Annotated in this window: 51 protein-coding genes and 3 pseudogenes (2 of these 54 running past the window's edge); 16 read left to right on the forward strand and 38 right to left on the reverse strand. The window is 52.6% G+C overall.

All coding sequences use genetic code 11. From position 1 onward, the window contains the following. The 5 genes from ilvD to ACTQ52_RS00850 all read right to left on the reverse strand — a co-directional run. Positions 1-559, reverse strand: partial view of a dihydroxy-acid dehydratase gene (gene ilvD, locus ACTQ52_RS00830; RefSeq protein WP_410043092.1) — the 5' end (the start) only. The gene continues 1,229 nt to the left of window position 1, outside the view; 559 of the gene's 1,788 nt are visible here — the first part of the coding sequence; its start codon is at positions 557-559; its stop codon lies beyond the left edge, outside the window. A 146-nt stretch (positions 560-705) separates the two neighbouring features. After that, positions 706-2,889, reverse strand: a complete 2,184-nt coding sequence (locus ACTQ52_RS00835) for an alpha-galactosidase (RefSeq protein ID WP_441981501.1) — start codon at positions 2,887-2,889, stop codon at positions 706-708. 88 nt (positions 2,890-2,977) lie between these two features. Next, the gene (locus ACTQ52_RS00840; RefSeq protein WP_410043094.1) at positions 2,978-3,793 is read right to left on the reverse strand and encodes a carbohydrate ABC transporter permease; all 816 of its coding nucleotides are present in this window, start codon (positions 3,791-3,793) and stop codon (positions 2,978-2,980) included. After that, a complete protein-coding gene (locus ACTQ52_RS00845; protein WP_441981502.1) occupies positions 3,793-4,665 on the reverse strand; it encodes a carbohydrate ABC transporter permease in 873 nt (290 codons plus the stop codon). The genes ACTQ52_RS00840 and ACTQ52_RS00845 overlap by 1 nt, the downstream gene beginning before the upstream one ends. Before the next feature lie 4 nt (positions 4,666-4,669). Then, positions 4,670-6,007, reverse strand: a complete 1,338-nt coding sequence (locus ACTQ52_RS00850) for an ABC transporter substrate-binding protein (RefSeq protein WP_441226564.1) — start codon at positions 6,005-6,007, stop codon at positions 4,670-4,672. Between the two features lie 295 nt (positions 6,008-6,302). Here ACTQ52_RS00850 and ACTQ52_RS00855 point away from each other — a divergent pair, with 295 nt between their 5' ends. Both ACTQ52_RS00855 and ACTQ52_RS00860 read left to right on the forward strand, forming a co-directional pair. After that, positions 6,303-8,066, forward strand: a complete 1,764-nt coding sequence (locus ACTQ52_RS00855; protein WP_441226565.1) for a sensor histidine kinase — start codon at positions 6,303-6,305, stop codon at positions 8,064-8,066. Positions 8,067-8,167: 101 nt separating this feature from the next. After that, positions 8,168-9,571, forward strand: coding sequence for a response regulator transcription factor (locus ACTQ52_RS00860; RefSeq protein WP_441226566.1), 1,404 nt, complete (start codon positions 8,168-8,170; stop codon positions 9,569-9,571). Positions 9,572-9,683: 112 nt separating this feature from the next. Here ACTQ52_RS00860 and ACTQ52_RS00865 read toward each other — a convergent pair whose 3' ends face one another. From ACTQ52_RS00865 to ACTQ52_RS00890, 6 genes are all read right to left on the reverse strand, one after another. Then, the gene (locus ACTQ52_RS00865) at positions 9,684-12,098 is read right to left on the reverse strand and encodes a DUF6449 domain-containing protein (protein WP_441981503.1); all 2,415 of its coding nucleotides are present in this window, start codon (positions 12,096-12,098) and stop codon (positions 9,684-9,686) included. Continuing rightward, on the reverse strand, positions 12,073-12,972 hold the full coding sequence (locus tag ACTQ52_RS00870) for an ABC transporter ATP-binding protein (RefSeq protein ID WP_441981504.1): 900 nt from the start codon (positions 12,970-12,972) through the stop codon (positions 12,073-12,075). The genes ACTQ52_RS00865 and ACTQ52_RS00870 overlap by 26 nt, the downstream gene beginning before the upstream one ends. Next, positions 12,969-13,457, reverse strand: coding sequence for a GntR family transcriptional regulator (locus ACTQ52_RS00875; RefSeq protein WP_441981505.1), 489 nt, complete (start codon positions 13,455-13,457; stop codon positions 12,969-12,971). The genes ACTQ52_RS00870 and ACTQ52_RS00875 overlap by 4 nt, the downstream gene beginning before the upstream one ends. 249 nt (positions 13,458-13,706) lie before the next feature. Then, positions 13,707-14,804 (reverse strand): GGDEF domain-containing protein, encoded by a 1,098-nt coding sequence (locus ACTQ52_RS00880; protein WP_441981506.1) that lies wholly within the window; start codon positions 14,802-14,804, stop codon positions 13,707-13,709. Positions 14,805-15,199: 395 nt separating this feature from the next. Beyond that, positions 15,200-15,817 carry a type II secretion system protein gene (locus ACTQ52_RS00885; RefSeq protein ID WP_441981507.1) on the reverse strand — a complete coding sequence of 206 codons (618 nt, stop codon included), beginning with the start codon at positions 15,815-15,817 and terminating at the stop codon, positions 15,200-15,202. Positions 15,818-15,850: 33 nt separating this feature from the next. Continuing rightward, positions 15,851-16,513, reverse strand: coding sequence for a hypothetical protein (locus ACTQ52_RS00890; RefSeq protein WP_441981508.1), 663 nt, complete (start codon positions 16,511-16,513; stop codon positions 15,851-15,853). Positions 16,514-16,875: 362 nt separating this feature from the next. Here ACTQ52_RS00890 and ACTQ52_RS00895 point away from each other — a divergent pair, with 362 nt between their 5' ends. After that, positions 16,876-17,538, forward strand: coding sequence for a histidine phosphatase family protein (locus ACTQ52_RS00895; RefSeq protein ID WP_441981509.1), 663 nt, complete (start codon positions 16,876-16,878; stop codon positions 17,536-17,538). 246 nt (positions 17,539-17,784) lie between these two features. Here ACTQ52_RS00895 and ACTQ52_RS00900 read toward each other — a convergent pair whose 3' ends face one another. Continuing rightward, entirely contained in the window at positions 17,785-19,287 is a 1,503-nt protein-coding gene (locus ACTQ52_RS00900; RefSeq protein WP_441981510.1) for a 4Fe-4S dicluster domain-containing protein, read from the reverse strand. Between the two features lie 445 nt (positions 19,288-19,732). Between ACTQ52_RS00900 and ACTQ52_RS00905 the strand changes: the two genes are divergently transcribed. Further along, positions 19,733-20,314: a chromate transporter gene (locus ACTQ52_RS00905; RefSeq protein ID WP_441981568.1), complete on the forward strand. Its 582-nt coding sequence runs from the start codon at positions 19,733-19,735 to the stop codon at positions 20,312-20,314. Beyond that, positions 20,311-20,853 carry a chromate transporter gene (locus ACTQ52_RS00910; protein ID WP_441981511.1) on the forward strand — a complete coding sequence of 181 codons (543 nt, stop codon included), beginning with the start codon at positions 20,311-20,313 and terminating at the stop codon, positions 20,851-20,853. Before ACTQ52_RS00905 ends, ACTQ52_RS00910 begins: the two co-directional genes overlap by 4 nt. A gap of 116 nt (positions 20,854-20,969) precedes the next feature. Here the strand turns inward: ACTQ52_RS00910 and ACTQ52_RS00915 are convergent, their stop codons facing one another. Continuing rightward, the gene (locus ACTQ52_RS00915) at positions 20,970-21,299 is read right to left on the reverse strand and encodes a branched-chain amino acid transporter permease (RefSeq protein WP_441981512.1); all 330 of its coding nucleotides are present in this window, start codon (positions 21,297-21,299) and stop codon (positions 20,970-20,972) included. A 522-nt stretch (positions 21,300-21,821) separates the two neighbouring features. On the opposite strand from ACTQ52_RS00915, the gene ACTQ52_RS00920 reads away from it, so the two are divergent. Together ACTQ52_RS00920 and ACTQ52_RS00925 are read left to right on the forward strand one after the other, a co-directional pair. Then, a complete protein-coding gene (locus ACTQ52_RS00920; RefSeq protein ID WP_441981513.1) occupies positions 21,822-23,117 on the forward strand; it encodes an ATP-binding protein in 1,296 nt (431 codons plus the stop codon). A 72-nt stretch (positions 23,118-23,189) separates the two neighbouring features. Continuing rightward, positions 23,190-23,474 (forward strand): DUF1653 domain-containing protein, encoded by a 285-nt coding sequence (locus ACTQ52_RS00925; protein ID WP_441981514.1) that lies wholly within the window; start codon positions 23,190-23,192, stop codon positions 23,472-23,474. Positions 23,475-23,563: 89 nt separating this feature from the next. Here ACTQ52_RS00925 and ACTQ52_RS00930 read toward each other — a convergent pair whose 3' ends face one another. The 25 genes and pseudogenes from ACTQ52_RS00930 to ACTQ52_RS01050 form a co-directional block, all read right to left on the reverse strand. Continuing rightward, positions 23,564-24,439 carry a ComEC/Rec2 family competence protein gene (locus ACTQ52_RS00930; RefSeq protein WP_441981515.1) on the reverse strand — a complete coding sequence of 292 codons (876 nt, stop codon included), beginning with the start codon at positions 24,437-24,439 and terminating at the stop codon, positions 23,564-23,566. Beyond that, positions 24,436-26,484, reverse strand: coding sequence for a hypothetical protein (locus tag ACTQ52_RS00935; protein WP_441981516.1), 2,049 nt, complete (start codon positions 26,482-26,484; stop codon positions 24,436-24,438). Before ACTQ52_RS00935 ends, ACTQ52_RS00930 begins: the two co-directional genes overlap by 4 nt. 28 nt (positions 26,485-26,512) lie before the next feature. After that, positions 26,513-26,752: a hypothetical protein gene (locus ACTQ52_RS00940; RefSeq protein WP_441226715.1), complete on the reverse strand. Its 240-nt coding sequence runs from the start codon at positions 26,750-26,752 to the stop codon at positions 26,513-26,515. A gap of 305 nt (positions 26,753-27,057) precedes the next feature. Further along, positions 27,058-27,354 carry a hypothetical protein gene (locus ACTQ52_RS00945; RefSeq protein WP_441981573.1) on the reverse strand — a complete coding sequence of 99 codons (297 nt, stop codon included), beginning with the start codon at positions 27,352-27,354 and terminating at the stop codon, positions 27,058-27,060. A gap of 78 nt (positions 27,355-27,432) precedes the next feature. After that, a pseudogene (locus ACTQ52_RS00950) lies at positions 27,433-27,501 on the reverse strand (zinc-ribbon domain-containing protein); the annotation flags it as partial. A gap of 145 nt (positions 27,502-27,646) precedes the next feature. Next, positions 27,647-28,105 (reverse strand): MerR family transcriptional regulator, encoded by a 459-nt coding sequence (locus tag ACTQ52_RS00955; protein WP_441981517.1) that lies wholly within the window; start codon positions 28,103-28,105, stop codon positions 27,647-27,649. Between the two features lie 153 nt (positions 28,106-28,258). Next, positions 28,259-29,287: a hypothetical protein gene (locus ACTQ52_RS00960; RefSeq protein ID WP_441981518.1), complete on the reverse strand. Its 1,029-nt coding sequence runs from the start codon at positions 29,285-29,287 to the stop codon at positions 28,259-28,261. Positions 29,288-29,523: 236 nt separating this feature from the next. After that, the gene (locus ACTQ52_RS00965; protein ID WP_441981519.1) at positions 29,524-31,554 is read right to left on the reverse strand and encodes a heavy metal translocating P-type ATPase; all 2,031 of its coding nucleotides are present in this window, start codon (positions 31,552-31,554) and stop codon (positions 29,524-29,526) included. A gap of 201 nt (positions 31,555-31,755) precedes the next feature. Next, positions 31,756-31,971, reverse strand: a complete 216-nt coding sequence (locus ACTQ52_RS00970) for a cation transporter (RefSeq protein WP_410043117.1) — start codon at positions 31,969-31,971, stop codon at positions 31,756-31,758. A 23-nt stretch (positions 31,972-31,994) separates the two neighbouring features. Further along, positions 31,995-32,324, reverse strand: a complete 330-nt coding sequence (locus ACTQ52_RS00975; RefSeq protein ID WP_410043181.1) for an ArsR/SmtB family transcription factor — start codon at positions 32,322-32,324, stop codon at positions 31,995-31,997. A 224-nt stretch (positions 32,325-32,548) separates the two neighbouring features. Next, positions 32,549-34,420: a hypothetical protein gene (locus ACTQ52_RS00980; RefSeq protein WP_441981520.1), complete on the reverse strand. Its 1,872-nt coding sequence runs from the start codon at positions 34,418-34,420 to the stop codon at positions 32,549-32,551. Between the two features lie 157 nt (positions 34,421-34,577). Then, positions 34,578-34,847: pseudogene (locus ACTQ52_RS00985) on the reverse strand (tRNA (cytidine(34)-2'-O)-methyltransferase); the annotation flags it as partial. A gap of 222 nt (positions 34,848-35,069) precedes the next feature. After that, a pseudogene (locus tag ACTQ52_RS00990) lies at positions 35,070-35,282 on the reverse strand (tRNA (cytidine(34)-2'-O)-methyltransferase); the annotation flags it as partial. A 166-nt stretch (positions 35,283-35,448) separates the two neighbouring features. After that, entirely contained in the window at positions 35,449-35,700 is a 252-nt protein-coding gene (locus ACTQ52_RS00995) for a DUF6472 family protein (protein ID WP_441226721.1), read from the reverse strand. A 10-nt stretch (positions 35,701-35,710) separates the two neighbouring features. Then, the gene (gene nth, locus ACTQ52_RS01000) at positions 35,711-36,427 is read right to left on the reverse strand and encodes an endonuclease III (protein WP_441226722.1); all 717 of its coding nucleotides are present in this window, start codon (positions 36,425-36,427) and stop codon (positions 35,711-35,713) included. A gap of 131 nt (positions 36,428-36,558) precedes the next feature. Beyond that, positions 36,559-37,059: a deoxycytidylate deaminase gene (locus ACTQ52_RS01005; RefSeq protein ID WP_441981521.1), complete on the reverse strand. Its 501-nt coding sequence runs from the start codon at positions 37,057-37,059 to the stop codon at positions 36,559-36,561. 115 nt (positions 37,060-37,174) lie between these two features. Then, complete coding sequence (locus tag ACTQ52_RS01010) at positions 37,175-38,350, reverse strand: L-threonylcarbamoyladenylate synthase (RefSeq protein ID WP_441981522.1); 1,176 nt, start codon at positions 38,348-38,350, stop codon at positions 37,175-37,177. Between the two features lie 119 nt (positions 38,351-38,469). Then, a complete protein-coding gene (locus ACTQ52_RS01015; protein WP_441981523.1) occupies positions 38,470-40,242 on the reverse strand; it encodes a glycosyl hydrolase family 18 protein in 1,773 nt (590 codons plus the stop codon). A gap of 150 nt (positions 40,243-40,392) precedes the next feature. Next, positions 40,393-41,472 (reverse strand): peptide chain release factor 1, encoded by a 1,080-nt coding sequence (gene prfA / locus ACTQ52_RS01020; RefSeq protein WP_410043182.1) that lies wholly within the window; start codon positions 41,470-41,472, stop codon positions 40,393-40,395. 125 nt (positions 41,473-41,597) lie between these two features. Then, complete coding sequence (locus ACTQ52_RS01025; RefSeq protein ID WP_441981524.1) at positions 41,598-42,770, reverse strand: N5-glutamine methyltransferase family protein; 1,173 nt, start codon at positions 42,768-42,770, stop codon at positions 41,598-41,600. Between the two features lie 140 nt (positions 42,771-42,910). Beyond that, the gene (locus ACTQ52_RS01030) at positions 42,911-43,894 is read right to left on the reverse strand and encodes a DUF1385 domain-containing protein (RefSeq protein WP_441981569.1); all 984 of its coding nucleotides are present in this window, start codon (positions 43,892-43,894) and stop codon (positions 42,911-42,913) included. A 467-nt stretch (positions 43,895-44,361) separates the two neighbouring features. Continuing rightward, positions 44,362-44,562 (reverse strand): 50S ribosomal protein L31, encoded by a 201-nt coding sequence (rpmE, locus tag ACTQ52_RS01035; RefSeq protein WP_410043125.1) that lies wholly within the window; start codon positions 44,560-44,562, stop codon positions 44,362-44,364. Between the two features lie 140 nt (positions 44,563-44,702). Continuing rightward, positions 44,703-46,097 (reverse strand): RNA-binding domain-containing protein, encoded by a 1,395-nt coding sequence (locus ACTQ52_RS01040; RefSeq protein ID WP_441226725.1) that lies wholly within the window; start codon positions 46,095-46,097, stop codon positions 44,703-44,705. Between the two features lie 683 nt (positions 46,098-46,780). Then, the gene (locus tag ACTQ52_RS01045) at positions 46,781-47,146 is read right to left on the reverse strand and encodes a DUF2726 domain-containing protein (RefSeq protein ID WP_441981525.1); all 366 of its coding nucleotides are present in this window, start codon (positions 47,144-47,146) and stop codon (positions 46,781-46,783) included. A gap of 180 nt (positions 47,147-47,326) precedes the next feature. Further along, entirely contained in the window at positions 47,327-48,994 is a 1,668-nt protein-coding gene (locus ACTQ52_RS01050; protein ID WP_441981570.1) for a DEAD/DEAH box helicase, read from the reverse strand. Positions 48,995-49,668: 674 nt separating this feature from the next. Here ACTQ52_RS01050 and tet(W) point away from each other — a divergent pair. The 9 genes from tet(W) to ACTQ52_RS01095 all read left to right on the forward strand — a co-directional run. After that, a complete protein-coding gene (tet(W), locus tag ACTQ52_RS01055) occupies positions 49,669-51,588 on the forward strand; it encodes a tetracycline resistance ribosomal protection protein Tet(W) (protein ID WP_441981526.1) in 1,920 nt (639 codons plus the stop codon). A gap of 50 nt (positions 51,589-51,638) precedes the next feature. After that, positions 51,639-52,406, forward strand: a complete 768-nt coding sequence (locus ACTQ52_RS01060; protein WP_002586626.1) for a class I SAM-dependent methyltransferase — start codon at positions 51,639-51,641, stop codon at positions 52,404-52,406. Between the two features lie 171 nt (positions 52,407-52,577). Further along, on the forward strand, positions 52,578-53,000 hold the full coding sequence (locus ACTQ52_RS01065; RefSeq protein ID WP_002586616.1) for a sigma-70 family RNA polymerase sigma factor: 423 nt from the start codon (positions 52,578-52,580) through the stop codon (positions 52,998-53,000). Next, the gene (locus ACTQ52_RS01070; RefSeq protein ID WP_002586615.1) at positions 52,993-53,205 is read left to right on the forward strand and encodes a helix-turn-helix domain-containing protein; all 213 of its coding nucleotides are present in this window, start codon (positions 52,993-52,995) and stop codon (positions 53,203-53,205) included. The genes ACTQ52_RS01065 and ACTQ52_RS01070 overlap by 8 nt, the downstream gene beginning before the upstream one ends. Positions 53,206-53,726: 521 nt before the next feature. Beyond that, positions 53,727-54,125, forward strand: a complete 399-nt coding sequence (locus ACTQ52_RS01075) for a plasmid mobilization protein (RefSeq protein WP_002584975.1) — start codon at positions 53,727-53,729, stop codon at positions 54,123-54,125. Continuing rightward, positions 54,097-55,722 carry a relaxase/mobilization nuclease domain-containing protein gene (locus ACTQ52_RS01080; RefSeq protein WP_002584974.1) on the forward strand — a complete coding sequence of 542 codons (1,626 nt, stop codon included), beginning with the start codon at positions 54,097-54,099 and terminating at the stop codon, positions 55,720-55,722. Before ACTQ52_RS01075 ends, ACTQ52_RS01080 begins: the two co-directional genes overlap by 29 nt. After that, complete coding sequence (locus ACTQ52_RS01085; RefSeq protein WP_004452819.1) at positions 55,712-56,098, forward strand: cysteine-rich VLP domain-containing protein; 387 nt, start codon at positions 55,712-55,714, stop codon at positions 56,096-56,098. The genes ACTQ52_RS01080 and ACTQ52_RS01085 overlap by 11 nt, the downstream gene beginning before the upstream one ends. A gap of 112 nt (positions 56,099-56,210) precedes the next feature. Continuing rightward, positions 56,211-56,963, forward strand: a complete 753-nt coding sequence (locus ACTQ52_RS01090) for a phage replisome organizer N-terminal domain-containing protein (RefSeq protein WP_074754406.1) — start codon at positions 56,211-56,213, stop codon at positions 56,961-56,963. After that, positions 56,960-57,671, forward strand: partial view of an ATP-binding protein gene (locus tag ACTQ52_RS01095; protein WP_074754404.1) — the 5' portion only. 131 nt of this gene lie beyond the right edge of the window; the window shows 712 of its 843 coding nt (coding positions 1-712); its start codon is at positions 56,960-56,962; the stop codon falls past the right edge of the window. Before ACTQ52_RS01090 ends, ACTQ52_RS01095 begins: the two co-directional genes overlap by 4 nt.

The following is a 57,671-nucleotide window of genomic DNA, read 5'->3' on the forward strand; positions in this document are numbered from 1 at the left end:
TCGGGATCACGCCGGTCTTCTCCCAGGCGTCGAACTTGCCGATCTGCTCGAGGGTCAGAAGCTCGTTGATCGCGCAGGCAGGATCGTTAACGACGTACTCCTTCGGAAGGGTATGCGCCTCCATAACACCACCGGTCACAACGATGGCACTCATGTCCTTGAGACGACCGATGCTCATCAGCATGGCCGGCATGGACTTATCACAGCTTGCGATGAAGACACCGCCGTCATATACGCTGGCGTTTGCCTGTGCCTCCACGAGGTTTGTGATCGCATCGCGGTGTGCGAGTGAGTAATTGATGCCGTCATGGCCCTGTGCGATGCCATCACACATATCGGTTGCGAAGTAACGGGCCGCCTTACCACCGTTTTCGTTGACAGCCTGCACCGCCTGCTTCACGAACTGATCGAGGTGCGCGCTGCCCGGATGGCTGTCGCCGAAGGTGCTCTCCACCATGATCTGCGGCTTACCGAGGTCCTCGACCTTCCAGCCCATACCCATCTTCAGCGGATCATTCTCCGGAGCCAGTGTACGTACTTCCTGTGAACGTAATTTCATTTTCTTATCCTCCTGATACTCTACCCATCTGACGTTTCCAATCCACGGCAGAGCTACGCCCGAAGAGCTCTCCGATGCGCAACTCATCTGCAGATACCCGTGGCGGGCTACGTCTTTCATTCTATGATACTTCTATTCACTTCTATTCACTTCTGAATCAGCGTAAAGGTCTTCGCTGTGTTGTCTGCCTTGATCACCGGCATCGGAAGTCCGGCATACATAAGGCTCGCACCACTTAACTCTAGGCCGAGCTCCGGGATCGTGTAAACCGCAGCTTCGTTGAGACCACGCAGCTTGATGTAAATGATGCCCTTGTTCGCGCTGGTACGTCGCTGTACGAAGCTGAAGACGGCGCTCTTCTGATCATCCGCCACCGACATGAAGGCGACGAATTCATGCCCCACGCCGGTCAGACGGTAGTACTTACCAAACGCGCTTGTCAGCGCATGCTCCTGATAGTACTGAATCTGGCGCTTCACAGCTTCCTTCTCTTCATCATTCAGCTCATTTGGATCGAGCTCATAGCCGAAGGTGCCGTAGTAGGCAAGCGCGGCTCTCGTATCGATCGATACGCTACGGCCGGTCTGCTGGTTCGGGCAGACAGAAACATGTGCCCCCATCACAGATGGTGGATAGAAGAAGGAGGTACCATGCTGGATACTGATCCGTTCGATGGCATCTGTATCATCGGAGCACCAGATCTGCGGTGCGTAGTACAGAACACCCATATCGAAACGTCCGCCGCCACCACAGCAGCCCTCGAAACGAATCTGCGGAAAGGTCGTGGTGAGCTTCTCCATCAGCTTATAGAAGCCGAGCACATAACGGTGACAGAGCTCACCCTGTCGTTCTGCCGGCAGTGCCTGTGAAAAACGATCGGTCATGCTGCGGTTCATATCCCACTTGATGTAGTCGATTTCCGCGTCCTTGAACTCATTATAAATCTGATCAAATATGTACTCGACGACTTCATCGCGACTGTAATCGAGAATCAGCTGATACCGCTGCCTGGTCGGCTTTCTGCCTGGGATAGCGATGCACCAGTCCGGATGCTCTTCATAAAGCCGGGAGTCTTCACTTATCATCTCCGGTTCGATCCAGATGCCGAACTTGAGTCCGAGACCATGAATCCGCTTCGAGAAGCCGGCGATGCCGCTCGGAAGCTTTTCCAGATTGCACTGCCAGTCACCGAGTCCACGGAACTCATTCGTTCTTCGCCCAAACCAGCCGTCGTCCATGACGAACATCTCGACGCCGAGCTCCTTACCTGCACTTGCGATCTGCATAAGCTGCTCTTCATCGAAGTCGATCATCGTCGCTTCCCAGTTGTTGAGGAGTACCGGACAGCGCTGATTCTCGAACTGTCCCGGAATCAGGAAGTGCCGTACGACATCATGATAATGATGGCTTAATCCGGTGAGACCTGCTGCGCTGAAAGACATCACTGCCTCCGGGGTCGCAAAGGTTTCACCCGGATTCAGCTTCCAGTAGAAGGTGTCCGGATGGATGCCGGCCACCACACGTGTCTGCTTGAAGTCATTGACCTCAACCGTAATCTGGAAGTTTCCACTGTAGACGAGGGCGACGCCATAGCAGTCACCAGCCGTCTCCGTCGTCTCGTGATCACATAACACGATGGTCGGATTATAGTAGTGACTCGAAATGCCACGGATACTGTCCACGACGGTCTTGCCATGACGGACCGGTGTTCGCTGTGCATTTCGCTCATGTCCCCAGCTGCCGTAAAAATCGATCTGGTCCATCTCATCGGTCGGGAAGCTGAGGCAGGTGGAGTGGGCTGCATGCAGTGTAATTTCGGTATCTTCGAGATTTCGAATCACCGCATGTCTCGTGATGACATCACAGCTCTCCAGTACACCGTAGAACAGGGTCACTTCTACCTTCGTTGCGACATCCTGCAGTACGACCTCGAGCGTCATCCAGTCATCCCCCTTGTTCCGAAGAGATGGCATGCCTTCGATCGTATACTTCCCGTTATAGATGCGATGCGAAACGTAACGAAAATCAATACAGTTGGATCCATCTGCGTGGATGATACTGCATGCAGATGTCTTGAAATCAGATACGCCGAAGCCAGGATACTCCTGCTCGAGTACGTCGAGACACAGTGTACGGTCCTGCTTCATCTCATACGGATTCGCCTCGAAACCATGGCGAAGGCGGACCGGGATGTAATCCACGGCCTCCTCCACTCTCCTTCCGTAATATAAATGCTCCAGAAATCCGAATTCCGCCACGCGGAACTGGTAGCTGGTGTTCTTTGTTTTTAACAGAAACACCTTTTTTTCTTCATTAAAAGTGATGCCCATAACGGCCTCCATCTATTTCTACAACGATAGCCAGGCCTCGACAATTACTTCTATTTCATTGCGTGATTGGCCTGGCCATAAACATATTTTATTTAATTGCGCTATCTACCATACCCTGGATGAAATACTTCTGCAGGAAGAGGAAGAGTACGATAACCGGCAGGATACCGATGAACGCGGCCGCAGCGGCACCGTTCATGTTCGCTGCATCGGCGGAGAAGAATCCGGCGATCGCCAGTGTAACGGTCTTCATCTTCGGTGACTGAAGAAGGTACAGTGCAAACTGATAGTTATTCCAGCAGTACACACCGGTGATGATGATAACCGATGCGGTCACCGGCTTTAACTGCGGAAGGATGATCTTAAAGAAGATCTGAATCGGTCCGCAGCCGTCGATGGCTGCTGCTTCTTCCAGCGCTACCGGAATCGACTGGATAAAGTTACTATACAGGAAGATACTGGTCGGTAACTGGAAGGTAACGAGGGCCACGATGATGCCCCAGTAGGTATTGATACCGCCGATGTTCGCCATGAAGGAGTAGAGCGGTACCAAGATGCTGAGTGGTGGAATCATCATGACACCCATGATGAAACCCTTTACGATGACATTCAGCTTACTCTTATTTCTCGAAATCGGGTAAGCGGCCATCGCACCGATGACGGTGATCAGGATGATCGATACACCGGTGATCAGGATGGTATTCTTCAGGGCCAGCATCATGCCGCTCTTTTCGAGCGCAGTATAGAGGTTCTTCGTATAGATGTAGCCCGGAAGTACCCATCTCGAGGAGTGGTCATACGGTGACTTGAATGCAAGACCGATCACCATGTAGATCGGGATGATGTGGACAAAAACGATAAAAATCGCCAGTAGATATTTCCACAGATTTGATTTCTTCTGCATTATACATCCACCTCCCGCTTGTCGAAGAATTTGATAACCACGTTACTGATGACCATGATCAGCAGGAAGGATACGATACCGATGGCGGATGCATAGCCTGCGGACTGGGCCGAGAAGTACTGGTTGGTTACGAGTGTTGACAGTGAGTGGGTAGAGAATCCAGGTCCACCACTGGTGAGCGCCATAACGAGATCGAAGAGCTTCAGTCCACCGATAAGGTTCAGGATGGTCGACGACGAAATGGCCGGCATCAGAAGCGGCAGAGAGATATTCTTGAAGATCTCAACAGCATTGGCACCGTCCAGCTTCGCAGCCTCATAGTACATGCTCGGCACGTTCTGTAAGCCGGCGAGGTAGATAACCATGGAGACACCCACGAACTGGATGGAGTTAACGATGACGATGATGGCGATGGCCGCGTTCGAGCTCGACAGAAGATCTACCGGCTCACGTCCGAGCCAGGTGAGGATGTCGTTCAGTGCACCACCATCATACTGGAATACGAAGTACATGATGTAACCCATGATGAGAGAGGCGATCATGACCGGCATGTAAATGACGGTTCGAACGATGGCACGTCCCCGGAACTTCGTATTCAGGAACAGGGCATACGCGAGTCCCAGGATATTCTGGATGATCGTACTCACGATACCATAAATCAGTGTATTGACCAGTGCGGTCTTTACGTTCGGATCCTTCAGGAGGCGAACGTAGTTATTCATTCCCACAAACTTCATGGTCTGCGAATATCCGTTCCAGTTGGTAAAGGATATTCTTATACCATGCAGGAACGGATAGATTACGAAAACCAGGAACAGTACAACAGCAGGAATGTAAAAAAGATTAATTACTCCCTTTTTTTGTACCTTCATTTCATTACTCCTGTGCCTTCTTCTCTTCGTAGCTGTTCTTCATCTGAGCGACAGCATCTTCTGTTGCGTTCTTCTGTCCGGAAAGAATGGTGCCACCAGTTACACAAAGGTCATTCCACATACCGCTTGGAAGGTACTTACGATCGAAGTAAGGAATGTTCAGGATCTCAGGGTTGTTTGCATACTTGCCGTAGAATGCCTCGAGACGGCCGGTATCACTCTCTACGTTATCAAGACCAGAAGGCATACCGCACTTGGTTGCAAGTCTTCCACAGATGTCCTCTCTCGCCATGAACTCCATGAACTGCTTTACTTCCTCTGGGTGCTCTGTCGTCTTCGACATACCGATTGCGAAATGCTCACCCGTCATAAGGGAGGTCTTTAAACCAGTCTCACGTGCAGGCAGTGGCATGAATCCGAGCTCGGTATCCGGATTCTGTACATACATCTCAGTAATGGCAGAAGCGGAATGGAACATAAATGCAGACTTCTCTGCTGCCATCGCCTTCACGCCGGTCATGAAGTCAGAAGTTACGGCATCCTTGTTGAAGTAACCAGCCTCATTCCAGCCGGCAACCTTATCAACGACTACGTTCCACTTCGACCAGTCGAAGGAACCGTCAAGCAGTGCCTGCTGATTTGCTTCATCCTCGTTGGAGATGAAGGTCGGAGCGATGAAATCCATCAGATTACCGACGGTATAGCTATCCTTACCACCGATCTGGATCGGAGTCTTGCCGATGGCTTTTACCTTCTCGCAGGCTGCATCGAAGTCATCCCATGTCTTAAGGTCGTCTACATTGACACCAGCCTCATTCAGTACGTTTACGTTGTATACAATACCGGTCAGATCCATGTCGATCGGAAGAGTATAGAGGTTACCCTCTGCATCGGTGATCTGCTCTGCGATGGAGGGTGAAATATGGTTTGCGAACTCGAAATCGTTCAGCGGTGCAAGGTACTCAGCGTAACGTGCGACTGCCCAGCCATGGGTCGTCCATACGTCCGGAAGCTGCTGAGAAGCCATTCTGGTCTTCATGATGTCAGAGAAGTTACTTCCTGGCATGATCGCCTCAACGCCGATACCGGTCTCTTCTGTGAACTGCTTGCAGACTGCCTGCACCTCATCACTGATAGCCTCACCATTCAGGTTGTATAAGAACTCGAGGGTAACGTCACTCTTCGGCGCATCCTTCTCTTCCTTGTCTGCCTGCTCTGCCTGCTCTGCCTTTGCGGTCGTCTCAGCGGCCTCGGTGGTCTTCGGCTCTTCCGGAGCCTTCGAACATGCTACAGATGTAACTGCCATCGCTGCGATCAGCATGGAGGTAGCGAATTTCTTCATAATCATTTCCTTCCTTTTCTTTCGTTTCTTCGTGTGGTAAGCGCGCTTTTTCATGTACATCCATAGTAACAGGACACAGATTCATCTTGAAGTGACTCAATTCTACACTTTGGTACCCTTTTCTGTTACTGTCCGCCGAGCCACGCCTTGACTTCACTCTGTCTGAACGGTTACCTCTTCTTGGATTCGGACCATGTCTACGCCCGGGAGACAGTTGACGCGGCGGATTGATTCAAATATTATAAATAGGAATTATAAGCACTCAAATTTTTGTGGATTTTGACAGAGGAGAAAGATGCGCCGATCACAGAGCTTTCAGAACAAACTCATCCTGCTTTTTCTTTTCAGTATCATCCTGCCGATTTCGATCCTCTCGTCCTGCCTCGCCTTTTACCTGCAAAACCGGATTCAGAAGGAAAACGAGACCTACTTCTCGACGACGCTGTACGAAATTTCCAGTAATATGAGCACCTACTTTTCCGATCTGCAGCATATGGCACTGACGCCGTATATTTATGATGACATCATTAATTTTTATACCGCTGTCGATAACGCGCAGTACACGGTGGAGGGGCCGGCAAACTATCGCATCGGGTCCTACCGGCAGAACTATATCTTCTGTATGCAGCGTCTGATGATCACTTCGCGCGATGATATCCTCTCGATTTCGTTCATGCCGAAAAATCCGAAGAACCAGATGATTCTGACGACGAGTCGGAATCGGGATCTGCTGGAGACGGCGGACTTTCGCTATAATGATCAGTACTGGTTTGCAGATGGATTTTTGCTCGATGAGCCGTTTCGCTACTCCATCACGGAACCACTGCCATTTATGAATACGCAGTCCGAGGTCATCGCAACGTTTCATACGGTGAAGAATATTAATACGAAGCGAAAGCTTGGTGTCCTGCGCATCGACTCGTCGCTCGCACCAATCCGGGGCATGTTTGACAGTGTCGAGCTGACCCCGCACTCCGGATTTATCATCGTAGATCAGAATGGAAAACCGATTTATCACGAAGGTTATCTGGATGACGAAGCGGTGCCTTATCTTCTGCGCGAAGACGCTAAGATCCGGACCTCCGGTGATACCTATCTCCGCTATCAGCGCAGCATCAAGGGGATGCCATGGACGCTTGTGTTTCTGTCCTCTTACCATGACAACATGAAGTCGATTCTCCTTATCTGGATTCTCGCGGCGATTCTCGGTGTACTGACCATCATCGCCGGCTGTCTCTTCTTCCGGAAGAACTCTCAGAAGACGACCATCGTGCTGAACTCAATTCTGAGCGCGATGGAATCTGCATCGAATGGAAATCTCGATATTCATATCCCGGAGGAACTCATGGCGCGAAACGATTTCTATGTCGCGGACGAGTTTACGATGATCGGAGAGCATCTGAATGAAATGATTCATCAGCTGGATCTCTATATTCAGCGTTCCTATAAAAACGAGATTCAGCGACAGGAAGCGGAATACCGGGCACTACAGAGTCAGATCAATCCGCACTTCCTCTATAACACGCTGAACTGCTTCGTCTCTCTGAATCGTCTCGGAATGAAAAAGGAGCTGGAGGCCGGCATTCTGCAGTTAACGCATATCTTCCGCTATACCTGTAGCAACTCAAAAACGACCACTGTCGCGCAGGAGCTTCAGTTCTGTACTCAGTACTGCGAGCTCATGAAGCTTCGTTTCGATGAGCGTATCACCTATGTCTGCGAATGTGCGGAGGCTACCCGCGAGATTGAGATTCCACGTCTGTTGATTCAGCCCTTCGTCGAAAATGCGATGAAGCACGGCATGGATCCGGATGGACGGTCGATCACCATCTGGACGGCTGCCTGCATTGACCATGGCACACTGGTGCTTTCGATAAAAAATAACGGTATTCCGATCGACCTCGATACGCTACGCTCTTCGAAGCATGTCGGCATCATGAATGTCGAAAATCGACTGAAGATTTTCGATCCGGACGCACGACTGGATATCACGCTCGAGGATGGTATTACGAGTTTTACGGTGTATATTCCGATGAAGGGCATCGGTACCCGGATATAAGCGCAGGGTAGTGACGCAGGACTTCCATTCTATGGCGAAGCGTAGACACCAGACGATCGGAAACTGCGGAATCATGTTCGCGGAAACAGAAAGGATAGACTATGAATATCATACTGGCAGATGACGAGCGTCTACCACGTTTGGGATTAAAAAGCATGATCGAGGAGCTGTATCCGGAACAGCACAGCTTCATCGAGGTTACGAACGGCGAAGAGCTGCTGCTCTATGTCGAAGACCATACACCGGATGTCATTTTCCTCGACATCCACATGCCGAAGCTGTCCGGACTCGACGCCTTCGCGCAGTTTCATACGAAGGATATTCCGGTCGTGATGCTGACCGGCTATGCAGAGTTCGCCTATGCACAGAAAGCCCTGACCTATGGTGCCATCGACTATATTCTAAAGCCGGCGGCGCTCGAAGATATACAGAAGGTCATGGAAAAAATCATGCAGCTCAAGCAAAAGGAGATTTCGGCGTACCAGAAGGATTACGAGCTTGAATGTAAAAAAATCCTCGATCTCTACTTCTCCATCCAGTTTATTCAGCAGCCGAAATATGTGCAGCCACCCTACACCGTCATGATCTTCTACTTCGATCATGATCCGAAGTCCTCGAAAAAGAATAATTTCGATCTGCTGTCCACCTCTCTTACTGCCCTGTCAGAGAAGTATTCCTTCCCGTGCGGCTGTGGTTTCCTGCCGAGTGGCGAGCTCATCTATATCACGACGGGCCAGCTGCCGCGCACACTCATCACCCACATCCCGGAGGACTTCCAGAAGCTCTCCTCCTGCCTCGCAACCGGATTCGTCTACTATGCAGATTCTATCGAGGACTTACTACGTCGCATCACCTATGTGCAGAAGCTCGAGAGCATTCACCTCTGCACATCCTTAGGAAAATGCATGTTCCTTGATGAGCTGAAGGAGCAGGAGACGTATCTCCCGCTTTCCACACTGCTGGATAAGGCGATTCTCGCTCTGCAGCTGCAGGACTCCGTGACTTTGCATAAGACGCTCTCGGAGATGCGAAATCTGGAAAACGGAGATGCACTGCTCGCACGCTGTGACGCATCCCTCGCTCGCGTCTTTGATCTGACCTTCCATCATCGCATCGAAACCAGCTCGATCGCACAGCTTACCGACAGTATCCAGCAGCTACATAACGCCGACAGTACCCCGGATACCATCGAAAAAATCAATCGGTACGTCGACGAAAACTATATGAATCAGATCGGCATCAACACGATTTCCGATCTCCTCGGCATCTCTCCGAATTATCTGAGTAAGACCTATAAGATGAAAACCGGCGAGAACTTCACGGACTATCTCACGAACGTGCGTATGCAGAAGGCCATCGAGATGGTCGCCGCCGGCAGGTGCCGGACTGTACGAGAACTCGCCGAAAGCGTCGGCTATTTCAGCACCCGTTACTTCACGAAGCTCTTTATGAAAACCACCGGCGTCACCCCATCAGAGTACCTGAAGCAGCACCTGCCACTATAATAAGGACGTTGGAACCATCACCATGCATTTCCAGTAAGCAGAATTTCTGTGAAACCAGACGCTACGGAAGTGAAAAGAAGGGAAGTCCCGCCGGGCTTCCCTTCTCTAACGTTTATACTTTATTCTTCTCCATGATGTCCGGTGTCAGCCCGAATTCGTCGATGACGAACTGCGGGATCTGTCCGTAGTAGAAGTTTCTTACGAAGGAGCCGCGGTCCTCTTCCTCGACTTCCTCATCCTCTTCCAGATCGTACGCGTCCTCGTCATCGAACGTATCCAGATCGCCATCGTCTGCAGTCTCGAACGCATCTGCATCCGTTCCCGTCGCCACATCACTGCTCCTCAGCTGACCCACGTTCACAGTAAACTTCGTATCCGACCGCTTCATATCCACGACGATTTCCATGCCGCAATCGGTTTCCGTGAGCGGATTCAGAGAAACGACCGAGTGTGAAGCGGAGGCCGCGAGGATTTCCCGAATCTGCTCCGGGTCCGTCACGGTCAGCATCGCACGGCTGTCGTCACTCAGGTACTTCCGCTGGCGCTGGCCGAGTTCTGTATCCGCCGGTGCCATCTCCTCTTCCGAAACTGCAACGCCCTGATACGAGAGCGTGATGCTCGCGGTCTTTTCCGGAGTCACCGTCCCGCCGACCTCGACACCGCACGCCCGGAGAAGCGCGATGGTCTTCGTAAAGGACGGGTAGATCGGGTAGTAGTAATAGTGGTTGAAAAGCGTGTAGTTGCCGCCTTCGTCGCGCAGCTTCTGGATGAGCGCCTGATTCTCGTTCGTTTTAAACTGGATCTCCGCGATCGGCATCTCCTGCGCTCTAGTCTCGCTCGTCAGCGCCTTCAGCTCCTCCTGGTACGCCGCGAGCAGCGCCGCCTTCACGTCGGCTCCGGCGAGCTTCACGTGGCTGCACTCGTCCTCTTCCTTATAGTTGATGCCCGCGACGTCGTCCGCGGACAGCGACAGTACCGGATACATCGCCGTCTTGTAGGCGTCGAGATCATAAACCGACTCGAGCGCTGCTCTCACGCCGGAGACATTGACCCGATAGCTGCGGTAGACGGTCCGCCCGTTCCGGAGGTGCCAAGCGATCGTGACGTTATGAAACGCCTCATCGCCCTCCTCGAGATCATAGGAGCGCCCGCCGCCCCGCAGGAAGCGGTCTCGGGCCTGTGCCGCATCGTGCACACCCTGCGCTGCGATCGTATGGAGGAGTTCGAGCCCCTGATCGTCCGAGATCTGCATCTCATCCGCCAGCGTCGAGGACGGCATCGCGTCAAACGTTACGCCATACCAGCCCTCGGTATATTCCACCGTCGAGTGGTACTGGCTCGTCGCATCTGGGTCGAGGAGGTCGCAGTAGATGCCGCCGGACGCAAGCTTCTCTGTCGCCGGCAGGTAGCGGTCGTAGCCGAAGAGGTCGAAGCGGAAGATCGCGAAGACGACGCCGACAAAGACTGCACTCACAAGGAGCTGTCGCTTATGCGCAAACAGACTCTTGAAATCGAAGTGATAGATGATTTCGATGATGCAGCTCACGAGAAGGAGTCCGCAGACGAGACCGAACACGGTCCAGCCATCCTCGCACATCATCGAGTGGAACATCGCGCCGAGCAGGAGTGACGACGGCACGGCGATCAGGAAGCGGATGATCGGCTCCGTAATCGGAAAAGCCATCGCGTGGCCGGCTGCCTCGGACGGACGTCGGCGATAGAGGAGCATACCGAGGAGGAACAGCACTGCCGCTGCCAGCATTGCCCACAGCGCCATACGTCCAGGCTGCGAAGACATGCAGGCCTTCACATACCAGGCGACCGGGGAGGTCCGCTCACTAAGCGCCAGCAGGAAGCTGTCGTCGCCGTAAAAGGTCGTGAAATACTCCGAAAAATACGCCGAGATCGTCATGCAGATCACCGGTCCCCAGCTGAAAAGCACGCCGGTCCCCAGCAGGCCCACCACCAGATTTCCGGTCAGCAGCATGCTGAGAATCGCGGTCATGTACACGAGGGCGAAGAAGCACAGGTGCTCGACGCTCGCGAGGTACAGGCTGCCCCAGTCGAACGGCACGCCCTTCACGCGGATCATAACGGCGGCGATCGTCAGGAAGCCGAGATAGGCGACGGCCATGTAGAGAAAGCCGTTCAGGCAGGTCACCGCGTACAGCATCTCCCGTCGGATCGGAAGGCTATGGTAGAAATCCGTTTTCTTTTTCGAGTGCAGGTACGCGAAGCCGGAGGCCGCCAGCACCACTGCGGCAATCGTCAGCATGAACGCGAGTGCGCCACCCTTCATGGAGTACATCCGCAGCATGTCGCGCGTGAAGTCCCTCTGCGCCTGTGCCAGTGCGAGGTCCGCCGGGAGACTGCTGTTCAGATTCTCCGGTCGGAAGGCCGTGCTGCTCCAGAGCGCCGTCGTCACCGGGAAGGCGAAAAAGCACAGGAGCAGGACGAGCGCCAGGTTCCAGATGCGCTGCTTCGTATTTTCCTTCATGTATTTAAAAAATAAGCTTCTTGATGTCATAACCGGCCACCTCCGTTTCGCTGATAAAGATTTCCTCCAGGGAGAGCGGGATCATCTCGAAAAAGACCGGATGATAGCTCTGCATCCGCGCCTGGATCTCCTCCTTCTGTCCCCGCACCGTGAGCGTCAGCAGGCTTCCACGCTGCTCCGTCGTCATGATGTCGAGATCCTGCAGGTTCGTGCGTTCGAGCCCGGCAGGCAGCACGCACTGAATCTTATGAATGTTCATCTTCATATCGTCCAGGTCCTTCGAAAGCAGCATGCCGCCCCGATGCAGGAGCCCCACGTGATCGCAGATATCCTCGAGCTCACGCAGGTTGTGCGAGGCGATCACCGGTGTCAGGTGCCGCTCCTCGATGTCGTTTGCGAAGAGGCTCTTCACGGTCTGCCGCATCACCGGATCGAGGCCGTCGAAGGTCTCATCACAGAAAAGATAATCCGTGCCGGCGCAGATGCCGAGCAGCACCGCAAGCTGCTTCTTCATGCCCTTCGAAAAGGTCTGGATCTTCCGGCGTCCGTCGAGCTCGAAGCTCTTCAGGAGCCTGTCGAAGCGGTCCGTATCGAAGTTCGGGTAGATACCCTGGTAAAATGTCTTCATATCATCCGCTGTACCGTTTCCGAGAAAATATGGCTCATCCGGGATATAGAAGCATCTCGCCTTCACCCGTATATTCTCGAAAACCGCCTCCCCATCGAGGGTGATCGTGCCTTCATCCGGCTTCAGGATCCCTGCCGCCATCCGGAGGAAGGTGCTCTTCCCGGCACCGTTTGTGCCGATCAGACCGAACACCGTGCCATCCTGAATCTCCGCATGGATATGATCCACTGCGGTCACGCCCTGAAAGCGCTTGGTCAGATTGTCCGCCTTTATCATCTTCTGCCTCCTGTTTCTGTTTCGTATTCCGAGCCTGCGCCAGATCCTGTTTCTGTGCCTGCGCCCTGGCCTACACCAGATCCTGTTTCTGTACCTGTGCCCTGGCCTGCCCCTGCGCCCGGATTCAGTTCGTAATTCTGCGCCACCTGCGCCTGAAATGCCTCCATCGTGATGCCGGCGTTCCGTGCATCCTCAACCAGCAGTGCGAGCTCCCGCCAGATTTCGACCTGCTTCTTCGCACGAATCTGGTGATTTTCCGCCACGAAGCTGCCGCGTCCCTTCACCGAGTAGATATAGCCCTGTCGCTCGAGCTCCGCATACGCCCGCTGGATCGTATTCGGATTGATCGACAGCTCCGTCGCGAGGCTTCGGACGGACGGCAGCTGGCTGTCCTGTGCGAGCACGCCCCGGACCATCAGATCCGACAGCTTTTCCACGATCTGCTCATAGAGAGGACGTCGATCCTTGTAATCGATGAGAATCATATCCGCTATCCCCTTTCCAGTACGTTTCCTGAATCTGTGAATCAAATGCATCAGATCCGGCAGGAGCGTAGCCAGGTGATTCATTTAATTCGTGTGATTTGAGTGAATTAAGTGTATTAATTGTATTAGTACAGTTAAAGTATAAAAAGAAAGCAGCCGATTGTCAATCAGCTGCTTTCTTACGATTTTATGAACATGTTCCGGCGCAGGTCGGAGATCGGGTTTTGCGGACGCCGGCGGCCTGCTGCTTTACGTGAAGTGTTTCTCTGCCTTATGTTCCTTCTTATTCTGGTACATCTTCTGGTCGGCGCGGGCCTTCGTATCGCGGATGCTCTCATACGCATCGAGGAGGGCACTTCCGTACGAAACATTCGGCAGAATCGAGGTCTTCACCCGCTGCTTCGTCAGGTTCCAGTAGAACTTCTCCCGGCAGAAGACCTCCTTCTCTGGATTCCAGAGCAGCACACAGAACTCATCACCACCGATACGGTAGCAGTTGCCATAACGGCTGTAGGCCTTCTTCAGACACTGCGCGATTTCACGGAGACAGCGGTCACCCGCGAGATGCCCGTAGGTATCATTGATATGCTTGAAATCGTCGAGGTCGAGTACGATCAGCATCCGGTCCTCTTCGTGCAGGTTCAGCGTCCGGTTCAGGTAGTTCTTCTGGCTGAGCAGTCCTGTCAGACCATCGAGCTGGTTCCACATCTCGTTGCAGTAGAGGTAGTACAGGATCGACAGCATGGTCACGCAGAGCCATGTCACGTGGATCCCCGGCAGCCGGATCTGCACGAGCGTTCCCAGCGCGAGAAACAGCGCCAGCGCATAGATGAGCTCCCGGCCGCGGTTCTGGAAAAAGCGCGCCATCTCGAGGAGATGGTACATCAGAAAGACGATGCCCGAATAGTACATCAGCATGTAGACCGGGAAGCCGCCCAGCCGCGAGTATTGGTTGGCCGCGTCCACCGTAAACACCAGTCCGCCCGTGAAGAGCGAGACGGTCATGATCAGAAAGTACACGATTTCCAGCGCGGTCGCCACCTTCAGGCTCTCACTGATCTGTCCGCTCTGATCGATCGTGTAGACCATGACGAGCGGCACCGCGGGTGTCAGGCTGAAGCCCAGGTAGTTTGAGATGATGTTGATGGGCCGCATCCAGCGTGGCCCTCCGTCCACCAGCACTGTGATCAGCTCCAGGATCGAGATCAATGCAATCAGCAGAAAGGTGTACAGAAAACCGCGAGTCTGCTTCGGATTTAAGGTATCATTCAGGCTCACCAGCACACACATAAATGCGAGCGCAAATAAATTGATCGCGGTAAGCACAAGAAAATACATGTCCGTCATCGCGATCCCCCTTTCATTTCTATAATGTCATTGATTCATTATATAGGAAGATCGGGGCGGGAAACAAGCCAGAAAAGGGCAAAAAACGGCGAAACGCAGGTGAAAGTCCGGCAAATCATGCGGTTCCAGATGAAAGCCCGGAGGGGCGACAACAGAAGCACAGTACTTCGAAGCCGGTAAAATCTAAGCCAGCGACCCTAAGCGGCACTAAGCCCTCTGCAATCACCGAGTTTTCTTTATGAAAACTCGGCGTTGCAGAGGGTGCTAAGGAAAAATTACTCTAAGTGCCGCTAAGGGAACCTGGCTTGATTTTACACGGCCTCTACGTATGGCTTCTGTTGTCGCCCCTCCGGGACTCTCCTCCGCTGAACGATCACGATGCATTCTGTTCAGAATCAGGCACCGATCAGTTTTCCGATGCAGTTCTTAGCTTGCTTATACTCGTGCGCGCCTGACTTTTCATTTGCAAAACCGCTGTAGATTTCTGTGAACAGAACAAATTTCTTTGCTGTATTATCGTATCGATATCCAGCTTCGATGACGATCCAGTCCCAGCCATCCGGTTTTCCACTATCCGATCGCCGGCTGTTAATTTTCAGATCATCCAGTCCGGCTGCTTTTACGATCTTTGGGAGTTCAGTATCGCTTGCATTCCATGCAGTTGTTTTGATCACTCCATTAATCACCGTATTCTTGCTGGCACCATAAAATACGTTTCCAGTTTGACTACCATAAGCGCTTGGCCATCCTTTGTCCTCACGCCTAATCGTCACCCAGATGCCGGATGTATCGCCTTTCACTCCAGCCGGGAGCTGCACGCTACCATCGTTGATGGCGTTGACGAGGACGGATTCTACGGCGCGGGCGTTATAGAGGTCAACGCTGCGGCGGGCCTTCTCGAGCTGCGTGGTGAAGATCGGGATTGAGATGGCCACCAGTACTCCGATGATGGCGACGACCACCAGGAGCTCCGCCAGGGTAAATCCGCGTTTTTCTTTTTCAGCTCGTTTCATATCCGCACAGCTTTCTTATCTTATGTCGATTGTTTACTTCAGAAGAGTTTCCTTATAATCCGAGTAGGACTCCTTTACCAGCTTTTCATATGCGCTATAAGCCTCTGCAAGTGTGTCATATTTCGCACCCGAAATATAGCCGCCGTCTTTAACAGACGATTGACTCAGATGGTCTGAAATCGTCACATACGTTTTACCTTTATTTGTTCTCGATGCCGTCGTTGATGTGTGAACATAATAACTACCATCTGCCCGGCTCACAATGATCGGTACCGTTTTACCTGCGCCGACCTTACTTGTATCTACCGATGTCCAGAACAGGTATCTGCTTGATTCTTTAGAAGGACTGCCGAAGTATCCATATGTGCCATAATGCAGTAGGCTGTTGTTGGTAATCATTGCCTTCACCACTGGTAACATCGTCGAATTCGGACAGGTCGAATCGATTTCAAACCACGTATTTCCACTCTTTTTAAGTTCACCTAATATTCCCGTACTGTTTAGTGCATCATGTGGACTTATTTTAAAATCCACGCGTGTTACTGTATCCGCTGCCGATCCACCCGACCATGTGAACACGATGCCTACCGTTCTTGGATTATAGCTGATCTCGCACTTTCCACCTGCGCCAGGGACACCGATCCAGTTCTCAGTATTGGGCTCGCTTTTATACGGGAAAACGGGCACTGGCGTCATCTTAAGAATTTCGTAAGGGGGTCTGACCCCATAAACTACGCTCGCGTGCCCTTGCTTTTCCAGCCATTAACAAGCCCTAATCGTATAAAAACGTCACGATGTCACTGCTGTCTTTAGCGTAATTTTCCATGTTATCTTTTCTAACTACTCTAATATTTATTTATACCATGTTTCCGTAAATGTTGTAAACGTTTAAAGATGCCAGTTTTTCAGTTTACATGCCATTGTACAGAAATAAATACAATTCATTCGCTTCAGCGATCTGATGACTACTTATTTCCGTCGAAATATGATATACTTCAGTCCATGCGAATCATGCACCAGAACATATAGACAGCGAGGAAACGATGATGGAAATATATATGATCAGACATGGGGAAACGATGTGGAATCAGCAGCATCGTCTGCAGGGACGGAAGGATATTCCGTTAAATGATGTGGGACTCGCCGGCGCGCGCATCGCGGCGGAGGCACTGAAGGATGTGCATTTCGATCGAGTATTCTCGAGTCCGCTCGTGCGTGCGAAGAAGACGGCCGAGATCATCCTGAAGAATCACCCTGATCTCAGCATTGAACCACTCGACGATCTCCAGGAGATCGCGTTCGGTACCGGAGAGGGCATCGAGATGCGCGATGATGTGCCGCACACCGAGGCAGAGAAGGAGATTCTCGATCATCTGAAGCGCTGGTTCGCGTACCCGGATACCGTGGCACCACTGCCGGGCGGCGAGTCAATCCGCGAGGTGAAGGACCGTATCGAGCATTTTTTCGATACGTATCTTTATCCAAATGAAGATAAATATGAGCGCGTGATGGTGACCTGCCACGGCGGTATCCTCCGCGGCGTCGAGAGCATCGTCCGGAATCTGAGCGACGCGGATTACTGGGACGGCGGCATCGTCCCGAACTGCGGTGCGATGGTCCTCGAGCTGAAGGACGGCAAACTCACGATTGAGAAGGTCGTCGACCTCATCAACCAGACGGAAACCGTCGTCGGCCTCGGCACACATCGTCCGCGGCACTAAGTTAAATTCTTAAATACTGCCGAAGGGCGACTGTCAGAAGCCATACGCAGAGGCCGTGAATAAATCAAAATTGGCCCCTTAGAACCAGTTGGAGTAATTTTCCTTAGCACCCTTCGCAACACTGAGTTTTCATAAAGAAAACTCAGTCGTTTGCGGAGGGCCTACTGGTTCTTAGGGGCCAATTTTTGATTTTTCCGACCTCGGAGTACTGCGCTTCTGACAGTCGCCCTTCGGTTTATTTAGAAATTATTTCGTCTCGCTGTGTGGCGGAGCCATATGTCCACGCATCATGGAGAACTTATCCATCGGATACTTCTCGAGGTTATCGAGGATCTTACGATCATCGGCCTGGTTCAGAAGATCCTGACGGGACTTCCGAAGCTCCATCTCCGTCTTGTGCTTACTTGGGCCACCGACGCAACCGCCCTCGCAGACCATACCCTCGATGAAATCCTCCGGGAGCTTGCCGAGCTTGAGAAGTGTCAGCGCAACGTTGCACTCCTTGCCACCGGCTGCTGCACGAAGCTTGATACCGGTCGTATCCTCGTTCCGCTCACGCATCACCTCCATAACCGCGTTTGCAACGCCGCCGGATGTTGCGAAGCTCTTGCCCCAGATGGACGACTCCTGATACGGATCAACCACCGGCTTCATCTCCACATTCTTCGAGGCCATCATCGTGGTCATCTCGCCAAATGTGAGAACGTAGTCTGCATTGCCCTCGATCCCCATCTCATGGGACTCGGACTTCTTCGCGATGCACGGTCCGATAAATACAGTCTTGCAGCCCGGGTGGGTCGCCTTCAGGTATCTGGAAATCGCGCACATCGGGGAAACGGTCTCCGACATGTTCTCCTTAAACTGCTCCGGGAAATGCATACGCAGCATGTTGATGAATGCCGGACAGCAGGAGGTCGTCATCTTCTTACCTTCCTTACGTGCCTCGGACCACTCCTCTGCCTCGTACGCTGCGGTCATATCGCCGCCGAGACCGACCTCGACCATGTCGGTGAAGCCGACTTCCTTCAGTGCCTCACGGATGGAGCCCATGGTGATGTCCTTACCGAACTGACCTTCGATCGCCGGTGCACACATCGCGAAGACTTCCTTGCCGGCCTTGATGTCACGGATGACATCGAGCACATCGATCTTCGATGCGATCGCGCCGAACGGACAGCTGTGGATACACTGACCACAGCGGATGCACTTCTTATCGTCGATCTTACAGATGCCGTTCTCGTCGTAGCTGATGGCATTGACCGGACACGGCTTACGGCACGGACGCTCCAGATGCGCGATGGCACCATATGGACACGCGTTCGCACACATACCACACTCCTTACACTTGTTCGGATCGATGTGCGCTCTCGACTCGGTCATGGTGATCGCACCGAAGCGGCAGCTGTTCTGGCACGCCTTACCGAGGCAAAGACGGCAGTTATCGGTTACAGAATAAGTGGATAGCGGACACTCCTCGCAGGCCGGATCGATGACCTGTACGACGTTCGGATTCTTCTCCGTCGTGTATGGATTTGCATCCATGTTCTCAGAAAGACGGATTCTCCATCTCAGAATCTCACGCTCCTTGTAGACACAGCAGCGCCATGTTGCGTGAGGTCCCGGTGAAATCGACATAATCAGCTGATTCTCTGCATCTGGTGTGATCTCATCATGCTCCCAGAGCTCGCGCGCGAGCCCCTCCATGACAGCATGCTTGATGGAAACCGCACCCCTATCATTTGTAACCATATATTTTCCTCCTGAAAAAAATATACATAAAATCGCCCAGTTATCAAAAGTATAACATGCGATGAAAAACTTGAACATTGTTAATTTGACACAGAATTAACAAGTCGTTTTACATTATATATAGAAGTTTCGAAAATGCTTGTTTTTTCAGAAGAACATGGGGTATTTCCAGGCGGCCAATGCTGACGTCGGGTGGCTTCCCGGATGGTTTTCTGCCGAAGCCTCTGTCGTTGCTGTTCACTCGTAAACAGTAACCTTCGCCTGTCGTCTGCCGATGAAAGCGGCTGGATATCCGGCGTAGAATGATATATTATGTGTTACAGCAAGCTCTGTCATCAGCCGAAGGGGCACATAGTGCTCCCTCGACGAATCATCATCTCAACTACAAACGAGGTAAACCCACGTGAACGAGTCAAATAACACATCCACGGATACATCTGAAGCGATTGCAGCTTCCCCATGCTCCGGCGCGCGTCTCCGGAAGCTCTTCTTCGAGACCCTGTATCTCAGCGCCTTCACCTTCGGGGGCGGCTATGTCATCGTGTCGCTGCTGAAAAAGAAGTTCGTCGACGACCTGCACTGGATCAGCGAGGACGAAATGCTGGATCTCGTCGCGATCGCACAGTCCGCACCGGGCCCGATCGCGGTCAATGGTGCGATCGTCGTGGGCTACAAGATCTGCGGCTTCCCCGGCATCCTGCTCTCGGTGCTCGGTGCCGTCATCCCACCCTTCCTGATGCTGAGCGTCATCTCCCTCTTCTACTCTGCCTTCCGCTCGAATTTCATGATCCACCACATGCTGTCCGGCATGCGCTGCGGCGTCAGCGCGGTCATCATGTCCGTCACCTGGGACATGGCGAGCGGCGTACTCGCCGATAAAAAGTGTTCGTCCCTCGTCATCATGCTCGCGGCCTTCGTCGCAAACTACATCCTCGGTATCTCCACGATCTGGATCATCCTCGCGGTCATCGCCCTCGGCGTCGCCGTAACACTCTGGCGAAATAAAGGTGAGGAGGAGCAGTCATGATCTATCTCCAGCTTTTCCTCGCCTTTCTCCGCATCGGTGCCTTCAGCTTCGGCGGTGGTTATGCCGCGATGCCACTGATCCAGGAGGAGGTCGTGAACCACTATCACTGGATCAGCATGGCGGACTTCACCGATCTCGTCACGATTTCCCAGATGACGCCCGGCCCGATCGCAATCAACGCCGCGACCTTCATCGGTCTCCAGATGGCGGGCCCGCTCGGTGCCGTCGCGGCGACCCTCGGGGATGTTCTACCGAGCTGCGTCGTCGTCACGATCATCGCCATCATCTACACAAAGTACCGGAAACTGAGCCTCCTGCAGGGCGTCCTGAAAACGCTCCGCCCGGCGGTCGTCGCCCTCATCTTCACGGCAGGACTCCTGATCCTCCTCCCGGCGCTCGGCCTCCCGAGCGCCCTCGAGCTCCGCATGTGCGCCTGGTTCCTGATCGCCCTCGTCATGCTCCGGAAGCTTCACTGGGACCCGATCCTCGTCATGGTTCTCACCGGCGTGATGGAGCTCATCGCACAGCTCCTGATGTAAGATCGGCCATGCTGGCACCCGATCCCGTAGCTGCTGTGTCTGCACAACCATGCGCCGGCAGCCGACAATCACCGCGGACAGCGATGAAGCGGCGACAGCGACATTGGCATCCGATATTAGATCAGGTGCACCAGCACCATATAGAACACGGTTCCCACGCTGATCGAGAGGACCGTGTTCTTTTTTATGAGGTGAAGGCCCGCGACCATCAGAACCGCAGCGATCAGCTCGAGGTTCTCCTTCAGACTGCCGGTCGGGATCGATTTCAAACAGTAGACGACCAGCACCGCCATGATGGCGAAGGGCAGGGTCGCGCCGAGTGTACGAATCGTCGGCGAAATCGCGCGGCGTCCGAACATCACAAACGGCAGTGCCCGGAGGAGCTGCGTGATGAGCCTCGGGATGAAAATCATAAGAAAAATCTGCGTCGTACTAAGCTGGATCATCGATGGCCTCCTTTGCTTTCTGGACGAGCGGCATCATGATGCGATGTCCTGTCCGCAGGTGCCGGAGGCACCTCTTACTAGACTATCATGGACGCAGGGCGGATTCTATTACGGAAAAGCTCTCACCTGCTATAGGCGCAGGTAATATCAGTGCAGCAAAAAAGCTTTGCTGCGGTCGATAGTTTTTACTTTTCAACCGAAAAAACTTTGCTGTGACCGATAGTTTTTACTCCACAGGCGGAAAAACTTTGCTGTGGCCGATAGTTTTTCATGATAATCAGCAAACACTACGTTATTACTATCATTTTTATTGGCTATAAGAAAGAATTTGTAAATCCAGCAGATTTTTTGCAACATTATATAAACCCTGGCTTAAAATACCAGCTATTTTACATTCATGTCGTTTTGTGTAATTATTCGCTGTTTTTTCGCGTAATTTTACACGAACTTTTTCAGCATTTTTACACTATTCAACGCAAACATCTGTTATACTGGATGTATCACTGTGAAGGAGGACCGATCATGTATAGAAAAATCTTTGACTTTCTAGAATCCTGGAAAGAAAGCAGCCATCGCAAACCTCTGATTTTACAGGGAGCGAGGCAGGTCGGAAAAACCTATTCTATTCTCGAGTTCGGACGTACGCATTATGAGAATGTGGCTTACTTTAACTTTGAGACGAACCCGAAGCTGAGTGAGACCTTCGATGAAGACATCAGCCCGAATTATCTGATTCCTATCCTCTCCCGCATCGCAGATCAGACCATCGTAAAGGAAAAAACGCTGATCGTATTTGATGAGGTGCATCTCTGCGAAAGAGCATTAACCTCTCTCAAGTATTTCTGCGAGAGCGCTCCGGATTATCACATCATCGTCGCCGGCAGTTTGCTCGGTGTCGCAGTGAACCGCTCGAAATTCTCTTTTCCTGTCGGAAAGGTCGATATGAAAACGCTCTATCCTATGGATATGGAAGAATTCATGCTGGCGCTCGGTGAAAAGGAACTGGTGGAGAGAATCCGGCAGAGCTTTCAGACCGATACCCCGCTGCCGTCTGCATTACACGAAGCAGCCATGCAGTTCTATCGTCAGTATCTGGTCGTCGGCGGCATGCCAGAGTGTGTGATGCAGTTCGTGAACACGAAAAATTATATTCTGGTCCGGCATACACAGAATACCATCCTTGCCAGCTATCTGAATGATATGAGCAAGTATAATACCCTGAATGAAATCAAAAAAACGAGGCTGGCCTACGACAATATCACGGTGCAGCTCTCAAAAACGAATACCCGCTTCCAGTATAAGCTGCTGAAGAAAGGCGCACGCGCTTCCGAATTTGAAAACGCGATCGAATGGCTCTGCCTGTCCGGCATCGTGTCGCAGGTCTACCGGGTGGAGCAGATCAAAAAGCCGCTTGACAACTACCGGGATATCGATGCATTCAAAATCTATGTATCTGATCTGGGACTTCTCTGCGCGAAAAAGGATGTCGCAGCCGATGATGTTCTCTATATGTCGAACGAAATCAACGACTTCAAGGGCGGTATGGCGGAAAACTATGTTCATGTTCAGCTTACCATCAACGGATACCGCAGCTACTACTGGACATCTGAGCGTGGAGCTGAAATCGATTTCGTGATACAGCGTGAAGGTCAGCTCATCCCGATCGAGGTCAAGTCTGCCGACAACACCAGAGCAAAAAGCCTGAAGATTTACATGGACAGCTACAAGCCCGCGTATGCCATCAAGCTTTCTGCGAAAAACTTCGGCATGGAGAATAATCTGAAGATCGTTCCGCTCTATGCCGCATTCTGTATCTGAGCGGCCCGGTTTGCTATCATACTATAAGCTATGCGGTAGCCGTATTTTTGACGAAGATGGAGAATAAGAACCATGGAGAATTTGAGAACGTTTCACGCCGGTGATCTCGTCCGGCACTTTAAACGAGAGACGCTCGACCTCACAAAACCGGAGAACAAAACCCGCTATCTGTATCGCATCATCGGCGTCGCCACGCACTCCGAAACCCGCGAAGCACTCATGATCTACCAGGCCCTCTATGACGACATGGGCCTCTTCGCCCGCCCGTATGACATGTTCATGGAAGAAGTCGATCACGCGAAGTACCCGGAGATCAAGCAGCACTACCGCTTCGAAAAAACCGAGGAGACTATTTAATCCTCCAGACGGATAAAACAGAGTCCAGTAAACTGCGAAATCTATCTGCTGAATTTTATCCTAGTGCTGCGTTTCAATCACATGTGATATTATTTACTTCCTGTAACAGAAACGGTCTTTCCATTCGATTTTACGATAATCGTTCCCTTCTGATCTGTGCGGTATACTTTTATCTTCGCCTGCTTCAGAAGATCTAATGTTTCTTTATCCGGATGTCCATACGTATTTCCAGTCCCCACCGAGATAATGGCATAATTCGGAGTAAATGTTCTAAGAAAATGATATAAAGAGCCCGTTCCATCATATGACTTTTTACTTCCAGATCCATGATGAGGCATTTTTAAAACATCCACCTTATAAGCCTTATCCTTTGAGTTGGAATATTTGTCTGAGATTCTCGTCTGCGCGTCATCTTCGATATCACCAGTAAATAAGAAACGCTTCTTTCCATACGTAATCATCAAAACCAGTGAATCATTAACATCCGTAGAGGCAACATCTACGACTTCGACCTTTGCACTACCTAACGGAAATGTGTCTCCAGTATGCGGAACCGTGATGGAAGTTCCATCAGCGGTTAAAGCACGCTCCAACGCTCTAAAACTCTCTTTATCATCGGAATCATAATCTGCATTAGCAATCGTCTTATCTATTTTTGATGCATAAGTCAGAGCCTTAGGCAAACCGCCAATATGATCTTCATGCATATGCGAAATAGCCAATATATTCAGATGTTGAATTTCTTTTTCCTCCAGCACACTGTATACCGTTTCACCAGCACCTTTCGATCCACCGTCTATCAGCATATATTGTCCGTCACACTCAACCAAAGCCGCATCCCCCTGCCCAACATCCATAAACTCGATGCTAAAGGTCGAGTTGTTCTTTGATCTGGAGCAAGCCGTCATGCAGAAGAGAACGAGTACTAAAAAGAGTGCGAGTACTGATAATATCCATTTTTTCATTCTGCTTTAAACTCCACTTTATCTCCATAAAAGTGTTCTTCAAAAGTTCCAACAGTAAACGCAAAATCCAGTTTCTTATCATATGCATCAGCATATATAATCTGTACTGTTATTTTTGAAGTAGGTGTCCAGTCATATTTCTTGAGCGTTTTGCTGGATACATAGGCTTTAAACGTATCTATTGTTTTTCCGCTACGATCTACTTTCGTTATTTTGCAATCCTCAAATGTCCTGGTTGCACCATGGTCACTTACAGTCACGGTTATCTTAGAATCTGCCGTCAGCAGATTGACTGGAATAATCATTCCATCCTTTGAAAAATCAATAGAATATGTACTTCCTCTTCTTGTAAATGAGTATGCATCGTTTATAGGCTTGGCTAAAAAAGTACCCTCCTCAGAAGTCTTTAAAATTGACTCGATATCTGCTTTCTCTGTTTCGGTGAGATTCATCTTATCTGCCAGCGCAAATAACAATTCGCAATTCACAACCAATGGCTCATAGAGTGACGGAAGTTCTGTTTTCCGAGCATGCTTCAGAGATTTATTATATTCTTTAGCGTGCTTCTTTTCGGCTTCATACTCTTTCTTTGCCTTCTTTTTCTCTACCTCCGTCATATATCGATAATCTGGTTCCACAGCAGCCTGTTCTCTAATATCATTCAAATATGTATCGTTTACTTCACGCTGTTCTTTTAATAGTACTGTAACGTTCTCTGACACAATTTTATATGTAGCTTCCAGATATTTTTTATTATTTGTCTTCGAATAAAGATCCAGGTATACCTGTGCCGCAAAATATCTTGGAGCCCAGTCTTCAGAACTTGTATTTGTGATAATCGCATCTGCAAAATCTGATATTACAGATACATACTGCTTACCGGAATAGCTTTTCTGTGCTGCTACAATTGCCTTAGGTAAAATCTGTAGATAATTAAAGTCCTGTCTGTAGATTCCGGTTGCTAATTTATTATATTCTTCTACACAATTCAGAACCTTATCATATTTAGCTGTTTCGAAATATGCATCTGCCAATTCAAGCCAATAATTCCCCAGCAGGTTATATTTAGATTCTTCCGCTTTTAACAGCTGGATTTTCTCTGAAGGGTTTTCAGTGGCACAGATTTCCGCAAACTTCTCGATGGATTTTTCGTTAAGGGTTTTAAGCCCATCGAGATGATACTCCTGAACCATGTCAACCATATAGTCAAAAGCACGATCTCGATTTTTCATAACTGTAGCTTTTTCTTCATCATCCAGTTCCCATCCACTCATGATAAAATCCATATCTGCGCTTTCACCGGCTTTTTTATAATTGTTATACGAATCCATCGCTGTAAACGCTACAGTTAAGGCCAGCTTTCTCCAGTCCATCGCGTTTGAAACAGACAAAATTGCAAGCGGATTAGGAACTGCATTTCTGATTGCAGTAGCTTTCTGCTGATTATAAATAAACTGAAGCCGATCTCGTTTTGTTGAAATCTCGAGATATGACTTGATAATATCTCTTAAATTTCTCAAGTGCTCTTGCGTTATTTCATCGATTGCGCCTGGATTTGTGTCGTTTAACAGCGATGTATATATATCTTCCAGCGCGATTCGATTATCTTTAGAAGTTCGAATCTCTTCTGCCGTAATTGCCAGATAATACATCATTGAAAAAGAGTTACGCTGTTCTGCAAGGCGTTTCTCTTCCTCTGCTTTTTTTCGAGCCTCTTCCTCTGCTCTTTTCCTTTCTTCTTCAGCTTTTCTACGTGCTTTCTCTTCTGCCTCTTTCCTTTCTTCCTCTGCCTGCGCTAGAGCTTCCGCATCTTCAGTAGTTTCCTCCGTCTTCGTAGTTTCACCAGTATCAACGAAACTCATTACTTCAGGCATTTTTGCTATAGAGCTCGTCTCTATTTCGTTTTCACCAGTTATGCTTTCAATTTGAGTACTCTCAAGAGATGACGCTGCAGGTGTAATACTATTTTCAGAATTGCTTCCACATCCCGTCAATGAACATGCCAAAAGCAATGCCAGTGCTCTAGCCCATCGTTTCTTTTTCATAACAAATTCTCCCTTTTAACTTATCATCTCAGCCTGCGATCGCCATGAAAATCGAAAACAGTCCGACGACCAGGATGATCGGCAGGAAAACCACTGCAAGTCCGCATACACTCACTGCCAGGATGCCGACGATCAGCCATCCGAGGATCCCCCAGACCCATCCGATCACCTTGCCGACGACGCGGAACGTAAACAGCGTGAGCTTAAACATAAGAACCATCAACATAATAACAACGATCATACTGAAAATGCCGAATGCACCAAACATCTCTATTCCTCCATCTTGTGCTGATATTCATCATTGCATGTCATATTCATTTTAACTCTGAAACAGAAGAAAAAAAGGGAAAAAAACTACCATTACAAAAAGCGGAGCAGTATCTTGCTACTACTCCGCCTGAAAGGAGGTTGGGCGAAACTTTTCGTCGTCTCGCCACAACTGATATGGTAAAAGAATCCATGCCTCCGGCTCTATATACCAGAGCTTTTAAAAAGGCAGGTTTCTGTATACCTGAATACAGTTTGTATAAGATTCAGTAGTCTGTATAAGCGGCCATCCGGTCCGCTTTTGATTCACTGAAGAATACTGAAAATGCCATTTACGGCGGTTCCCACCAGGGCTACAACCAGGCAGAGATAGAGCGTAATGATGATGCCGATAATCAGGGCAATCAGGGATACGATGAAGCCTGCAGTTCGGATTCCCTCGGTGTTTCCTTCCTTCTTCGCATTTCCGGCCAGCACCAGTCCCACGATGCCCAGAACGACGGAAATAAGGCAGGTATAACCGAAGAACCATAAGACGATGCCGATGATGCCGCACACCAGGCTGCCGATGGCGAGCCCATGCCCTGCATCGGCTGATTTCATTTTTACCTCTGGCTGCTGCCGGCATTCGGATACGGTCGGCGGTGTGGTATTAACCTCCACACTACTTTCAACTGCTGCGCCACATTTCGGGCAGAATTTCACTCCATTTTCAAGTTCACTTCCACACTGTTTACAAAAAGCCATCATGATCCCCCTTCTTTGCTGTTCTTACGTTTCCTGCATTGCCCGCAGGAACATTCAATAAAATACGCTTGTGGATATTCACTGATTTCTCTGTAAGTATCCGGCTTTACTATGACACCGTTCCCCACGGAACAGTCAAGGACATACGTCATGATGAAGTTGCACGTTTTTCTGCTTCAATCAGCTTTGTCAGATTGACGATTTCCTGTTCCACACCATCCCGCTCTTTTTGAAGACGCGTCATCGCCGCCTGTAGAATACTTAGTCGATGTACATTTTGATCATCGAGAAGTTCTCTGATTTCCGAAATGCGGAGCCCGGCTTCTCGATACTGCAAAATGCATCGAAGTCGTGCGATTTTCTCGCTGTCATACAGCTTCGCCTGCTGCGAGGAAACTCTTTCGGCCGGCTTCAGCAGTCCGATCTGATCATAATAGAAAAGCGTTTTTCTGGTAATGCCCATCTGCTCACAGACTTCGCCGACCGTATACAGCTTTTCTTCTTTCCTGTACGTTTCTTCCCTGTTTTCCATTCTGTTCCCCTCCTGTACATAGAGTACCCCGGGGAACACTTCATTTATATGCCCAAGTTTTTTCCAAAAATCCATGCGATAAATAAGGGTCGCATGGAGCTGGCAAAAGGGCAGGCAATAAACAAGCGCAGAGAATTACGCACTTCGCGAAAATACAGAAAAGTCCCGGAACCGGCTCGTAGAGCCAGTCCCAGGACTTTTTTGACACTTCTACTGTCAAAGGCAGGATCATGATTTTTTATTTTTCTCTTCTTCGATTTCCTTCCGCCGCTCGTCGATGGCATGTGCGAAATCCACGTGATCTACTTTGCGCACGCCATGTCGATAGTCTTCTTCGGTCTCATAGATCTGGTCGATGCCGATCGGGTTTATGTATCCGCACTGTGTGCACGTCCATTCCGGCAGATGATCGTCGAAGCCTTCCTGTTCATTCAGATGTGCTCTGCACTGGTCGCAGTACCACTCGATGCCGGGGAACTGCTTATCGAGATCATCGCCCGTATAAAAGGAGTGGTAATTCTCCGGATAAAATAAATAATTCAGCTTATCCTCGATATCTTCTGTGGCTCCCTGCTGCCGATAAATGGCGATGAACGAGCTGTCATACATTCTTAATATCCGTCCTGTTTCATTCCGCAGAAGCCCTCCGGTCAGAAGCCACAGGTAGGCATTGCGAAGCCCTTCATAGGACTCCAGATTCATCTGATACGCCGCATTATAGAGGATGCTGTCAAACACTTCATCGTCAAACGGGAATGGTTCTGTTTTTCGATGATAGTCATCGAGGCTTTTCCGATAATGGATGAGCTCATAGAGATGCTCGAGAAGAAACTGATACAGCTCCTCCAGCTGATCATCCGTCAGGCGCTGAAAGAGCTCGTCCACATGATCCTTCAGACGCGGCGTCAGCTCCATATCGACGATAAACTGTTCCACGACATGCTTCTGGATCAGCTCCGCTGTTTTCCGCTCCTTCTCCTTATTTCCCGCAGCGGTTCCGGTCAGCCTGCCCAGAATCTGCGAGACCCGTTTACTCTCTCCGGAATACAGTCTTCCCTTATAGCGCACCGCATGGATCTTATACTCCAGATCCTTATACTCGGCAGGCACCTTCGTATTTCCATCCGATTCATCCACCGCGATGACCAGATCTGGAAACCATGTATCGAGAAGATCCATCTGCTTCGGAATCTTTTCCCCTATGAGCGTATAGTAGATGTTGGCAATGCTGCCAAACCTCAGCTCTTCATTTTCCATAACAAATCTCCCCTTTCCGCACTTCGGGTTATCTATTCTATTTTACGAGAGTTTAAAGCCTGAATCCAGTCCGTTTAACCACATATCGCTATATCGCTTTCTTTCGCAATCCTCACTCTCTTCTGTAAACTGCATTGTCGTTCCGCCAGGCAGGTGGTTTTTAACTGGTATAAAAAACAGCCGGAGCACACCGCCATGTGTCTCCAGCTGTTTTTGCATATCCTATTCAGTTTTTCTCAGATCGTCCGCTTGATGGTGAGCAGTCGCATCGAGTTCAGGATGCAGAGGACGGCGACGCCGACGTCTCCGAAGACGGCGATCCACATGTTCGTGAGGCCGAAGGCGGTCAGGATGAGGATGAGGATCTTCACGAGGAGGGCGAAGACGATGTTCTGGGTGGAGATGGCGACGGTGCGGCGGGCGATGCGGATGACGATCGGGATGCGCGTGAGGTCGTCGTCCATGATGACGACATCTGCGGCTTCGATCGCGGCGTCGGAGCCCATCGAGCCCATCGCGATGCCGACGTCCGCGCGGGCCAGCACCGGCGCGTCGTTGATGCCGTCACCGATGAAGGCGAGTTCTGCCCTGTCCTGCTGCCGTCCGTGCCGGTCGAGCTCCGTGAGCAGCGCTTCGACCTTTTCGACCTTCTCCTGCGGGAGCAGCTCGGTATAGACGCAGTCGAGTCCGAGTTCCTGTCCGACCGCCTCACCGACCGCCTTTCGATCACCGGTGAGCATCACGACGCTCTGCACGCCCTCGCGCTTCATCTCCGCGATGGCGTCCTTCGCCTCCGGCTTCAGCTGATCCCGGATCAGGATCGCGCCGAGGTAGCGGATGCTTCCCTTCTCTTTTCCAGTGCCAATGCTTCCGCCGTCTGCACCGTCACTTCCCGTGAGGTTCCCGCCTACGGCAGCCGCAGCGCTGGTATCTGCCGACCGGCGTTCTTCTTCCACGGCCACATACGATACCGTCGCGGCGGCGTTCGTCGCTTCCGTGAAGTCGATGTCGTAGGCCTGCATGAGCTTCGCGTTGCCGACGAAGATGCGGCGACCCGGGAGGGTCGCGATGAGACCCTGGCCAGAGACATTGACCGTGTCCGTAACGAGGGCAGTGTTGATTTCCGCGCCCGGCACCTCCGCCGCGTACGCGTCGCGGATCGACTTCGCGATCGGGTGGGTGCTCATGCCCTCGGCGAGGGCGGCCATGCGGAGAAGCTCGGCCTTTTCGACGCCAGGAGCCGGCAGGACCTCGGACACCTGGAAGTTGCCTTCGGTCAGGGTACCGGTCTTATCCGACACGACGGTATGGAGGTGCGAGAGCAGCTCGAGGTAGTTCGAGCCCTTCACGAGCACGCCGTTCGAGCTGGCCGCGCCGATGCCGCCGAAGAAGGCGAGCGGAACGGAGATCACGAGGGCGCACGGGCAGGACACGACGAGGAAGGTACATGCACGGTAGATCCAGATCGCCGGATCGCGGGTGAGGATCGACGGGATGATCGCGAGGGCGATCGCGGAGTACACGACGATCGGGGTGTAGACGCGGGCGAAGCGGGTGATGAAATTCTCGGTCTTCGACTTCTTCTCGGAAGCGTTCTCGACGAGCTCGAGGATCTTCGAGACTGTGGAATCCTCGAAGGCCTTGGTCGCCCGGACGCGGAGGAGTCCCTCACCGTTGATGCAGCCGGAGATGACCGCCTCGCCCGGGTGAACGCTTCGCGGAACGGACTCGCCGGTGAGCGCTGCGGTGTTCACCATGGACTCACCGCTCAGGACCTCGGCGTCGACCGGGATCTTCTCGCCCGGCTTGATCACGAGGATGTCGCCGATCTCGACGTCGTCAGGATCCACCGTCTCGATGGACCCGTCCGCGCGCTCAACATTGGCCTCCTCCGGAACGATGTCCATGAGACTCGCGATGTTCTTGCGGGACTTTCCGAGGGCGTACTTCTGGAACCACTCACCGACGAGGTAGAAGGCCATGACGGCGACGGCCTCAGAATTCTCACCGGTCGCGAAGGCACCGATCGTCGCCACGAACATGAGGAGCGACTCGTCCATCGGCTGGCGGTTCCGGATGCCGAGGAGCGCCTTGCGAACCACGTCATAGCCGCACAGGAGGTACGGAATCAGGTACGCGAACAGGCTCGGGAGGCGGTGCGCGAAGATCAGCGGGCAGAGGCCCGTCTTATCCACCACCATCATGGCGAAGAAAATCGCGAGGGCGGTGAGAATTTTCTGCAGTTCCTTCTTTAATTTCGGTTCCATAACTCTCCTCTTTTCTGTCAGTTTCATGTCTCCGTGCTGTACATCAGCTTCGGTTCCGGCTGTTTGTGGCAGTTTTCATGCACCGTGGCCCGGTTTATCTCGAAAAATGTCCGAAAAAACCACGTCCACCGGCGCAACTGCACCGTATGGGCGTGGGAAATATGCATGCCCATACAGGCGGGCGCAGTCGAGACGCGCGAATTACAGCTCAACGGCGAAATCCGGCTCGATTTTCTTTCCGACCTCGATCGCCTGCTGGAGGATCGCGTCGAACTGCTCGTCGGCGGCCTCGAGCGTAAACTTCTGAAGCATGAAGTTTACCTTCGCATCCTGCACGCCATCGAGCTTCTTGATGGCATCCTCTACCTTCGCTGCACAGTTTGCACAATCGATCTCACACTTGAATTTCTTCTTCATAATGGTCCTTTCTTCGTCGGTTTTTACTCCTCGATATGCTCCTTACCCATCGCGATGATCGTCTTCACATGCTCGTCAGCCAGACGGTAGTACACCGCCTTTCCATCCCGGCGGGAGGTGATGAGCTTGCTCACCTTCAGAATCTTCAGCTGATGTGAAACCGCGGACTGGTTCATCTCGAGGTCATCACAGATCTCTGTGACGTTCTTCTCACCCTGGAAGAGATCAAACAGGATCTTGATCCGGGTGGAATCCCCGAAAATCTTGAAAAGCTCTGCCAGATCGCTGAGCTCATCCTCGGAAACATTCTGAATGAGATGAGATATTTTCTTTGTGTCGTATGCGTTCGGCATGGCTTCCTCCGTTTCGTTCATAGCGATTTGATATCAGACAGATGGATTCTGGATGCGGACACAGTATCGGCGCTCCCTCGAGCGTGCCTTCAATGTGTTCAGCGACGATCGTCACGCCGCATCAAATGAATTATCGTTCATATGAATATGTTATCATATGTTGTGCGGATGTCAATATATTTCTATAAAAATTCAGCGAGAGGATTCTTCGTCCCCTCGCTGAATCAAAATGCATATTCCTGATAGCTGTCGTCCGCCGTGTTGTAGCGGAGTGTCCCGTACGCGCAGCTTTCGTTCAGACTGCCGTCGTCTCCTTTCGTGTAGTGAACACTGGAGAAACCGATGCGGTTCGCGCCCGGGTTCGAGAGGCGGTAGCCATCCTCACGGAAGAGCTCCGTCGCGCCACTGTCATCGAAGCGGTAGATGAGGCTGGTGCTGTCGGTCTGACGGGTGGCGCTGAGTCCACCTTGATTCGCGCCGGCGTCCGCCGCATAGGCTGCTGCGCTGTGGGTGCCGGAAAACAGTGATGTCCCGGCACTCGTGTTCACCGCATCCGTGTCCTCATCTTCCCAGTAGACCGTCGCTGCAAGCTGGAGTCCCACATCCGTCTCGAGCTTCAGAAGCTTCGCGCCGGTCACCACCGGGGCACGCATGCTGTCGAAGGTATAAACCTGCTCGCCATTCGCAAACCACCAGCTGAGTGTATAGTCCGTACCGCTGCTGAAGCGCATCGCATCGCCGTCCTCGCTTCCGTCCGGTGCCGCATAGATCGCGCTCCAGTCGCTCGCAGCCGTCTCCTTCGGCGGAGTGCAGTGCAGGCTGAGGGCGACGAGGTCGCGCACGCCGTCCCCATCGAAATCTGCATAGAGGTAGTCGGCAATGCTGTCGTCCGTCACGTCGTGGATCTGCGCCAGCAGCTGCTTCGCCGTACAGTTACGTGGCTTCGGCGGCTCCGCATCCTCACTTTCCGTCGTTTCAGCCGTCGACTTCGCTGCACCGATGATATCGCCGGCCGTCGTCGCATGCTCGGATGCAGATTCGTCTGTACCCGCAGGACCGACCTCCGTCGAATCGAGATGCGCTTCCGTATCCGGAGCCGCATCTGACTGATCAAGATGCAGATGACCATCCGTGGTCGTGCCTGTCGGACCATCCGCGTAGCTGACGATCTCCGCGTCGTCTGCATTGGCCGACGCCGGATCCTCGGCCTCGAGGACCTCTGGATCGGTCAGCGCTGCACCGGCCTCCAGTTCTGCACGCGTCGCTTCGATCGCCTGCAGTGCGACGTCGGCATCCTGCAGCATCGTCATCGGGTAGCGTGTCTGCTCATCGGCGATCCAGGCGCGCATGGCCTTCACGACAGAGTTGTCATAGACCGGCTCACCGTTGATCTGATGCGCGCCGATCTCGATGCGCTTCATAAAGTGGCCCGTCGCATCGAAGCCGTAGATGCGGTGACCGCGGATGCCGTCGTGCGTGATCAGGTACTCCTGGCCGTCGTTCAGGGTCTCCGTCGCGAGCTCGTAGATCACCGGCTGGCCGACGCCGCCCATGATCGAATCGATGTACATGTGAAGCTGGCCCTGCGCGTAGCCGTAAACGCGGAAATGGTAGCTGCCGTCCGTGGGCTCACGATAGCCCGCCACGAGCTCGTCGAGGCCGTCACGGTCGAAATCGATCAGCTCGAGGAGGCAGAGGCCGCTGAGATCTGCGAAGTGGCTCGCGTCGAGGTCGAGGTAGCCCTGGGCAGATTCGATCGCCGCCGGTGTGCCGAAGCTCGCTTCCAGCTCGTCGACCGCCTCGAGGTAGGCCTGATAGGCGTGTGGCACATCATCGAGCGTCTCATCGATGAGTGCCGTATCCTCGCCTTCCTCATCACCGGCCGCCGCAGCGTCCGGCGCCGGCTCCCCGGCAGCAGCGTCGACGTCAGCGGCGCTGCTGTCTGCCGCTGCACTCGTCATTTCGGCCTCGTCCGGCCCGCCGCTGCCCGCTTTCTTCACGTACAGAACGGTACCGACGGCACTGACGAAAAGGAGTAGCGCGACCAGCGTCACTGCCATCGGCAGCCCGGCTTTCTTTTCAGTTTTCCTCGCCATCGCGCACTCCTTTCCACCTATTCGTTCATCTTAAGAATTTCGTAATGGGGTCTGACCCCATAAAGTCCAGTTTAGAATCTGTTTAGAAAAATTTAATGGGGTCAGACCCCATTAACTGGACCCCATTAACTGCGCCTGTCGGCGCACCCCATGATATTTACCAGTGCAGCCGGTGCAGTTCTCCGCGTTTTTCCAGGTTTTCGAAGTCGTTCTGGCGGTAGGCTTCGTAGAGGAGGATCGCGGCGGAGTTGCTGAGGTTCAGGGAACGCATGTCACCCCACATCGGGATGCGGATGCAGGACTTCGGGTGCTGGACGAGGATCTCCTCCGGGATGCCGGCGGATTCCTTTCCGAACATGATGTAGTCATTCGGCCCGAAGTGGACGTCGCTGTAGACCTGCCGGCCCTTCGTGGTCGCAAACCAGAGCTTCGGTGTCTCGATGGTCTCCTGAGACCAGTCCGCACAGTGCGCCTGACCGGCGTACATGCCGTCATCCCAAAGGCTCGCCACATCCACCGGCGCCGGCTCGCCATCCTTTCCGGCACCATCGCCCTGCGCAGCTCCGCCAGCTGCCGAGGCATCCGCAGCACCATCTGCTGCCGGATCGCCTGCATTGGCCGGCTCGAACTCGTCGGCGAAGTGGAGCTCCGGGTGCTTCGCGAGGAAGTCCTCGTAGTCGAGGTACTCGTGGAGATCGAGCTTCGCCCAGTAGTCCATGCCCGCACGCTTGATGTAGCGGTCATCGAGGGTGAAGCCGTACGGCCGGATCATATGAAGCGACGTGTGGGTCGCCACGCAGGTGCGACCGATCGCACCGGTATTGAACGGAATTTCCGGTTCATGAAGTACAACATGTAGCATAAAATCACCTTTCCCGGCATGTCGCCGAAGCCCAGCACCGCGCATGCTCTCCATCTGGCATGCCGCCGAAGTCCAGTCCCGCGCACGCCCTCACTCCGGCATGCCCGGGCATTCGACGCCGTACACACCTGCGCGCCACCGACGCGCTCATACACTCCGCGAAGGCCTACGCCTCCCCATCCGACAGTTCTTCCTTCTGATCATCCACGAAATACCCGGCGTCGCTGTAGCCTGGCAGGTGGCCGATGGACTGGTGCTTGACCGTGCGGTACTCGTCGTTCGAGCGCCAGTACGGGCAGTGCCGACGGCGACCGCCCCACATGTGGGCCATGTCGTCCTCGTCGATGTCGGCCTCGCAGACATACTCCTCATCGTCGTCATCGTAGACGTAGTTTAAACACATTTCACATTCTGACATAATCTTTCCTTTATTTCTTCTTCCGGCTCTTCCCGCTCGTCACGCCGGCGCGGGTCGCCTCCAGCAGCTCCGTGTTGTCGCAGCTCGGGCAGAGATCCCGAAGGAAGCACGCGCCACAGTCCGGGCGCGCCGACATACAGTAGCTCCGTCCGAGTGAGATGATGTGCGTGTTCCAGCGGATCCAGAACTCCTCCGGCACCGTCTCCATGAGCTGAAATTCGGTGCGCGTCGGGTCGCTCGACGCCGCGAGTCCGAGACGGTTCGAGATGCGCTTCACATGCGTATCCACGACGAGCGCCGGCTTGTTGTAGATGTGGCCGAGAATCAGGTTCCCCGTCTTGCGGCCGACGCCCGGGAGCGAGGTGAGCTCGTCAATGCTGTCGGGCACGACGCCGTCATAGCGCGCGAGGAGATCGGCGGCGCAGGCCTTGATGTTCCGCGCCTTGTTATGGTAGAAGCCGGTGGAACGGATGTCCTCCTCGAGCTCCTCGATCGGCACCTCGGCGAAATCCTCGAGACAGGTATACTTCTTAAACAGCTTCTCGGTCACCATATTGACGCGGGCATCAGTGCACTGTGCACTCAGAATCGTCGCGAACAGCAGCTGCCACGCATTTTCACTTTTCAAAAAAATCGGCGGCTCGGCACCATAATGCTCATCGAGCCGCTTCATGATCTCCCGGACGCGCTTCTCCCGCGCCTCCGGGCTCTCTCCCTTTACAAACATCTCGTCCTCTTTCCGATCACCCCGTCATGGCATCATCTTAAGAATTTCGTAAGGGGGTCTGACCCCATAAAGTCCAGTTTAGAATCTGTTTAGAAAAATTTAATGGGGTCAGACCCCATTAAATTCCGGCGTCACAGCGCCAGGATCACGGTGCGGCCGGTCGGCTGGTACTGGTAGTAGCGGACGCCGGCGGCATCGAGCATGCGCTTGCTGGCTCGGGTCGACGGCGTGTCGCCATACTTATCAGAGTAGTAGATCAGCGTCCGGATGCCAGCCTGGATCAGCGCCTTCGCACACTCGTTGCACGGGAAGAGCGTGACATAGAGCTTACAGCCCTCGAGGGAACCGCCGCGATAGTTGAGGATCGCGTTCAGCTCTGCATGCGTCGAGTAGAAGTACTTCGCATTGTACGGGTCGTCCTCCGCATGGATCTTCGTCCACGGGAAGGCGTCATCGGAGCAGCCCTGCGGGAAGCCGTTGTAGCCCATCGAGAGAATCTTGTTCTCCGGGCTCACGATGCAGGCGCCCACCTGGGTACTCGGGTCCTTCGAACGGCGCGCCGACATCTCGGCGACCCCCATGAAGTACTCATCCCAGGTGATATAGTCTCGTCTCTTTCCACTCTCTTCCATCTCATTCTCCTTTATTTGTAACGGTTCAGCTCAGGGACCCCGGCTTAGATCTCACCGATCTCGGAGTGCTGTGCCTCCGTTGCCATCCTCCGGGCCCCTGTCTAAACGCTTGCCTTTATTTATCCGCGTGCGGCTGCAGGCCGGCGAGCGGGGAGATGCCGTTCCGGAAAACATCCGTCGGCTGATCATCCGCGCAGACCTCCAGCATCCCGGCGGACTTCCGCATGCGGTTCATGAGCGCGAAGCCCACGCCGCGATCACTGTAGCTCTCGGCGTAGATCCGCTCCGTGCCGTCCTCGTCGAACTCACGCAGCACACGGAACAGCTCATGTGTCATCGACAGCGGATCGCTTCGGCGACCGATCACCTTGATGTCCGCACGGCGGTCGCCCGCACTGAGGTAGCGCGCCCGCGTCTCCTCGCAGCAGATGATCCCGACCCGGAGGCCGGCGGCTTCGTCCGCATCCACGAGTCGGTCAATGCAGGCGGCCACCATCTGATCGGCTTCCGCGCGTTCCTCCTCGGAGAGCGCATAGTCACGCTCCTTCGACAGCCGGGTCGTCACAAGCGCCATGCGCGCATTCGGCGCATAATGCCGGTACTTCATCCCTGGTGCCTTCGGGTGCACACCCTCCTTCACGCCGCCGGCGATGATGGCCGGATCGATCCGGACCTCGGTGCCGAGCGTCTCGGACAGCTCCTCCACGGTGATCGCACCTGGTCGAAGCAGGGTCGGTACCTCACCGGTGAGGTCGAGGATGGTAGACTCGACACCGATGCCCACCGGGCCGTCATCGAGGATCATCTCGATCTTTCCCTGAAGATCATGGTACACATGCGCCGCTTCCGTCGGACTCGGCTTGCCGGAGGTGTTTGCACTCGGTCCGGCGATCGGCACACGGGCCGCCTTGATAAACGCGAGGGTCACGCGGTTCTCCGGGCAGCGGATCGCGACGGTCTCGAGCCCACCCGTCGTTTCATATGGCACGATCGCCGCCTTCGGCATCACGATCGTGAGCGGTCCCGGCCAGAACGCTTCCATCAGCTTCCGCGCGCTGTCCGGAAATTCCGACACGAGCGGCGGGACCTCGTCGATACAGGAGACATGCACGATCAGCGGGTTATCCGACGGCCGTCCCTTCGCCGCATATATCTTCCGGCTCGCCTCCGGATCCAGTGCATTGCCCCCGAGACCATAGACTGTCTCGGTCGGAAATGCCACGAGGCCGCCCCGGCGGATGATTTCCGCCGCCTGCTGCACGCCCTCCATACCTTTTACGATTGTTTCCATCTTAACTTCCTTCTATCTTTCAGCGTCTGCGCCGAAGCGCATCCGCATCTATATTCTCTGTACCGGCACCACGCTTCAGGCGCAATGCGTCCACGCTCACGCTGCCGACATTCCACGGCTCAGTTCTGTGCCGCGCTGTCTGCATTGAGATTCAGTATACTCCAGAAGCTCTGCGGCTCCTGTCCGAGCTTCCAGCCCGCGACGCCCGCACAGCCGGCTTCCTTCACGGCGTCGACCTTCCGCTGCATGGACTGATCATCCTCCATCCAGACCTTCTTGATCTCCGTGCCGTCGGTGATCTCGCCGTAGTTCTGGCCGAGGTCCTCCTGCCACTCGAGCTGCACGCCCTTCTCCGCTACCCAGTTTAGTGCGGTCTGGACGCTGAGCGCCTCGGAGCGGGTCTTGCCATCCGCACCGGTGATCCACACGCGTGTATAGAATGGGAGGGCAATGATGACGCGATCACTGTCCATGGCGCTGCTCGCTTCGCGGATGCCACGCTTTACGTAATCGATCGAAGCCACCGAGCCTTCCTCGCTGCCGGCATAGTGCTCGTCATAGCACATGATGACGACGTAGTCGATGCACTCGCCGAGCTCCTCGATGTCGTAGTGACTGTTGTAATTATATGGTACATAGCAGTCCGCAGACAGCACGAGTCCCGCCTCACGGCAGGCGACGCCGAGCTCCCGCATGAACTGAATATACGCGCGGCCGAGGCCGGTCGGGATCAGCTCGAAGTCAATGTTGAGACCATCGATGCCACCCGCGACGGCGGTGGACACGAGGGAAGCGACGAGCTGCGCACGAAGCGCGGTGTTCTCGAGGAAGACCGACTCGTCGATGTTTCCGGCGTCGAAGTTATTGACCACGGCCCAGACCTGGTAGCCGGCTGCATGAGCCGCCTGCACATAGTCCGCACTCCAGTAGGAGGTGAAGGTACCCTGATCGGAATTCAGGATGAACCAGGTCGGCGCGATGACATTCATCGTGCTGCCCGGCTGCGAGGTCGCACTCGCGAAGCTTGCGTTGCCCGCCTGCGAGGTCACCTGATGGAAGCCCATCACGACCTTCTGATCGAGGAGTTTATGTGTATATTCCGGCGCAGTGAACGTGCTTTCCGGGGTCACCGAACGCTCGTCGGAGAGACGCTTGTTCCGGAGCCAGCCGATATAGCCGTCTTCGGTTTCAACCCGTGACCAGTTCTCCATCGCCTCGAGGATTTTAACATTGGCCCCCTGCTCGAGCGTCGTCAGCACCGGTGATTTCACGCCACCGAGGAGACGCACCGCCTCCTTCTTCTGAACGGTCGCCTCGGTATACGGCGAGAAGTCGTCGAAGATGAAGATGCGCTTCTGCTCTGCGCTCACGTAGCTCGTGAAGCGGATGTTTGTGTGTTCCGCGACGAGCTTTACGTTCAGATACAGATTTTCCGTGCCGTTTCCGAGCTTCAGGAACGGCGTCGAGCCATCGCTCAGTGTGTCGCCGATCCCGTACTTCAGGGTCTCGGTCGGCATCGTATAGAGGACCTCCGTCGCATCCGAGGCCCAGAAGAAACGGCGGTTCAGGTTCGACATCACCCACTCATACGGGAGGAAGACGCCGCCGTTCACACACTTCGCCAGCACGAGCTTTCCGTTCTCATCCGCCTGCTGCTCCTCATCGAGGTAGATCGTCACCTCATCGCCGCTGACACCGAAGTAGTCCGCCTGGTCGGCGAGCTCCTTCGTCGGCGCATATTTTTTCTCATAGATGTATCCACCGGCGGCACCGGCAAACACGAGGAGCATGAGAAGTCCGATGATCGCCGGCATGAAGTGCTTTCCACCGCCCGGCTGCTGCCGGCGACGTGAGCGCTGATGCGGATCCACAGATATTCTTTCCCTGGCCACTTTTTTCTCCTTCTTCTGTCTGCGTCCGATCCCGGCGCACGGCCCCCTGTTGCAGGCGCTGCGCTTCCCGGCTCCGGACACGCCACATGCTGCAGAAAATGGCGGCATCCTGCAGCACCAGACAGCCGGTGTGCAGAATCATCGCTTATGTCAGATAACCTCCTGATTCAGCTCCGCGAGCTTCGCTGCCTGGTCGGCGGCGATGATCGGGTCGAGGAGCGGATCGAGGTCTCCATTCAGTACCTTATCGATCGAGTACAGCGTCAGTCCGATCCGGTGATCCGTCACACGTCCCTGCGGGAAGTTGTAGGTACGGATCTTCTCGGAACGGTCGCCCGTGCCCACCTGGGAGCGCTTGGCCTCCGCCGCCTCGTCGTGCTTTTTATTATACTCTATTTCATATAGGCGCGCACGAAGAAGTCGCATCGCCTTCTCGCGGTTCTGAAGCTGAGAACGCTCCTCCTGACACTCGGCCACCATACCGGTCGGGATGTGGATGAGTCGTACCGCAGATGAAGTTTTATTGATGTGCTGTCCACCGGCACCGGAGGAACGGAAGACCTCCATCTTTACATCCGCCGGATTGATCTCGACATCGACGTCCTCAGCCTCCGGCATCACGGCAACGGTTGCGGTGGAGGTGTGGATACGTCCGCCGGACTCGGTCACCGGCACACGCTGTACACGGTGCACGCCCGCCTCATACTTGAGACGACTGTACGCGCCCTTTCCAGTGACGACAAAAACCACCTCCTTCATCCCGCCGATGCCGGTTTCATTGACCGACATCAGCTCCGTCTTATAGCCACGACGCTCCGCGTAGTTGATGTACATGCGGTAGAGCTCTGCGGCGAAAAGCGCTGCCTCATCACCGCCGGCACCGCCACGGATCTCCATGATGATGTTCTTATCATCATTCTCGTCCTTCGGAAGCAGAAGGATCTGGAGCTCCTTGATGAGGGTCGGCTGGTTTTCCTTCGCCTCGGCAAGCTCTGCCTTCGCGAGCTCGATCATCTCCGGATCCTTCTCGGACGCCAGCATCTCGAGGGCCTCCTTCTCGCCGGCCACGGCCTCGAGGTAACGCTTGTAGGTCGTGTACAGCGGCTCAAGCTCACTCGACTCCCGCATCAGCCTCAGGTATTTCTCTGTATCGTTTACGATATCCGGCTCCGTCATGAAGCGCTGGATTTCCTCATAGTGTCGGGAGATGGACTCCAGACGGTCAAACATATCCATGGTAATACTCCTTTATATTTCATAGCGGTCAGTCCAGGGGACTCGGCTTGATTTTACACGGTCTCTCCGTATGGCCTCGGTTGCCGCCCCTCCGGACCTCCGACTTTGCAATTCTTCATTTATAGATGTGCAGCGACCACGCGGTCATTTCCGCCGAAGTCGCGGATGACGGTGATGTCGCGAAAGCCGGCGGCTGCGAGGAGCGCCGGGACGCGCTCGCCCTGGTCGTAGCCGATTTCGAGGTAGATGCGCCCGCCGGGCTTCAGGTAGCGGACGGATTCCTCCGCGAGGATGCGGTAGAAGCGCAGTCCGTCGGCGGTGCCGTCGAGGGCGATGCGCGGCTCGTAGTCCCGGACCTCGGGCTCGAGCTTCTCCACCACCGCCGATGGGATGTACGGCGGGTTCGAGACGATGACGTCGTATCGCTTCAGCGCCCCATCTTCCGTGCGTTCGGCCAATGCAGAGAACATGTCACTCCGCAGAAGGGTGAAGTCGACCGCCGCGTTCTGAAGATGCACCTCCATCCGCGGACCTGGGTTCATCCGCGTCGATGTAGCGACCGTGATTTCGTCCGCCGACACAGCGCTCGACGTCGTGGTCGCGGTGGTATCCGCCTCTGTTATCAACAGTCGCTCGGCATTCTGTCGCGCGATGGCGAGCGCAGCGTCGGAGATATCCACCGCCATGGTGTCGCGGAAAGCGCCGAATTTCGTGAGGGCGATGGCGATACAGCCGGAGCCGGTGCAGACATCGAGGAGCGACGCGCCATCGTTATCCACATGTATCAGAAAATCAGGGCACTTATCCACCATGTGCTCGGAAGAGGACGGGTCCACCGCCGGGTTCTCCACCTCCGTGCGCACTACGCTCGTCGGGTCGACCGACGGCGCTGCGTGCACAGCCCCGATCTGCTCCGGCATGAGATTTCCGAGCACCGCGTCCACGAGCGTCTCGGTGTCGGCCCGCGGGCAGAGCACGTCCTTCGTCACGAGGAAGTCGAGCCCATAGAAGCCGGCGGTGCCTAGGATCTGCTGGAGGGGTTCCCGTCGACTACGGCGGTCAACATTGGCCTGAAACAGCGTGGTCGCAGCCGACAGGGCCTCCGCGTCGGGCAGCACCCGCGGGATCAGGGCCTCCGGCGCGTCGTGCTCGTAAAGCAGATACTGCGCAGGCGAGAGCTGATAGGCGGACATCAGAAGAGCCCGCGCATCGTAGCGCGGGTCCGGTACCTGGGCGGTGTTCAGTGTTTCCGTCGCTTCATCGAGAAGCTGACGCAGCGTGGTGATCGGCATGATACTCCTTCATAAATGCATCCGAAAATCGGCACATGATGATGCAACGAGCCTCGCAGAATATGCAGCGCAGATAATGATATATCTCCTTATGTGCGTTCGAAAAGGCCGTTGCGTGATGAATCGATGCATGCGATCCGCTATGAATTTTCGATCACCGGTTTTCCATCGACGACCGGGATGTCCACGAGGGTGGAGTGCACGTCGGATGGGCGGTCGGAGAAGTCGAGGCCGAAGGTCTGCTTCTCGAACGCGCGCCAGTCGAAGACGCGCTCGACGGCGGCGATGGCCACCTCGATCTCATCGCGGTCCGGTTCGCGCGTGGTGAGGCCCTGCATCCACATACCCGGGATGAAGAGAAGTCGGGTCAGCGCGTTATCATGCGTGCCGACGAGGCGCAGTACCTCGAAGCTGACGCCGGCGATGACCGGAATCAGGATGATACGGCTGAGGAGGCGCATCCAGAGGGTATCTACGCGGATCACCATGAACAACAGGATGGAGATCAGCATGACATAGACGATGAAGCTGGTGCCACAGCGCTTGTGCTCCTTGCTGGAGGCGGCGACGTTATCCACCGTCAGCGGGAGGCCATGCTCGACACAGTTGATGCACTTATGCTCCGCACCGTGGTACTGGAAGGTACGCGCGATGTCCGGCGTACGGGAAATCACTTTAATATAGATGATAAAGAGCAGCACACGAATCACACCCTCGATGAGGCCGAGCAGCGATGCATGCGGCAACACCGGCTTCAGGAAGCCGGCGATCCAGGTCGGAAAGATCACGAAGAGGAGCATCGCGACCACGAAGGAAAAGACCATGACGATCGTTTCGAGCACCGGCTCGAGCTTATCCCCAAAGGTACGGTCCAGCCAGGCCTCGAATTTCGTCGGCTCCTTCTCCGCCTCCTCCGGATCATCCTCGAGGAAGGATGCACTGAAGGTGAGGCAGCGCATGCCGAGCACCATGGAATCCACGAAGGAAAAGACACCACGGATCAGCGGTGCCTTCAGAAACGGATGCTTATCCGTCATGGAGATGTACGTGTCCTCCATCACGGCGATGGAGCCATCCGGCTTCCGGACGCCCACCGAATAGCGCTGACCGTTTCGCATCATCATCCCCTCGATGACGGCCTGACCACCGATACCACTGTAGATCTGGGTATGTGGGAGCGATGACGGCGTCCTATTCTCTGCCGGGACTTCTGCATTTGTTGTATCATTTGAAAAATTCTTTTCTGTATCTGTCATATCGCTTTCTGGATTTCTTTTTTTATATCAAAAGTGATGTTTTCACATCTGCTTCTCAAACTACTTCATATCCTGTTCCTGAACAGGTACCAGAATAGTAAATACCTGCTAAAAGGAAGAAAAACACATCATGATTATAAAATTACACGCACCTAAGTGTAAACGATGGAAAACATGAATTCAATAACAGGAAAGTGAAACTTTTATGACGGCGGGCGACGCTCTCATGGATATGTATAAAGAAACGATGCCATATACATGAATCTGTACAAAAAAATCCCACACCTGCACCTCTCGGATACAGGTATGGGACAGTGTTTTCAGCTTCGTATAAATCAAGCAAGACCAAACTTCTTGTTGAACTTATCGATCTGACCCTTCAGGCTGGATGCCTTCTCCTTACCAGTGTAGAATGAGTGGCAAGCAGAGCAAACCTCGACGTGGATCTCCGGCTTTGTGGAGCCAGTTACGAATGTGTTACCGCAGTTGCAGGTAACGGTAGCCTGATAATACTTTGGATGGATTCCTTCCTTCATCTCGTACCTCTTTCTGCATGGTTCCCAACCATGCCAGCTTGCGTGTCGGCCGCTGAATGCAGTGCAATCCCGAGACTCGACCGCTTAGAAAATAGTTAAGCCTTTATAAGCTACCATAAAGCGAAAAATATTGCAAGACCTCAGCGCTTAATTTTAATCACTGCGGTCGGGGATTTCGTGCTTCCATCCCGATAGATGTCGCCCCTTTCAATCATCGGGTTGATCACATCCTTTAAAAATCGAGATCGATTCGAATAGCCATAGGCGCACTGGAGATCTTTAACCTTCATCGGTCCATTTTCTTTCAGAAGTTTCCACACTTTATTTTCACTCGCTGTATACTCCACCGAACGCGGTGCTTCATCCACACGATATAAAACATCATATAATTTCAGATTTAAAAATCCCGGATAAATCGAAATCACCGGCTGGAATTGTTCAGAGAACGCCTTATAGGCCTCCATCATCGTGAGAAATCCGGTTCCTCCACGCTCCATCAGGTTTGCAGCATCCAGACAAGCGGCGATAATCGAATTTCTTCGAATCGACGGTATCGAGCCTACCGGATATTCCGCATATCCCTTCGGCAGTAACCATGATCCCGGAGAAACGATTTCCATTCGGTCATTATAGATATCCACATCGATCTGTGTCCCGGAAATCGAGTAATCACGGTGTGCGATGGCATTCACCAGTGCCTCTCGTATCGCCTCCTTCGGATAGGAACGGATTTCCTTACGTCCACCATTCGCCGTCTTCTGCCACCCGCTTTTCGTATTTCGCTCGATAAAACGCAGCGCATTCTCGAAGACAAGCGCGATCGAGCCCTTGAATCTCGCACTATCCAGCACGGTGCCGGCTTTATTCATCCCCTTCCAGAGACGACAGCAGATCATCGTGTCATCCCGATCATACCCATCGCGGAACATGATGAATCCTGATTTTGCAAAGCCATCCTTTGATACGATTTCCTCACTCTGCAGCTCTTTTAAAGACGGCACAGCACCATCATTTCGATACTCCCTGCAGAGCGTCAGATAATCTGTCCACTCTTCCTCTCGATAGCGCACCTCGGTTGTTTCATTGTCCACACCATAACGTCTTTTGGATAATGAAATAATGTCTTCTGGTGTTGCAGGTGTAGAATTACCATTTCCTCGGATGTATACAGTTTCGTTGAAATCCCCTTCCCGATATCTGACAACGGATTCCGCAGGCAGCACTTTCATCCCCAGCACAAAATGATCTGCCGTTTCATCTACACTTCGCATCATGTAGCTGATTTTCACGTGAGGAAAAATATTCCGGTCATTTACCCTCGCCACCAGATTTTTTGTCTGATCGATTTCGTTCAGATCCAGACCGAAGGCTTCGCCATCATTGGACACACCCACAAAGATGATACCACCCTGATCATTCGCATATCCGACGATGGTCTTCGCCCATTTCACAGGATTATCCTGCTTAAGAAGCGCTTTAAACTCATATTCCGTATCCTCCGTTACGACATCAGGGAATAATTCCGAAATCTTCATAGTGCTCCTCCATTTCACCATCCGGACATTGTACAGACATTATACAGTACGTTCGAAACATTGTACAGACATTAGATAAGCATTAGACAACGACTGTTACTGTTCACTCGTGTACTGATCAGGCAAGAGCCGGAGGGGCAGCAACGTAGGAACAGTACTCCGTTGCCGCCTCTTCGTCGCCCCTGGCCAACGTTCCTATCCAATATGGTTTGATTATAAAAATACTGGATATGTTTTTTGACTGTAAGCATGACAGGTGACTGCAAACTATCTACTATTAGGCGATTTCAAAAATACTGGATACGAAAATCCTTATTTCCTAAGAGGAATCCACACTCGCATATCCAGTATTTCAAAAAAGAAGGTTTATTAGATATCAGCCGAAAGAAACTCTTCTCTGAAGTCAAAAATACATATCCACTGTTTTAAAAAACGAGGCTTCTTCGATAGTACGCTTATATGCGTATACCTGATTTTGCAGAAACCTATCCAATAAGCGCCCTATTTGAAAATCTTAGATAGTTTAGCTCCGTACACAAAAATGATAGCTGGTGCTAAAAATATCCACGATTTCGTAATCAACCGGTTATTGGATAGTGCCATCCATCTTCATCTATTTCACCCGGTTTGCCAGTAAGAATTTCCGGGCCGCGCGCGATGATTCTATGGAAATCGAGCAGTATTCATGCTGTGATCTCTGCAATCTTTTCCCTTAATTTTTCCTTCTCCCCACTACCATTCGTCGAAAATCTCACGAGTGGCAGTCCGTAGACTTCAAGAATATGATTTTTCAGCTTATCTCTTTCTGCCTGCTTCGTTCCATCCTTATGATAGTGGAAACCATCTACTTCAATTGCAAGCATTGGCTCTTTGCTGACCTTATTAAAAATCAGAAAATCAATGTGGGAAAGTCCAGTATTCACAAATCTCTGTTCTTCAGCATTCATTCTGGAGCAATCACGGAATAGTAGTTGCAACGGCTGATGGCATACCACCCCAAGCGCAACATTACCGCAATTTTTCAGTTCATCCTGAATCAGCGCGTACATAAGATTCTCTGAATCATATTCCGAAATTCTTTTATGCCGTTTGAGATACTCAAGCCTGCTTTCGGTGTATTGACTATATAAATAGTCAAAAACGGAACTGATTTTACTGTGCTGCACATCACAGTTGTTATAGCGAATATATCCGATAAGGTCGGCTATATTGCTTCCTGCCGGTTGCTCCTAATCAGCTACAACAAGGATCAGCTGCTTCTTTGCCCTGGAAATCGCAACGTTCAGAAGATTTGGATCATCCGAAAACTCTGTAATCGTGTCGTCAACTGTAGACAGGATGATATCATTCTTTTCGCGTCCCTGAAACTTATGTACAGTTGCAACCTCTATCGCAGTATCTCCCAGCTCCTTCTTCATCTGAGCAACCTGATTACGATAGGGAGCAATGATACCGACTTCATCCTCAGGTTCATCCAGTGCCGGCAGAATCTCCTTACAGATCACATCAATCTGCCTCTGGTTCATATGGTCACGCTGATGGTTTCCTGGCACAGTGGTTACAAGCTTCAGCGCACTCTCTCCGTTGCTATCCGTCATGACGATCAGGTCACCGTTATAAAACTTCTGGTTACAAAAGCCGATAATCTGCGGATGGCAACGATAATGCTCGCGTAAAACAACCTGTGGTATCCGTTCACTCATAAGTGAACACAACGACGACAGAAAACTGTACTCTGCAAAATTATATTCTGCGCTTATTTTATGCGCATTCCAAATTGTTTCCAGTGGTTTTCTTTGCTGCGTTTTCACAATATTAGAAAGCTGTTTCGTATCACCGACAATAACCGCATTTTTTGCACAGGAAAGCGCAAGCATACCGGTTGCAACATCCACCTGTGAGGCCTCATCCATAACGACATAATCAAACTGGGCCTGTCTCCCCAAGCTGCTTCGAGCAGTATACGTTGTACTCAGTACAACCGGATATTCTTTTATAAATTCCTCCGGATGCTGCCATAAATCATCTTTTACAAGAACGCGGCGACTATTTTTATCTGAATATCGTTCTGCGAGGCGAGATCGAAAGCAACACAATGAAAGCTCTATAAGTTCATCCATTCGTGCATCCGCATCATCGTTTTCAAATTTCACGGTAATATCTGATATTTCAGTATCTATTTCTTTTAACCGGGTTTCATAAAATATATATTGCAGCTTGTTAATAACACCTGCCGTGTCTTCTTTCAAAAGCTTTCCAACGCGAATCCCCAGAGAAATCCTACGCATAAGCCGATATATCAAGCCCGCTTTTTTCGTTCCATCCTGAATATCCTGATACTCCTGCCAGAATTCCATCAATTGATCAGAAGATAGATTCTTGCTCGAAAGAATGAGTTCATTATCCTGAATCAGGGCATGTAAATGTTCGCATTCAAGTTGAACTCTATTTCGTTCCTCACGCAATTTAGCCGATCTATTCTTCTCACGAAAGATTTCCTGCAGTGCTACGGACTTTTCTCTGATAGAATCAGAAAATTCTGATGATGCATTCTCAGCGCTTTTCCAGTCGGACATATCCGGATAGGCTCCGGTCTGTGCTGCGATAAATGCACTTTTACGCTCATCACGTCCCAGTTGGGCAACCATAAAATCCAGCTTATACTTCGACGAAGCCAGCTTCTCCATCACATTATCGATCGCGGAATTATTATTACTGACCACCTGAACGGTTTTCCCCTGAAGTATAAGGTTTGCAATGATATTCAGAATTGTCTGTGTCTTTCCTGTCCCCGGAGGCCCTTCGATCACACTGATTCGATTTGAAAGAGCATTCACAACTGCCTGATACTGACTCTCATTACAGCCAAACGGAAATACAGGTGCCGACGAATCCAGTTTTGTTCCTGCATCAAATGCTCATGTACGGTAAGGAAGCAAGCAACCGAAAACAAGAGATAGACCGCCAGCACTACACTATTCCGAACCAAAGACCAAAAGATAAGCATTGTGGGAAAATCTAAACTTTTGGATTTTCCTACAATGCCAACTACGGCGGAATCCCTCCCACTCCTTATATCTTTCTGTATACATTGAATTTGTATTTAGTAAAATGCAGACAACACCACGGATCGGCTTTTGGTTGGACAATTCCAACCAAACACCACAGCAGACAGCAGAAAACATTCTGAACGCTAGGAAGCCGGTATGATTGTTACATATAAGGGGAAGAAAAATTTCTTTTAGGTACTTGCTTTCCTAAAACTGATGTGATACAATGATTTAATCCAGAAAAGGAGTAAAAAATATGCGGCAAGGTATTCTTAAATAAAACTATAATCAAATAGTGGGAACAAAGGATTATGATAGCTCCTTTTGTAGGGGCTTAGTTTTTTGTACCCAATTTAAGAATACTTTTGCCTTATCAATTTTGACATATCCCCAAAAACAGCAATCACAAACAGGTGTATGCTGTATATGTGTATGTCCGCAACTTATAATCCCCAGTGGTAAAAGTATTTTACTGCTGGGGATTTTTATGCCCTTTGGGGCTGTAAAGGGAGGACAATCACATGAAAATAATCAATATTGGAATTCTTGCCCATGTAGACGCTGGAAAGACGACCTTGACGGAGAGCCTGCTATATGCCAGCGGAGCCATTTCAGAACCGGGGAGCGTCGAAAAAGGGACAACGAGGACGGACACCATGTTTTTGGAGCGGCAGCGTGGGATTACCATTCAAGCGGCAGTCACTTCCTTCCAGTGGCACAGATGTAAAGTTAACATTGTGGATACGCCCGGCCACATGGATTTTTTGGCGGAGGTGTACCGCTCTTTGGCTGTTTTAGATGGGGCCATCTTGGTGATCTCCGCTAAAGATGGCGTGCAGGCCCAGACCCGTATTCTGTTCCATGCCCTGCGGAAAATGAACATTCCCACCGTTATCTTTATCAACAAGATCGACCAGGCTGGCGTTGATTTGCAGAGCGTGGTTCAGTCTGTTCGGGATAAGCTCTCCGCCGATATTATCATCAAGCAGACGGTGTCGCTGTCCCCGGAAATAGTCCTGGAGGAAAATACCGACATAGAAGCATGGGATGCGGTCATCGAAAATAACGATAAATTATTGGAAAAGTATATCGCAGGAGAACCAATCAGCCGGGAAAAACTTGTGCGGGAGGAACAGCGGCGGGTTCAAGACGCCTCCCTGTTCCCGGTCTATTATGGCAGCGCCAAAAAGGGCCTTGGCATTCAACCGTTGATGGATGCGGTGACAGGGCTGTTCCAACCGATTGGGGAACAGGGGAGCGCCGCCCTATGCGGCAGCGTTTTCAAGGTGGAGTATACAGATTGCGGCCAGCGGCGTGTCTATCTACGGCTATACAGCGGAACGCTGCGCCTGCGGGATACGGTGGCCCTGGCCGGGAGAGAAAAGCTGAAAATCACAGAGATGCGTATTCCATCCAAAGGGGAAATTGTTCGGACAGACACCGCTTATCCGGGTGAAATTGTTATCCTTCCCAGCGACAGCGTGAGGTTAAACGATGTATTAGGGGACCCAACCCGGCTCCCTCGTAAAAGGTGGCGTGAGGACCCCCTCCCCATGCTGCGGACGACGATTGCGCCGAAAACGGCAGCGCAAAGAGAACGGCTGCTGGACGCTCTTACGCAACTTGCGGATACTGACCCGCTTTTGCGCTGCGAGGTGGATTCCATCACCCATGAGATCATTCTTTCTTTTTTGGGCCGGGTGCAGTTGGAGGTTGTTTCCGCTTTGCTGTCGGAAAAATACAAGCTTGAAACAGTGGTAAAGGAACCCACCGTCATTTATATGGAGCGGCCGCTCAAAGCAGCCAGCCACACCATCCATATCGAGGTGCCGCCCAACCCGTTTTGGGCATCCATCGGACTGTCTGTTACACCACTCCCGCTTGGCTCCGGTGTACAATACGAGAGCCGGGTTTCGCTGGGATACTTGAACCAGAGTTTTCAAAACGCTGTCAGGGATGGTATCCGTTACGGGCTGGAGCAGGGCTTGTTCGGCTGGAACGTAACGGACTGTAAGATTTGCTTTGAATACGGGCTTTATTACAGTCCGGTCAGCACGCCGGCGGACTTCCGCTCATTGGCCCCGATTGTATTGGAACAGGCATTGAAGGAATCAGGGACGCAACTGCTGGAACCTTATCTCTCCTTCACCCTCTATGCGCCCCGGGAATATCTTTCCAGGGCTTATCATGATGCACCGAAATACTGTGCCACCATCGAAACGGTCCAGGAAAAAAAGGATGAAGTTGTCTTTACTGGCGAGATTCCCGCCCGCTGTATACAGGCATACCGTACTGATCTGGCCTTTTACACCAACGGGCGGAGCGTATGCCTTACAGAGCTGAAAGGATATCAGGCCGCTGTCGGTCAGCCGGTCATCCAGCCCCGCCGTCCAAACAGCCGCCTGGACAAGGTGCGCCATATGTTTCAGAAGGTAATGTAAAGATACATAATCGTCAAGACGGCAACAATCAGAAGTTATGGAGGGTAACAATGGAATATAGTAAGGAAGATTTAATGGAAGCAAAAAAGCAAATTTGGGGAGTGGGAGAGAACATGGGAACAGAGGAAAGTAAAAAAATCTGGGAGGAGAACGCACAATTTTGGGATAATGCAATGGGTGACGAATCTAATGAATTTCACAGAGAGGTAGTGCGTCCCAAAGTAACGGAACTTCTATCTCCTAATCCTGCGGATTACATTTTGGATATTGCGTGTGGCAATGGAAATTATTCTTCGTATCTTGCACAAAGAGGCGCTTCGGTTGTCGCTTTTGATTACAGCAAAAAAATGATAGAATTGGCTAAAAGACGGCAATCACAATATGCAAAACAAATTGAATTTTGTGTGGCGGATGCGACCGATAGAAAAAGTATATTAGAATTAAAAAGAAATCGAGCCTTTACGAAAGCAGTTTCTAATATGGCAATTATGGATATTACGGATATTGAACCACTTCTTATGGCTGTTTATGAACTGTTGCAGGAAAGCGGAATTTTTGTCTTTGCAACGCAACACCCTTGTTTTGTCACGTTGACTGAAAAATATATGACACCGCACAGTTACTATGATATAGCGATTGAAGGGCAACCGAAAGAGCAGATTTATTATCATCGTTCCATACAAGATATTTTTAACCTTTGTTTTAGAGCTGGATTTGTCATTGATGGATTTTATGAAGAATGTTTTAAAACCAACAAAGAAATTCCTATGGTAATGATAGTAAGGCTTAAGAAGGTAAAACGTGATAGCTTAAAATAAATTCAAGTTTGTCGGGTAAATAGCAAACCCAGCCGAGCCAGTCAACGGTCAAGATGAACGGCGCATATGCGCAGCCGTTGACAGCCCCGCCCGCCTTTGCTGGTAGGCAATCAAGGGGCGACAGCAAGAAGTGCCACCGCCCCGCACTATTATTCAGAAAGGGGAATTTCCATGACCGACCAGATAGCCTATCAAGAATATATCCAGCGCAGGTACAACGCCTTTTGCAAGACTGTTATCCGCTGTGCCGCCTTGGACAAGATTTTGAAGCTTAAACGGCAATGGGAACGGCAAGTTTCCCTTGACTATCTGATGAACGAGAAGTTTGTCCAGTTTGCCGCGTCGGAGCCGGACGAGGAATACCCATTTACCGTCTGCGGTCAGACCGTCCTGCTCTGCAACGCCGCCCTTGCCGACGCGATCTCTGTTTTGCCGGAGCAGACGCGGGAAGAAATCCTGCGCTATTACTTTCTGCGCCAGCCGCAGCGCGTGATCGGCGCGTGTATTGGCCGGTCACGCAGCACAGCGGGGCGGCATATCCAGCTTGCCTTGCAGCGGCTACGCGAAGAAATGGGGGTGAGCCGGTATGAGTAGACTTCTCCCCTATGAAACAATCCTCAAAGCCCGTGAGGGCGACCCAGAAGCCGTGAACGCTGTCCTGCTCCACTACGCCGGATATATCCGCTATTTCTCAAAAGTGAACGGGCAGGTCAACGCCGAGGTGGAGGACTATGTAAAGCAGCGGTTAATTGACTGTCAATTCAAGTTCCGGCTTGACGAACCACCGGACAAGTCATAAAAACTGAATACCAGCCGCCACCGACGCGGCCAGCGAAAGCAGTAAGTCTTGAAAAAGATTTACTGCTTTTTTTGTTGTCCGGCTCCGCTCCCGGCCATTTTGCCCCCTGCCGGTTGTAGTAGTAAGCGAGGAGGGAATTTTTCTGCCCTGGTGTTTGGCATTTGGAGCATTTACCCGTAGTAGAGGGCAAAGAGAAAGGATTTCTCCAACACCGGGTAGAAACCACTGCGTCCGGTGTCATTTTAGCGAAAGCGGGCAGGAATGCCCTTTACAGGATTAGTAGTAGCAGAAAAAGAGAAACAAACTTTTGTGGTTGCAGTTTTCCAAAAAAGTGGCGGACGGAAGTGAGAGAAAGTTTGCAGTCACGGAGAGCAAGTTTCTACCACGGTGCCAAAATCCGCAATTCTGCGGTTTTGCCCCTCGCGGGAAACTTGTTGGGGAGTGCCTTCCCCAAACCCTGCTATGCGGCTTGCGCCGCTTATCCCCGCCGCGCTCATGCGGCAAGAAAGGAGGTCACGACCATGCGAAAAAAATACAACACACCCCACCGCAGCCGCGTTGTGAAAACCCGGCTGACCGAAGATGAATACGCCGACTTCACAGCGCGGCTTGCGCCCTATGGTATCAGCCAGTCGGAATTTCTCCGGCAGGCGATCCGGCGTACCACCATACGCCCCGTACTCCATGTGTCGTCGGTCAATGACGAACTGCTCTCCGCTGTCGGGAAGCTCGCAGCCGAGTACGGCAGGATCGGCGGCAACCTCAACCAGATTGCCCGGTATCTGAACGAGTACGGCGCGCCCTATCATGCGTTGTCCGGCGAGGTACGCGCCGCCATAGCCGACCTTGCCGCCCTCAAGTATGAAGTCTTAAAGAAAGTAGGTGACGCGGTTGGCAACACTCAAACATATCAACTCTAAAAACGCCGACTACGGAGCCGCCGAACAATACCTGCTCTTTGAGCATGACGAATTTACCATGAAGCCCGTCCTTGATGAAACCGGCAGGCTTATCCCCCGCGAGGACTACCGGCTGTCTACGCTGAACTGCGGCGGGGAGGATTTTGCCGTTGCGTGTATGCGGGCCAATCTCCGCTATGAGAAAAACCAGCGGCGGGAAGATGTGAAAAGCCACCACTACATCATCAGCTTTGACCCGCGGGACGGGCCGGACAACGGCCTGACCGTAGACCGGGCGCAGGCGTTGGGGGAGCAATTCTGTAAAGAACATTTCCCCGGCCACCAAGCCCTTGTCTGCACCCACCCGGACGGGCATAACCACAGCGGCAACATTCATGTGCATATCGTCATAAACAGCCTGCGGATTGAGGAAGTGCCGTTCCTGCCCTACATGGACAGGCCAGCCGACACGAAAGCCGGCTGCAAGCACCGATGTACCGACGCTGCCCTGCGCTACTTCAAATCCGAAGTCATGGAGATGTGCCACCGGGAGGGGCTTTACCAAATCGACCTCTTGAACGGCAGCAAGAACCGCATCACCGACCGGGAGTATTGGGCGCAGAAAAAGGGACAAGCCGCGCTGGACAAGCAGAACGCCCCCATGATTGCCGATGGTATCACGCCCCGGCAGACCAAGTTTGAAACGAACAAGGAAAAGCTGCGGCAGACCATACGGAAAGCCCTTGCCACCGCCGCCAGCTTTGACGAGTTTTCCTCTCTGCTGCTGCGGGAGGGTGTGACCGTCAAGGAGAGCCGGGGGCGGCTGTCCTATCTCACGCCGGACAGGACAAAGCCCATCACCGCCCGGAAGCTGGGCGACGATTTTGACCGCACCGCCGTCCTTGCCGTTTTGGAGCAGAATGCCGCCAGAGCCATAGAAAAGGCCGCAGCCATACCTGAATACCCCTGGCAGGAGAAACGCGGCATACAGCCCGCAAAAGCCCCTCAAACCGCCCCCAAACAGGACGGAGTGCAGCGGCTTGTGGACATTGAGCAGAAAATGGCCGAGGGCAAAGGCCGGGGCTATGAACGCTGGGCGAAGATACACAATCTGAAGCAGGCCGCCAAAACGCTGTCCGTCTACCAGCAGTACGGCTTTACTTCCCCGGAGCAGTTAGAAGCCGCCGTTGATACCGCCTATGCGGAAATGCGCCAGACCAGCGGCGAACTGAAAGCACTGGAAACCAAGCTGCAAGGGAAAAAGGAGTTGCAGCGGCAGGTGTTGGCCTACGCCCAGACCAAGCCCGCCCGCGACGGGTTGAAAGCGCAGAAATCCGAGAAAGCCCGCGCCGCATACCGGCAGGCCCATGAGAGCGATTTTATCATAGCCGACGCAGCCGCCCGGTATTTCAAGGCGCATGGCATTACCAAGCTGCCCGCCCGGAAAGCGTTGCAGGCCGAGATCGAGCAGCTTATCTCCGAGAAAGACGGCCTGTATAACACCTATCACGAACAGAAGCAGCGGTTCAAGGAGTTGCAGACCGTCAAGCGGAATATCAACCAGATTTTGCGCCGGGACGAGCCGCACCGCAGAAAGGAGCAGAGCCATGAGCGATAACCTGCCCCGCATGGACTACCGCCAGCACCGGCGGGCGCGGCGGCTGGTACATGAGTGCTGTAACTACGACGAGGGGAACTGCCTGCTGTTAGACGACGGGGAGCCTTGCGTGTGCGTCCAGAGCATTTCCCTTTCCCTCATGTGCCGCTGGTTCCGTGTGGCTGTCCTGCCCCTTGACGGGGAGCTGTCCGCAGCCCTCTTATACCGGGGGAGCCGGAAACGGTGTGCCGTCTGCGGAGCGGCCTTTGTCCCCAAATCCAACCGGGGGAAATACTGCCCCGACTGCGCCGGGCGCATGAAGAAAATCCGCGCCGCCGAGAGAAAGCGGAAACAAAGGCAGAGATGTCACGCTTTAGAGCCTTTCAAACCCGCATAAATCAAGGCTTTTTTCGTGGGTGTCAAAGGGTACGCGATACATTTATCCTTTTCCCCCGGAAACGGCGTTCTAAATGCGTACAAACACCCCAAATCCACCCAAAGGAGGAACCATGTCAGACAACCGAAAATACTACTACCTCAAGCTGAAAGAGAATTACTTTGACGAGGACGCCATTGTGCTGCTGGAAAGTATGCAGGACGGTATCCTCTATTCCAACATCCTCTTGAAACTGTACCTGAAATCGCTGAAAAACGGCGGGAAGTTGCAGCTTGATGAAAATATCCCCTACACCGCGCAGATGATTGCCACCATTACCCGTCAGCAAGTCGGCACCGTAGAACGGGCCTTGCAGATTTTTATGAAGCTGGGGCTTGTGGAGCCGTTACAGAACGGCGCACTGTATATGAGCAACATTGAACTACTGATCGGCCAATCCTCTACCGAGGGGGAGCGAAAACGGCGGGCAAGGCTGGCTTTGCAGGAGCAGAAAGCCTTGCCAAAGGCCGGGGCGGACAAATGTCCACCATATCAAGCGGACATTTGTCCACCAGAGATAGAGATAGAGAAAGAGATAGAAAAAGAGAGAGAGCGAGAGTTAGATACGGGACAACCCGCCCGCGCCGCCTATGGCCGGTATGAAAATGTTTTTCTTTCGCAATCGGAACTGGACGGGCTGAAAGCAGACCTGCCCGGCAAATGGGACTATTACATTGACCGGCTATCCTGCCATATCGCGTCCAGCGGCAAGCGATACAAGAGCCATGCCGCCACCATCTACAAATGGGCGCAGGAGGACGCAACTAAGAAAGCCCCGAAAAAGGGCATACCAGACTACTCATGCAAGGAGGGCGAGAGTTTATGAAGAACGAAATCAACGCTGTTTTGGAGAATATGACGGCCACCACCCCGGAGCCGGAGGACTACACCGGCGAGGACGGTTTGCTGTACTGCGGCAAGTGCCGCAAGCCGAAAGAAGCCTATTTTGCGCCGGATAAGGCCGCTATCTTCGGGCGCGACCGCCACCCGGCAGAGTGCGACTGCCAGAAAACCGCCCGCGAGGAACGGGAAGCCGCCGAAAAGCGGCGCAGGCACCTTGACACCGTGGAAGAACTGAAACGCCGGGGCTTTACCGACCCCGCCATGCGGGACTGGACTTTCGAGAATGACAACGGCAGGAACCCGCAGGCCGGGCTTGCCCGCCGGTATGTGGAGCATTGGGAGGATATGCGGACAGACAATATCGGCTGCCTGTTCTGGGGCGGCGTAGGAACCGGGAAAAGCTACCTTGCGGGCTGTATCGCAAACGCCCTCATGGAGAAAGAAATCCCCGTCCACATGACGAACTTTGCCCTGATCCTCAATGACCTTGCCGCCAGCTTTGAGGGGCGCAACGAGTACATTTCCCGCCTTTGCCGCTATCCGCTGCTGATCCTTGACGACTTTGGCATGGAACGCGGCACCGACTACGGGCTGGAACAGGTTTTCAATGTGATTGACAGCCGTTACCGCAGCGGCAAGCCGCTGATCGTCACGACCAACCTCACGCTGGACGACCTGCGAAACCCGGAGG

It is taken from the genome of Oribacterium sp. Sow4_G1_1 (genome assembly GCF_052116105.1).
In the GTDB taxonomy this organism is placed as follows: domain Bacteria; phylum Bacillota; class Clostridia; order Lachnospirales; family Lachnospiraceae; genus Oribacterium.

Coding starts and splice junctions, on each gene's coding strand:
- ACTQ52_RS00835 (WP_441981501.1), bottom strand. CDS start 2,889: ATGGGCATCACTTTTAATGAAGAAAAAAAGGTGTTTCTGTTAAAAACA.
- ACTQ52_RS00840 (WP_410043094.1), bottom strand. CDS start 3,793: ATGCAGAAGAAATCAAATCTGTGGAAATATCTACTGGCGATTTTTATC.
- ACTQ52_RS00845 (WP_441981502.1), bottom strand. CDS start 4,665: ATGAAGGTACAAAAAAAGGGAGTAATTAATCTTTTTTACATTCCTGCT.
- ACTQ52_RS00850 (WP_441226564.1), bottom strand. CDS start 6,007: ATGAAGAAATTCGCTACCTCCATGCTGATCGCAGCGATGGCAGTTACA.
- ACTQ52_RS00855 (WP_441226565.1), top strand. CDS start 6,303: ATGCGCCGATCACAGAGCTTTCAGAACAAACTCATCCTGCTTTTTCTT.
- ACTQ52_RS00860 (WP_441226566.1), top strand. CDS start 8,168: ATGAATATCATACTGGCAGATGACGAGCGTCTACCACGTTTGGGATTA.
- ACTQ52_RS00865 (WP_441981503.1), bottom strand. CDS start 12,098: ATGACATCAAGAAGCTTATTTTTTAAATACATGAAGGAAAATACGAAG.
- ACTQ52_RS00870 (WP_441981504.1), bottom strand. CDS start 12,972: ATGATAAAGGCGGACAATCTGACCAAGCGCTTTCAGGGCGTGACCGCA.
- ACTQ52_RS00875 (WP_441981505.1), bottom strand. CDS start 13,457: ATGATTCTCATCGATTACAAGGATCGACGTCCTCTCTATGAGCAGATC.
- ACTQ52_RS00880 (WP_441981506.1), bottom strand. CDS start 14,804: ATGACGGACATGTATTTTCTTGTGCTTACCGCGATCAATTTATTTGCG.
- ACTQ52_RS00885 (WP_441981507.1), bottom strand. CDS start 15,817: ATGAAACGAGCTGAAAAAGAAAAACGCGGATTTACCCTGGCGGAGCTC.
- ACTQ52_RS00890 (WP_441981508.1), bottom strand. CDS start 16,513: ATGACGCCAGTGCCCGTTTTCCCGTATAAAAGCGAGCCCAATACTGAG.
- ACTQ52_RS00895 (WP_441981509.1), top strand. CDS start 16,876: ATGATCAGACATGGGGAAACGATGTGGAATCAGCAGCATCGTCTGCAG.
- ACTQ52_RS00900 (WP_441981510.1), bottom strand. CDS start 19,287: ATGGTTACAAATGATAGGGGTGCGGTTTCCATCAAGCATGCTGTCATG.
- ACTQ52_RS00910 (WP_441981511.1), top strand. CDS start 20,311: ATGATCTATCTCCAGCTTTTCCTCGCCTTTCTCCGCATCGGTGCCTTC.
- ACTQ52_RS00915 (WP_441981512.1), bottom strand. CDS start 21,299: ATGATCCAGCTTAGTACGACGCAGATTTTTCTTATGATTTTCATCCCG.
- ACTQ52_RS00920 (WP_441981513.1), top strand. CDS start 21,822: ATGTATAGAAAAATCTTTGACTTTCTAGAATCCTGGAAAGAAAGCAGC.
- ACTQ52_RS00925 (WP_441981514.1), top strand. CDS start 23,190: ATGGAGAATTTGAGAACGTTTCACGCCGGTGATCTCGTCCGGCACTTT.
- ACTQ52_RS00930 (WP_441981515.1), bottom strand. CDS start 24,439: ATGAAAAAATGGATATTATCAGTACTCGCACTCTTTTTAGTACTCGTT.
- ACTQ52_RS00935 (WP_441981516.1), bottom strand. CDS start 26,484: ATGAAAAAGAAACGATGGGCTAGAGCACTGGCATTGCTTTTGGCATGT.
- ACTQ52_RS00940 (WP_441226715.1), bottom strand. CDS start 26,752: ATGTTTGGTGCATTCGGCATTTTCAGTATGATCGTTGTTATTATGTTG.
- ACTQ52_RS00945 (WP_441981573.1), bottom strand. CDS start 27,354: ATGAAATCAGCCGATGCAGGGCATGGGCTCGCCATCGGCAGCCTGGTG.
- ACTQ52_RS00955 (WP_441981517.1), bottom strand. CDS start 28,105: ATGGATTTTTGGAAAAAACTTGGGCATATAAATGAAGTGTTCCCCGGG.
- ACTQ52_RS00960 (WP_441981518.1), bottom strand. CDS start 29,287: ATGGAAAATGAAGAGCTGAGGTTTGGCAGCATTGCCAACATCTACTAT.
- ACTQ52_RS00965 (WP_441981519.1), bottom strand. CDS start 31,554: ATGGAACCGAAATTAAAGAAGGAACTGCAGAAAATTCTCACCGCCCTC.
- ACTQ52_RS00970 (WP_410043117.1), bottom strand. CDS start 31,971: ATGAAGAAGAAATTCAAGTGTGAGATCGATTGTGCAAACTGTGCAGCG.
- ACTQ52_RS00975 (WP_410043181.1), bottom strand. CDS start 32,324: ATGCCGAACGCATACGACACAAAGAAAATATCTCATCTCATTCAGAAT.
- ACTQ52_RS00980 (WP_441981520.1), bottom strand. CDS start 34,420: ATGGCGAGGAAAACTGAAAAGAAAGCCGGGCTGCCGATGGCAGTGACG.
- ACTQ52_RS00995 (WP_441226721.1), bottom strand. CDS start 35,700: ATGTCAGAATGTGAAATGTGTTTAAACTACGTCTACGATGACGACGAT.
- nth (WP_441226722.1), bottom strand. CDS start 36,427: ATGTTTGTAAAGGGAGAGAGCCCGGAGGCGCGGGAGAAGCGCGTCCGG.
- ACTQ52_RS01005 (WP_441981521.1), bottom strand. CDS start 37,059: ATGGAAGAGAGTGGAAAGAGACGAGACTATATCACCTGGGATGAGTAC.
- ACTQ52_RS01010 (WP_441981522.1), bottom strand. CDS start 38,350: ATGGAAACAATCGTAAAAGGTATGGAGGGCGTGCAGCAGGCGGCGGAA.
- prfA (WP_410043182.1), bottom strand. CDS start 41,472: ATGTTTGACCGTCTGGAGTCCATCTCCCGACACTATGAGGAAATCCAG.
- ACTQ52_RS01025 (WP_441981524.1), bottom strand. CDS start 42,770: ATGCCGATCACCACGCTGCGTCAGCTTCTCGATGAAGCGACGGAAACA.
- ACTQ52_RS01030 (WP_441981569.1), bottom strand. CDS start 43,894: ATGATGATGCGAAACGGTCAGCGCTATTCGGTGGGCGTCCGGAAGCCG.
- rpmE (WP_410043125.1), bottom strand. CDS start 44,562: ATGAAGGAAGGAATCCATCCAAAGTATTATCAGGCTACCGTTACCTGC.
- ACTQ52_RS01040 (WP_441226725.1), bottom strand. CDS start 46,097: ATGAAGATTTCGGAATTATTCCCTGATGTCGTAACGGAGGATACGGAA.
- ACTQ52_RS01045 (WP_441981525.1), bottom strand. CDS start 47,146: ATGTACGCGCTGATTCAGGATGAACTGAAAAATTGCGGTAATGTTGCG.
- ACTQ52_RS01060 (WP_002586626.1), top strand. CDS start 51,639: ATGGAATATAGTAAGGAAGATTTAATGGAAGCAAAAAAGCAAATTTGG.
- ACTQ52_RS01065 (WP_002586616.1), top strand. CDS start 52,578: ATGACCGACCAGATAGCCTATCAAGAATATATCCAGCGCAGGTACAAC.
- ACTQ52_RS01070 (WP_002586615.1), top strand. CDS start 52,993: ATGAGTAGACTTCTCCCCTATGAAACAATCCTCAAAGCCCGTGAGGGC.
- ACTQ52_RS01075 (WP_002584975.1), top strand. CDS start 53,727: ATGCGAAAAAAATACAACACACCCCACCGCAGCCGCGTTGTGAAAACC.
- ACTQ52_RS01085 (WP_004452819.1), top strand. CDS start 55,712: ATGAGCGATAACCTGCCCCGCATGGACTACCGCCAGCACCGGCGGGCG.
- ACTQ52_RS01090 (WP_074754406.1), top strand. CDS start 56,211: ATGTCAGACAACCGAAAATACTACTACCTCAAGCTGAAAGAGAATTAC.